This is a genomic window from Campylobacter sp. IFREMER_LSEM_CL908 (assembly GCF_025771545.1).
Taxonomy (GTDB): Bacteria; Campylobacterota; Campylobacteria; order Campylobacterales; family Campylobacteraceae; genus Campylobacter_D; species Campylobacter_D lari_D.
In genome coordinates, this window is sequence record NZ_JAKMQK010000010.1 from 1 (window position 1) to 57,671 (window position 57,671).

Below are 57,671 nucleotides of genomic sequence, written 5' to 3' on the forward strand. Positions count from 1 at the left end.
TGATATTAACGGAATAAATATAGATAGCGCTTCTAAGGTAGATTCTATAATATTAACTAGTTCTAATGCTTTAATAGCAGGAGTTAATGCCGGTATTAATAATGAAGGAACTATAGGTAAAGATGATACTTCTAATGCAATCACTTTAAAACAAGGTATTATAACAGCATTACAGAATAATCGTCAAATAAATACCGCAGGCAATGCTTTAATCAATAATGGAACTATACAAGGAAATATTTCTTTAACTAATAATGCTAAAATAATTGGAACATTAAAAAACACAAAAACTATTACAGGTAGCATAGAATTAAATTCTAATTCTCAAATAAACACAATTTCTAATGAAGGAACTATAAACAAAGATATTAAGCTAAATCAATCAACTATAGCAAACATCAATAATGCAGGAACTATAACTAATGGTATAAACTTAAGTAATAAAAGTGCTATAGGGGATATCACTAATAGTGGCAATGTAAATTCTATAACTTTAGCTAATAGTGGAATAACTAATATCACTAATAGTGGTAGCATTAATAATACTATTTCACTAAATGCTAGTTCTATTAAAAACTTTACTAATGCTAATAGTGGAACAATGCATAATCTTACTCTAGATAATAGTGGAATAGAAAATATCACTAATAACAATCAAGCAGATTCTATAACTTTAGCTAATAATTCTTTTATTACTTCATTAAAAAACACAAAAACTATTACAGGTAGCATAGAATTAAATTCTAATTCTCAAATAAACACAATTTCTAATGAAGGGACTATAAACAAAGATATTAAGCTAAATCAATCAACCATAGCAAACATCAATAATGCAGGAACTATAACTAATGGTATAAACTTAAGTAATAAAAGTACTATAGGGGATATAATAAATAATTCAACCATAGGTAAAGAAGCTACACTTTACAGTATGTCTAATGATCAAGTTTATGGTATTAAAAACCATGGTAATATTGGCCAAGTAAATAATAATGCGGTTATTTTCAATGGTATATATAATGCTAATTCTATAACTTCGTTATTAAATAATGGCAATATTTATAGTGGTATTAAAAATACTGGAACTATAGAATCTTTAGTTAATACTAAAAAAGCAATAATTCATGATGATATTGAAAATGATGGTACAATGAAATTAACTAATTATGGAACAATAGGAGGAATTACTAATAGCAATTCTTTCACTCTGATTAATGGTTATGTTCAAGGTTCTGGAAAACATGCAAAATATATTAGTGGTGTTTTAAATAAGAATAAAAATGGATACCATATTGAAAATAATGGCAAAGGTGTTTTTAGTATCAATAGTTGGTATTTTGATGCGCCTGAATTTTTAAATAAAGAAGATAGATTAAAAAATTCGGTTGTATTAGGTGGTAATAATCTTGGTGGTATTAAAGTAGATGAAGTTTATATTAATACTGCAAATTTAGATACTAAAAAAATATATGATAGTAATACTTTTTTTATTGATGAAAAAGGTAATAGTATAGGAAATAATACTAATGATGATAAAGGCATTGATGCAAAAAATATTCATAGTCTAACAGATATTTATTATTTTATGAATGTTCCTTCGGAAAAAGGAAAATATAGAGTTAGTGTAGATATTAATGAGTTAAGTGGTAAAACTTTAGCTAAATCTATGGTATATTCTGCAAGATTAAGAAGCATTAATGTGTCTAATTTGTTAAGAAATGCTGCTGGATTGAATTTGCAATCTGATTTATCTAAAAATAATCGTAAATATCTTGATTCAAATACAACATATTATTTTTTAAATCCATATTATAATCACTCTTCAGCTAAAATTGGAAAAAGTGTAGGGCAATTAAGAATGGATACTGCAGGTTTGATTGGTGGTTCATTTAAGCAATTGCCAAAAGATTATGGTGTTATAGGTTTTTATCTAGGTCATGAGGATAGCTCTAAAAAACAAAACACACAAAGATTAAATTTTGATGATAAAACATATTATGGTGGTTTAACTTATTATAATGTATTAAAAAGAAAAGGATTAGATGAATACTATTTTAGTGCATATTCAAAATTTGATTATACCAAGACAAATATAGAAAAGTCTTATAAAAATAATCCTGCTAGTTCTAAAGCAAATACATTAGTATATGGATATGGCGCTGAGGCAAAAATAGGTGCTAATTATTATAATGCTATAGATGTAGCTAGAGTATCTCCAGAAATTGGACTAAGTTATTATGGTATGAGTAGTAAGAATTTTAGTTTAAATCACTTAGGTGGAACAAAAGAACATTATTTGGCAGGTCAATTTAACTTTGTTGATGCAAGTGCAGCTTTAAAATGGTATAAGCCATGGACTGATAAGTTTAAATCTAATATAACCATAGGATCTATAGTAAATTTATATACTGATGCAAGAGGTAAGTTGAAATTAGATGAAAATACATTAACAGCCGATGTTATTACTTCCAAATACTATGGATTTGGGCAATTTGGATTATCTTATGCTCTTAATAAACATTCTGATATATCATTAAATTATGCGGGTGTGTTTACATTTGATAATACCACTTCTCATACTATGTTTTTAAAACTAGGTTTATGGTGGTAAGTATTTTTACATATCAACTAAAATAGTTGATATGTAATTTTAATTCCCTAGAGCTTACTTGAAATAATGCTAAACAACATATTTATTTTCGCCTCCTTTAAAAATATTAGTAAGCTCGAACTAAATCATAATATATTTATTATGATTTAGTTTTTAGTAAGTTCTAGGGAATTAAAAAATATATTAATGTAATATCATAGAGGAGATAATGTTAGATAAAATAATATATCATTATTATAATAATAACCATCAAAAGTGTTTAGAGTGTAGTGAAGAATATTTGGAGCAAGATCCTAAAAATGCTTTAGAATATGCGATGATGGCTTCTTTTAAAATAGGAGATTATGGTAAAACTTTACATTATGCAAGACAAATTTTTAATTTATATCCTACTAGTTTTAATGGACTAATGCTTGCAAAAGCACTTTTATATAATGGAAATTTTAATGATGGTATTGGATTACTTGAAGAGCTTTTACAAAGACAATGTTTTTTAAAAGATGAGCTTAATTTGGAACTTGCTTTTGCTTATCAAAATACAGGAAGCCTAGAAGATGCAGAAAAACTGTATAAGCTTGCTTTAGAAAAAGATATGTATAATCTTGATTTGTGGAAAAATTACGCTGAGCTTTATTTTAAAACAAATTTCCAAAAGGCACTTGAAGCACATAATGAACTTTGTGATTTTACACAAATTATGATATCAAAATTACAAAGTGGGGAGTTAGTAGAAAAAAATTTTACAAATAGTATTAATTTACAAGATAGATTACAAGAGAAAACCCAAGAAAACTTGACTATAGTTAAAATTCATGAGTTTTTAAATACACAAATTTTACCACAAAAAGCATATTTGCTTTTTAAGCTTTTGAGATTGCAAGAGTCATTAGAATTATTTTCGAATTTATGTGAGTATAATCAAAATAATGCTCAATTTTGGCAAAATTATGCAAAAGCACTAGAACTAAGTGCTAATTATCAAGGTGCTTATGATGCATACCAAAAAGCTTTGAGTTTGCATCCACATGCAACTTATCAGTTTGACTTGGCATATTTGCTAATGCGTATGGGAGAAAGTGATAATTTTGAAGAAGGTAAAAGAGTATATGAGGGCAGACTTTTTTATGCCCATAATGAAACTTTTTCACCTTATCATTATAATAAAACCATACAAGCTTTTAATAAAGATGGAGTGCAGGCTTTTAAAGATAAAGAAATTTTAGTTTTTTGTGAGCAAGGTTTTGGTGATACTATCATGTATGCTAGATGTTTGGAAAAACTTTGTCAAATTGCCTCTAAGGTTTTATTTGCTCCGCAAAGCGCTATGTATGAAATGTTTAAAAATCAACTCAAAGAGCTTAATAAACAAAATAAATTTTTTTCTAATTTGAAAATTTTAAAAGATTTTCCGAGTGAGTTTGATTATGCTATGCCGATTTGTTCTTTGCCTTTGCTTTGTGATATTAAATTAGATGAAATTTCTAAGTTAAGAACGCCTATTATTGCTTTAGAAAAACCAAATAATAAAATTAAAAAAATAGGAATTTTTTGGTTTACTCCTAATGCTATAAATACTGATTTATTGAGAAATGTAGATTTTATATTTTTGTATAATGCATTAAAAGATTTATGTTGTGAGATTATTTCTTTTCAAGTAGATGGGGTAAATAATGTTAATCTACCTCAAGAAATTGAAAATAGGGGAGTAAAGCTAAAAAATTGGAATGATACTTTAGATAACTTAAAAGATATTGATTGTATTGTAAGTATAGATAGTGCTATTGCGCATTTAGCCTTAGCTTTAGATATACCTACAATAGTACTTTTAGCACCTAGGTTTGATTGGCGTTGGGGTAAATTTGAAAATCCTAAAAGTTATTTTTGGCCTAAAGCGAATTTACTTACTTTTTCTAATGAATATGATACTAAGGATAAATTGCAAAGCTTAATTAAAAAACAAATCAATGTTTGATAAATTATCAAACATTGAATCTAAAATGCATTACATCGCCATCTTGTACGATATAATCTTTCCCTTCAAGGCGTAGTTTTCCTGCTTCTTTAGCACCACTTTCGCCTTTGCAAGCGATATAATCCTCATAAGAAATTACTTCAGCTTTGATAAAACCTTTTTCAAAGTCATTATGGATCACGCTTGCTGCTTTTGGTGCTTTCCAACCTCTTTGTATAGTCCATGATCTAACTTCTACTTGACCTGCTGTAAAATAGCTAATCAAGTTTAGCTTTGAAAATGCTGTGCGTATAACTACTTCAAGCCCGCTACTTTCTATACCTAAAGATTTTAAAAATTCATAATTTTCTTCATCGCTTAAAGCTATCATTTCTTCTTCTATTTTAGAGCAAAGTTTGATTACTTCATGGCCTGATTTTGCTGCAAATTCTTTAAGATCTTTTACAAATTCATTATCTTCTAAAAGCGAATTCTCATCTACATTTGCTCCATATATCACTTCTTTAGCTGAAAGCAATCTTAGTTCTTTTATAAGAGCATGATAGATTTCATTTTTATTAGCAAAAGAACTTGCGCTATTATTTTGATTTAAATGCTCTAAAAGTTCATTAGCTAATACCAAGGTTTCTTTTGCACCTTTTTCATTGGCCTTTGCACCTTTAGTGAGTTTTTCTATTTTTTTGCTAAGTTGTTCTATATCTGCTAGTATAAGTTCTGTTTCTATGATTTGTACATCACGCACAGGATCAACACTGCCCGCAACATGGGTGATATTTTCATCATCAAAACAACGCACAATATGTAAAATCATCTCTGTTTCGCGTATGTTAGATAAAAATTTATTACCCAAACCCTCACCTTTGCTAGCTCCTGCTACTAAGCCTGCTATATCAACAAATTCTATATTTGAGCGTATAATTTTTTGTGGATTAACAATTTTTGCTAGTTCTTTTAAGCGATGATCAGGCACAGGTACCACTGCTTTGTTTGGTTCTATGGTGCAAAATGGATAGTTTGCACTTTCAGCATTTTGTGCTCTTGTTAGAGCGTTAAAAGTGGTAGATTTTCCAACATTTGGAAGTCCTACTATACCAACTGATAAACTCATTTTTGTTTCCTTGAAAGATAAAGTAAATATGAAAGGCACATTCTAACACCTGCTCCGGTTGCACCAAAATTATGATAACCCCAAGCTTTTTCTAAATAAGCTGGTCCTGCAATGTCTAAATGTAGCCATTTGTCTTTGTATTCTTCTCTAATGAAAGAATTTAAAAATAATCCCGCAGTAATGGCTCCGCCATAACGACTTGAAGAGGTATTACTAACATCTGCTATGTTTGATTTTATAAGCTCTTTTAAGTGCGGATTAAAATGTAAAATAGTAGCTAAATCTCCACTTTTTTTACTTATTTTATAAAATTCATTTTGCAAATCTTCATTATTTCCCATGATGGCACTTGTGTATTCTCCAAGTCCTACTACGCAAGCTCCAGTTAAAGTAGCAAGATCTATTAATAAATCAGGTTTTAGATCTTGAGCAAGTGAAAGACAATCTGCTAAAACTAATCTTCCTTCTGCGTCGGTATTTCTAACCTCTATACTCACACCTTCTCTTGAAATAAGCACATCATCAGGCTTGTAAGCATTTCCGCCTATCATGTTTTCAGTTGCGCCGATGATAGAATGAACTTCTATATCAAGGTTTAACTCACTTGCACCTTTGATAATAGCCATTGCAGCCGCACCACCGCTTTTATCTGATTTCATCGTTAGCATGTAATCAGCAGGTTTTAAACTAAGTCCACCACTATCATAAGTTAGCCCTTTACCTACAAACACTACTTTCATTTTTGGATTTTGTGGTTTATAAGAAAGATGAATGAGTTTTGGGGGATGAATTGAAGCACGATTTACTGCTAAAAATGCTTGCATTTTTTCTTGCTCTAAGAAATCGCTTTCATAAATTTTACATGAAATATTAGAATTATTTTGGCTCAGTTCAAGCGCATCTTCGGCCATTTTGGCAGGAGTGTAAATTTGTGGGATTTCATTAACGATATTTTTTGCAAAATCACAAGCATTTGAAAAAATTTGACCATAGTTTATACCTATGCAAGCCTCTTCTAGGTTGTATGTTTTATTATTAATTTCATCTTTTGCAATGAAGATATTTTCTAATTTGCTTGGTGTTTTTTCTTTTTTGTATTTGTTAAATTCATAAGCACCAAAAGTAAATCCTTGAATCATAGCATTAAAGCTATTTACTACACATTTTCCTATAACACTTTTTGTTTTTACGCTTTGAATTTCAAGTTTTTTTAAAGCTTTGTATGCATTTGCAAAAGCAAGCCTTATATCTTCATATTCTAAGCTTTTAAGTTCACTATAAAGAATTTTATTTTGCATATCTATGCAAATTCCTTCACCTTTATAGCTTGAAAGCTTGAAAAGTTCTTGACTTTGAGTGTATTTTTCTATTTTTTTATCTTGTATTAAAATGATTTCAAAATCAGCATTTATAGAGCCGATATTTTCTTCTATAAAATTAAAAGTCATTTGCGAGTCCTTCTTGTAAGTATTGATTTTTCTATTTGTTTCATTCCTAAAAATAAAGCTAATAAAAAGCCAGCAATAATTGGCACTGCAAAATACCAATGATTTCCAGCCCATTCTACTGCAAGCCAAATTTCTTTTCCAAAAAACCATGCAAGTAAAATAGTTATAGCAGCCCAAGCCCACGCACTAATAAGATTAATAAACGCAAATTTTTTAGCACTATAACGAGTTAATCCTATACTCATAGGTATAATAGTTCTAAAACCATACATATATCTTTGTATGAAGATAATAGGCCAACCAAAACGCTGTAAAAGTAAATGTGCTATGGCAAATTTACGCCTTTGGGTGCGAAGTTTTTTCTGAATGTATTTTTTGTTATATCTTCCTATATAAAAGTATATTTGATCGCCTACAAAGCCACCTAAGCCTGCTATAAAAATAATAAGTCCTAAATTTACATGGCCTTCATGTGCAAAAATACCTGCTAAAATAAGTGCAAGTTCTCCTTCAAGTATGCACCATAAAAACACAATAATATAAGCCCAATTTTTATAATCATACAAAAGTTGTTTTAAAAATTCTTCCATTTTATACCTCTAAAACACTATAAATAGAAGTTAATTTAGCTAATTCTTTAGCACCATCTAGATCTTTTAACTCTAGTAAAAAACAAGCTTCAACACATTTTGCATTGAGTTTTTCTATAAGTTTTACAGCAGCGATAGCTGTGCCACCTGTAGCGATAAGATCATCTATAAGTAAAACATTTGCTTTTTGATTATTAAAAGCATCGATATGAATTTCTATAGTATCACTGCCATATTCTAAACTATAAGATTCTTGTAAGCATTTTGAAGGTAGCTTTCCAGGTTTTCTTATGGGCACAAAAGGAAGTCTTAATCTAGCGCTCAAGGCAGCTCCAAAAATAAAACCTCTACTTTCTATACCAACGATATAATCAAGCTTTGCGTTTTGATATTTTTCAACTAAATGATCCATTAAAAACGCAAATGCTTCTTTGTTGTTTAATAAAGTAGTAATATCTCTAAAAACAATCCCTTCTTTTGGAAAATCTTTAATAGCTCTAATGCTATCTAGTAAATATTTTTTATCTTGCTCTTTTATCATAATAATGCCTCTATTTTTGCTTCTAATTCTTTGATTCTTTGTCTTAGTTTTTCATTTTCAATACGATATTGTGAATTTCTTGTTCTAAGAGAGGTTAAGTCTGCTTTGCTTTTGTTTAATTCTTCAGTTAAAATATCAATATTACCCAAACTTCTTTGAAGTTGTACTTGTAGTTTTCTAATAACAATTTCAGTATCATCAAGGTTGTTTTTTATAAATTCTTTTGCCACTTTTTCTTTATGAAGCAGGGTTTTATAATAAAGTAGCATAATAGTCATATAAATACTAATACAAATTAATACAGTTAATACAAGCCAACTTAAGATCATAATCTTTCCTCTATTTTGCTAATTCTTGCGCAATGTCTTCCGCCGCTAAAAGAAGTGTTGATAAAATTTGAGATAATTTCAAAAGCCATATCAACCCCTATTAATCTAGCTCCTAGTGCTAAAACATTTGCATCATTATGTTCTCTTGAAAGTTTAGCGCTTAAAGATTCATTACATAAAGCACAGCGTATATTTTTATGACGATTTGCTGCTATACTCATACCAATTCCTGATCCGCACACTAAAATTCCAAAACTTTTTTCGTTTATTTTAGAGCTTAATAAATGTGCATAATCAGGATAATCACAACGATCCTCACTAAAAGGACCTAAGTCTTCAAAAGTAATATTTTTTTCTTGTAAAAATTTAGTAATTTCTTGCTTTAAAATAAAACCAGCATGATCACTTGCAATATAAATTTTTTCTCTTAACATTTAACATTCACTTTATCATTTTTGAAATTTAAAGTATTAATTTTATCATATTTAATTAAAATTTTTCTTTCTTATATATAATTATTTTTTTATGTTTTCAAATATTTATTTGATATAATAACAATAATTATTTAAGGTAAAAAATGAAGCTTATACTAATTGGTTCTTCAACAGGTGGCCCAAGCCAACTAAAGTTTTTACTAAATGATGTAGAATTGAAAGATTGTGCAGTAGTGATTGCTCAGCATATGAATCCTGCGTTTATTCCTTCTTTTGTAAATCAATTTAACAAAGAAGCATTAAGCGAGGTGATTATACCAAGTGATAAGGAAGTTTTGAAAAATAAAATTTATATTTGTCAAAGAAATATGATTTTAAGTGGCAACAATACCTTAACATTAAATACTACAGACGAAACTAGTAGTTTTAATCCAGGGATTGATGTGTTATTTAATTCTGCTGTTAATCTTTGCAAATATCATAAAATTTTAGCTTTGATTATGACAGGAATGGGCGATGATGGTGCTAAGTCTTTGTTTGAACTTTATAAAGCAGGAGTAAGGTGTTTGTGCGAAAATGAGGCTGATTCTATAGTATATGGTATGCCAAAAAAAGCTAGAGATACTAATCCAAATTTAAAACCTATGAGTTTAATAGAACTCAAAAAAGAAATAACAAATTTCATCAAATCGTAGGACAAAAAAAGATGATAAAGATTACAGAAAATGAAATGAATGATTTTGTAAAAATCGTAGAGCAAATAAGTGGAAATAACTTAAATGCGAAAAAGGATATATTATCTATTAAACTTCCTAAATTTTTACAAGAATTAGGCTTGAGCAGTCTTAGTGAATTAAATGAAAAAGTGCAGTTTCAAAGAAATTTAAAACAAGAAACTATGGATTTTATTACAGTTTGTGAGACTTATTTTTTTAGAGAATTAGAGCAATTAAAAGATGTGATTTTTTATATAAAATCTCTTGATCGCCCTGTAAATGTGCTTTGTGCTCCATGTTCAAGCGGCGAAGAAGTGTATTCTTTAGCTATTTTAGCAAGTGAGAATTTTGTTAAAGGTATGAATATAGTTGGTATAGATATTAATAAAAAAATGATAGATAAATGCAATGAAATGATTTATTCAGAGCGTTCAGTATCTAGATTAAACACTATGCAAAAAACGCGTTATTTTGATGTAAAAGATAGAATGTATCATCTTAAAAAAGAAACCCTAGCTTGCAGATGCCGTTTTGATCTTTGTAATGTCTTTGATGATTCTTTATTTAAATTTGGAAAATTTGATGTGATTTTTTCAAGAAATATGATGATATATTTTGATCAAGATTTTAAAATAAGACTTATGGAGCGTTTTTATAGGATATTGAATAAAGAAGGTAGAATTTACCCAGGAAAGTCAGATCTTGTGCCTGAAACAGCTTATTTTGAAAAAAACTTTTCAGCAGGTGGAGTTTATTATTCTAAGGTGGATTAATTATATTTTTTATTAAACCACCACCAATAAATTGCTGCAAAGATAAAACATACTCCCAAGCCAAAAGTAAAATGACTTAGTTTTATTCCATAAAATTCAAATAAATATCCTGTTGAAAAAGCAATAATTGCACTAAAGGTTAAATATACCATATCATTGTAAGCAATCACTCTGCCATAGTATCTTTTGTCGCAATCATTTTGTAAAAGTGTATAAGTATAGCTCCATAAAGATGAAGTGCAAAAACCAGCCATTACCAAGCCTACAAAAGCAAGATAAAAGTTAAATTGCAAGCAAGCCCAAAGCATTATACCCACACCTTGCGCTAAGTATAAATATACCAAAGTGTTTTTATTAATATAAGGACTAAGCACATAAGGGCCTATAAGTAAAGATATGGCTCTTATAGCATTAGAAAGCCCTATGGCTAGAGGTATGGAAATAACTTTTGCGTATTCATATTCTGCTAAAAGAGTGATTAAAACATCATAAGCAGTTATCCCTACAACCCCATGAAGTAAAATCAAATGAATGATTTTTTTATTATTAAATACATAAACTAAGCCTTCTTTGATTAATATAAAAAGATTATTTTGTGTGGTATTTTTTTCATTAGGTAAAATCAAAGTTTTGAGTATAAGCATAGCACAAAATAGCATTAAAGTATCAGCTATAAAGGCTGGCTTTACTCCAAAAAGATCTATAAAAAGCCCTGCTGCACCCATACCCAAAGCATATGATACAGCCCATATGATACTATGAAGCTCATTGCCTAGTTTTAATTCTTGCGGGGTTAAAATTTTAGGTAAAACTGACATTTCTGTTTGAAAATACATACTTGCAACCGCCATACGAACAAAGGTTAAAAAGTATAACAACCAAAGCATGGCTAAAGAATTTACAAAAATTAACATAAAAATAGAAATCATTTCAATACTAATCATTGTGAGTAATAAATTCTTAGGTTTAAATCTATCTACTATAACCCCATTTATAGGTGCAAGTATAATAGAAGGTAAAAAAACAAAAATAGCTGAAAAACCTATGATATTAGCAGGTGCACCGAGTTCTTTGGTTAAAAGGGTAAAAACACCTACTTGAGAAAACCACGCACCAAAATAACTTATAAATTGTACTATTGCTAAAAGGCGAAAAGTTTTATTATTTTTAAGTAAAGACCTATAAGTCATGAGTATCCTATGAATATATGAAATTAAAGGGCTTGATTATATCGTCTTTAAGATTATTTTACATTTAAATGTTATAATAATCCTTTTTACAAAAAAGGTTTAAGAATGAGTAGATTAAGTAAAAAAGAAGCGTTAAATTTGCTCCAAAATGCACCTTTATATGAACTAGGTGCAATGGCTTATGAGAGAAAATTAGAGCTTCATCCTGAAAAAATAACTACTTTTGTGGTAGATAGAAATATAAATTATACAAATATTTGCTGTATTGATTGTGATTTTTGTGCTTTTTGTAGAAAAGAAAAAGATGATGACTCCTATATTTTAAAATATGAAGAAATAGGGCAAAAAATAGAAGAATTACAAGCCATAGGTGGAACGCAAATTTTATTTCAAGGCGGGGTACATCCAAAACTTAAAATAGAATGGTATGAAGATTTGCTTTCTTATATAAAAACTAATTATCCAACGATTACCGTGCATGGTTTTTCAGCAGTAGAGATAGCTTATATAGCAAGAGTTTCTAAAATTTCTATAGAAGAGGTTTTAAAAAGATTACAAGTCAAAGGACTTTTTTCTATACCTGGAGCGGGTGCTGAAGTATTAAGCGATAGGGTAAGAGATATTATAGCACCACACAAATGTGACACAGCTACTTGGCTTAGGGTGCATGAGAGTGCGCATAATATAGGTATGAAAAGTACTGCTACAATGATGTTTGGTACGGTTGAAAATGATGAGGAAATCATCGAACATTTTGATCATTTAAGAAATTTACAAGATAAAACAAATGGCTTTAGAGCTTTTATTTTATGGTCATTTCAAAGCGAAAATACTCCTTTGATCAAAAAACATCCTGAAATCATCAAGCAAAGCTCTAATAGATATTTAAGATTGCTAGCTTTAGCAAGATTATATTTGGATAATTTTAAAAATTTACAAAGTTCATGGGTAACACAAGGCTCTTTAATAGGCCAACTTGCTTTAAAATTTGGTGCAAATGATTTAGGTTCAACTATGATGGAAGAAAATGTTGTAGCCGCAGCTGGTGCAAAATACAGAATGAATCAAGAACAAATGATAGAACTTATTAAAGATATAGGGGAATTACCTGCCAAACGCGATACAGCTTATAATATTTTAGAAAGGTTTTAATGTTAAATTTAGACTTTAACGAAACTAAAATAGACATAATATATGAGTATGAAAATGAGCTTCCTGTAGTATTTTTTAAGCTCATTTTTAAAAATAGTGGAAAAATAGCAGAAAAACACAATAGAGGTTGTGCAAGTATGCTTGCTAGGCTTTTAAATGAAGGAAGTAATGATGAGTTTTTTAAAAGCTTAGAATACCGTGCTATAGAGCTTTATGCTAAGGCTAGTTTTGAACATTTTCAAATTAGTATTAAATGCTTGAAAGAACATTTTGATTTTGCTTTAGAAAAATTACAAGAATTGTTTTTAAATGTGCGTTTTGAAGAAAAAATCTTACAAAGATTAAAAACTTTAGCTTTGGGTGAACTTGCAAGTTTAAATACTGATTATGATTATCAAGCAAAAAGACTTTTGAATAAGAATGTTTTTAAAGATGAAATTTTTGCTAGTGGTCTTGATGGGACTAAAGAAAGCATAGAAAAGATTAGTTTAAAAGAATTACAAGATTTTATGAGTGAAAATTTAGTACTTGATAATGCTTTATTTGTTTTTGGTGGAGATATTAAAGAAGATGAAGTAAAGATTAAAGTAGAAAAAATTTGCCAAATTCTAAAAAGAAATGCCCCAAATCAAAACAAAAGCTACAAGCTCGTTGATGAGAGTATAGAAGTAAGTGAGCAAAAAAGCACTGAGCAAGCTTATATATATTTTTGCTCTCCATTTAATATACAAATTAATGATGAGAAAATGTATTTAGCTAAACTTGCTTTGTTTATTTTAGGTCAAGGTGGTTTTGGTTCGCGTTTGATGGAAGAAGTGCGTGTAAAAAGAGGCTTGGCGTATTCAGCATATGCTATGCTTGATGTAAATTTAAATTATAGTAGAGTTTTTGGGTATTTGCAAACTAAAAATGAAAGTTCTAATGAGGCTAAAGCTTTAGTTAAGGAAGTTTTTGAAAACTTTGTCCAAAATGGAGTCAATGAAAAAGAATTTCAACTAGCTAAACAATTTTTAGTAGGCTCTATGCCTTTAAGGTATGAAAACTTGGCTAAAAGACTAGATATAATGCTAAATGAATATTTGCATGGTTTAAAACTTGGAAATTTAAAAGAAGAAATGCAAAAGATTAAAAACACTAATTTAGATGAGTTAAATGACTTTATCAAAGCACATAGTGAAATTACCAAAGTGAGTTTTGCAAGCATAGAAAATGAAAGTTGAAGAAAAGGACTTAAAACTACTTCATGCTTTAGGGGTTAAAAATTGTATCGATTTGGCTTTGATTTTACCTAAAAAATTTGATGATTTTAGAATTTCAAAGTTTCCAAAAGATACATTTTGCACTCAAAATGTAAAAATTATTAGCACACAAAATCATCACTCCCAGCTTTTTATGCTTTGTGAGTGTTTAGAATGGGGTATAAAAGCAAATATAGTGATCTTTCATCCTAATAAGTGGCATTTTAAAATTTTTAAACATAATGCTTTGGTTTGTATCCATGCAAAGATGAATTTTTTTAATGGAATTTGGCAGTTTATAAACCCAAAAATAGTAAAAAACATAGGTCAAATAGTCCCTAAATACCAAATTAGTTCTATTAAAGATGAAAGCATAAAAAAACTTATTTTAAAATATATCAATGAAGCTAACTTAAAAGCGCTAAATTTAGAACAAAAATATATCAATTTACTTTTGAATTTACACAATTATGATGATTTAACTCTTTATGAAAATTTTAACGCCATAGTTAAAGACTTAAAATATATAGAAATTTTTAATCATTTAAGGCGTTTAAAGGGTAAAAAAATATCACAAAATGCTTATGAAATAGAACTTTTTGATATAAGCTCTTGGCTTAAGGGTTTAGAATTTAACCCTACAAATGATCAGCTTTTAGCAATAGAAGATATTAAAAAAGATTTGCAAAATAAAGTCGCTAAAAGGCGTGTGGTGATGGGTGATGTGGGTTGTGGTAAGACTTTAGTCATACTTGCTGCAAGTTTGCTAGTATATCCTAAAAAGGCTATTTTAATGGCTCCAACTAGTATATTAGCAGAGCAAATTTATCATGAAGCAAAAAGACTTTTGCCTGATTTTGTTAATGTATTGCTTTTAAAGGGTGGTAAAAAAGATAAAGATTTAGCAAAATTAAAAGAACAAGCCCATTTTATCATAGGTACACATGCGCTCATTTATCAAGAAGAATTTGAAGCAGTTTTAGTGATGATAGATGAGCAACATCGCTTTGGCTCTAATCAAAGACAAAAAATAAGTGAGCTTAGTAAAAACTCTCAATATGCTCCACATATCGTGCAATTTTCTGCTACACCTATACCAAGAACACTTTCTATGATACAAAGTGAGCTTGTAAATTTTAGTTTTATTAAACAAATGCCTTTTAAAAAAGACATTAAAACTTTTTGCATACAAGATAAAGATTTTAAATATTTGCTTAAAAAAATCGATGATGAACTAGCTAAAAATCATCAAGTAATCATCATTTATCCTTTGGTAAATGAAAGTGAAAATATAGATTATTTATCGCTAGAACAAGCACAAGGGTATTGGATAAACAAATACAAAAATGTTTATGTGACTCATGGAAAAGATAAAAATAAAGATCAAATTTTGCAAGAATTTAGAGAAAAAGGCACGATTTTACTTTCTACGACCGTGGTTGAAGTGGGAATTTCTTTACCAAGACTAAGCGTGATTGTAGTTGTTGGGGCTGAAAGACTTGGGCTTGCTACCTTACATCAGCTTCGAGGTAGGGTAGGTAGAGTAGGACTTGAGAGTTTTTGTTATTTATATACTAAGCAAAAAGAAATTCCAAGTCGTTTGCTTGAATTTGCTAAAACTTTAGATGGGTTTAAAATAGCTGAGCTTGATTTAAAAAACAGGTTAAGTGGGGATTTGCTAGATGGTAGAGTGCAACATGGAAATCACTTTAAATTTTTTGATTTTGCAGATGATGAAGAACTGGTTTTAAAAGCAAAAGAAAGTATTAAAAATATGGAAGAAAAAAATGGATAAACATTTTGAAATTTTGATTTCAAAGGGCGAAAAGAAGTATTTTAAGAAAGGAAATATTTTATTTTTTCAAGGTGAAAAAGCAAATAAAATTTACATTTTATTAAGTGGAAAAGTGCGTATATATAAGGTGAATGCAAAAGGTTTTGAGCTAACACTACACGCTCTAGCTCCAGTAAATTTTATAGCTGAAATGCCTGTGTTTGAGGGTATTGATTACCCAGCCAATGCAATTTGTGAGCAAGATTGTGAAATTTGTGTTTTTGATTTTAATGAATTTAAAAAATTATGCTTAGAAAATGGAGAATTTAGTTTTTTACTTTTGACTTCTTTAATCGGTAAAATTCGAATTTTAGAAAATTTTATCAGACAAAAATCTTTGGATTTAAAGTCAAGATTAGTCGGCTTTTTACTAGAAAATGAAGAAAAGCTACAAAATTTAAAACAAAAAGAAATCGCTGTGATTTTAAATTTACCCCCAGAATCTTTGTCGCGTTTTTTAAAAGAATTAAAACAAAATGAGCTTATTTGCACAAATAAAGGTAAAATAGTAATTTTAAATAAAGAAAAAATGCAAAATTTAATTAAGTCTTTTTAAGTCTTATTTGTTACAATATTATATTTTAAAGTATGGATGGTTTCATGGATTTTGATTTTTTAGTCAAGTTTAGCCCTATGTTTATACAAGCTTCTTGGCTTACATTAAAACTTGCTATTTATGGGGTGTTTTTTTCATTTTTAGTAGGTTTATTTTGTGTGGGAGTGAGTTATTTTAAATTTTCCTTTTTAAACACAATTTGTAAAATTTATATAGAATTTTCAAGAAATACACCTTTGCTAATCCAACTTTTCTTTTTATATTATGCTTTACCTGAATTTGGAATTCAACTTAGCTCTTTTGCTTGTGCTGTAATAGGACTTAGTTTTTTAGGTGGTTCTTATATGGCTGAAAGTTTAAGAGCGGGTATGGAAGCGGTTAAAAAACAACAATATGAATCAGGACTTTCTTTGGGTTTGAGTAAATGGCAAAATTTCCGTTATATTATTATGCCTCAAGCTTTGGGTATAGCTATGCCAAGCATTAGTGCAAATATCATTTTTTTACTTAAAGAAACTTCTGTAGTAAGCATTATTGCTTTAGCAGATTTAGTATATGTGGCTAAAGATCTTATAGGGCTTTATTATAAAAGTAACGAAGCATTATTTGCTTTGGTGCTTTGTTATTTGATCTTGATTTTACCTTTATCTTTAGTGTTAAACCGTATAGAAAAAAGGTTAAATTATGTTTGAAATTTTAAATCAAGATACCTTTTTTAGACTAGCGCAAGGTTTAAAGGTTACTTTAGAGCTTTCATTGATTAGCGTTTTGATTTCACTCATAGGAGGAGTATTTTTTGGAATTTTAATGCATTCTAAAAACAAATTCCTTTATGTTTTTTGTCGTTTTATGCTTGAGTTTGTGCGTATTATGCCTTTGATTGTTTGGCTTTTTATAGTGCATTTTGGCTTGGCGAAATGGTTTGGATGGCATTTGAGTGCTTTGGGTTCAAGTATTATTGTTTTTAGTATTTGGGGTGTGTTTGAGATGATGGATTTGGTTAGATCATCTTTAGCAAGTATACCAAAACATCAGTATGAGTCAGGACTTTCACTAGGTTTTAATAAATTTGAAGTTTATCTTTTTATCATTATACCTTTATCTTTGAGAAGATTATTACCAATGAGTATTAATCTTTTTACAAGAATTATTAAAAGCACTTCAGTGATTTATCTAATCGGTGGTATAGAGCTTATTAAAGTAGGTCAACAAGTGATTGAGCTTAATTTATTTCAAAATTCTTATGCGGCTTTTGTGATTTATGGTTTGATTTTATTGATTTATTTTATACTTTGTTATCCTTTGTCAGTATATTCAAAGTTTTTAGAGAAAAAATGGAGCTAATATGAGCATTTTAAAAATACAAAATTTACAAAAATATTATGATGATCATCATGTTTTAAAAGATATTAATTTAGAAGTAAATCAAAAAGAAGTAGTGGTTATACTAGGTCCAAGTGGTTGTGGGAAATCTACACTTTTAAGATGTATTAATGGCTTAGAAGAAATGGCTGATGGAGCTATTTTAGTAGATGATGAGAAAATTGATAAAAATTATAAAAAATGGACTCAAATTCGTCAAAAAATAGGTATGGTGTTTCAATCTTATGAGCTTTTTGATCATTTAAATGTTGAGCAAAATATACTTTTAGGACCTTTAAAGGTGCAAAAAAGAAAAAAAGAAGAGGTTTTAGAAGAAGCAAAATACTGGCTTGATAGAGTAGGACTTTTGCATAAAATAAAAGCTTATCCTAAAGAATTAAGCGGTGGACAAAAGCAACGCATAGCCATAGTTAGAAGTCTTTGTATGAACCCTGAAATCATGCTTTTTGATGAAGTTACAGCAGCGCTTGATCCTGAAATCGTGCGTGAAGTTTTAGATGTGATTTTAAATTTGGCAAAAGATGGTATGACTATGCTTATAGTTACACATGAAATGGGTTTTGCAAGAGCAGTTGCTGATAAAATAGTTTTTATGGATGATGGTAAAATAGTAGAAATTTCAAATCCTGATGAATTTTTTGAAAATCCAAAGACAGATCGTGCGAAAAAATTTCTCAATTTGTTTGATTTTCATCGTTAATTTTATTTTTTTAAAATATTTATTTAAAAAAATAATATAAGGTTTAAAAATTTAAATTTTTAATCATAAGGATAAAACATGAAAAAAATTTTTCTTTTATCATTTTTGATGGCACTTTTTTTTAGTGCATGCTCAAATTCAAGCTCTAATGAAAATTCCATAGAGAAAATCAAACAGCAAGGTGTAATCCGTATAGGTGTATTTGGCGATAAACCTCCATTTGGCTACCTAGACGCACAAGGGAAAAATCAAGGTTATGATGTATATTTTGCTAAACGCATAGCAAAAGAGCTTTTAGGAGATGAGTCTAAAGTGCAATTTGTACTTGTTGAAGCAGCAAATAGAGTAGAATTTTTAGAATCAAATAAAGTAGATTTAATCTTAGCAAATTTTACAAAAACCCCAGAAAGAGAAGCTGTGGTTGATTTTGCATTACCTTATATGAAAGTTGCTCTTGGGGTGGTGGCTCCTAAAGGATCAGATATTAAAACTTTAGATGATTTAAAAAATAAAACTTTAATTTTAAATAAAGGCACAACAGCTGATGCGTATTTTACAAAAAATATGCCAGATATTAAAACGATTAAATTTGATCAAAATACAGAAACTTTTGCAGCTTTAATTGGTAAAAGAGGTGATGCGTTAAGTCATGATAATGCATTGCTTTTTGCCTGGGCTAAAGAAAATCCAAATTTTGAAGTAGTGATTAAAGAACTTGGAAATCATGATGTTATAGCTCCTGCTGTAAAAAAAGGTGACGAAGCTATGTTAAATTTTATCAATGATTTGATTTTAAAATTACAAAATGAACAATTTTTCCACAAAGCTTATGATGAAACTTTAAAGCCGTTTTTTAGTGATGATATAAAAGCTGATGATGTAGTAATCGAAGGTGGCAAAATTTAATAATGCAAAAAGCTTTTAAAAATACCATCTATGCTTCTTTAGGTGGTATTTTAGAATTTTATGATTTTGTTTTATTTATCTTCTTTGCAAGTGTTTTTGCAAAAATTTTCTTTCCTCAAAATGATGATTTTTGGCCATTAATCTATACTTATGTAGCCTTTGGGGCAGGGTATTTAGCCAGACCTTTTGGTGCTGTTGTTTTAGCGCATTTTGCAGATATAAAAGGGCGTAAGAATGTTTTTTATATTAGTATGCTTTTAATGGTTGTACCAAGTTTTGTTTTGGCCTTTTTACCTACTTATGAAAGCATAGGGCTTTTGGCTACTTTTATGCTTTTTGTTATTAGGATAGCCCAAGGATTAGCCATAGGAGCTGAAGTTAGTGGTGCTTGGATTTTTGTGAGTGAATTTGTGAGTAAAAAAAGACTTGGTTTGGCACTTGGTTTTATTTCAGCAACTTTGACTTTAGGTTTATTGCTTGGAAATTTAGCGACTTTGACTATATATGCGTATTTTGATAAAGAAGAAGTAGAAAGCTTTGCTTGGAGAATTCCTTTTTTTATAGGAGGATTTTTTGGTATATTGGCTTTATTTTTACGCACGAAATTGAATGAAACACCAGCTTTTAAAAATATAAAAGCAAAAGAAAAAATTTTAAATTTCCCACTTTTGCAGGCTTTAAAAACACATAAAAAAAGTATGTTAATATGCGCTTTACTTACTGTGGTTTTAACAAGTGGGGTGGCTACTTTAATGATACTGCCACAATATTTTGAAAGCTTATTAGGAGTTAGCAAAACTACTGCTTTGTTATATCAAAATTTGGCCATAGTGATGATCATACTAGGAAGTTTAGCACAAGGATATTTAGCAGATTTTTTAGGACATTTTAAAATTTGTTTTATTTTTACTTTGCTTTTTGGAATTTTTGGCATTAGTTTTAGCTTTTATAATGAGTGGTTTTTGTTATTTTATTTGCTTGCTTGTTTTGCACAAGGTATTATAGCTTTTGCTCCTATTTTTATGACTCAAATTTTTACCACAGAGTTAAGATCGAGTGGTCTTTCTTTTGCTTATAATATTTCTTATGCGATTTTGGGTTTTATAACCCCTTTTATTGTTAATTTTGTATATAAGGAGTATTTTTATATTTATATTATTTTTATAATTATTGCTAGTTTGCTAAGTTGTTTTTTAAATAAATTTTTTATTAAATAATTATATATATATTTTAATATTTGTTTTATAGATAATACTATTATATTTACACTACAAAATAAGGAATATTATATATGAAAATATGGACTCAAAAATATACCGTTTGGAATAGTATTATTGATATACAACATAAAAGCTTATTTGATTTAGCTAAAGAAATTTATTTTTATGAAAAATAATCATGTAAGTATTAATGAAGTTAGAATGCTTTCGATTGAATTTTTAAAACAACTTAAAGATCATGCAAAATATGAAGAAAAATATATGAAAAGGATTGCTTACCCATATATCGATATACATATAAAAGAGCATAAAAAAATTATGTCTTCATTAGCTTCTTTAGTTAAAAACACATCAAACATAAATGAATTTAAAACAAAATTTAGTGATTTTATAGATGATAATATCATTAAGCATATTTTAGAGGAAGATATAAAATATGCTAATTTTAAGAAAAAAGAATATGTTCTTTATACTTGTGGATGCTTAAATAAAAAATATAAAATTTCACATAATATGCATCTTAAAATTTTTAATGGTGCTAAGTATGATCGTAAAATTTGTCAGCAAAATATTCGATTGATTTAATCGGCGGGGGTATATGGTAAGTAATTTTCCCTCTTGGAGTGATGAATATTGTTTAGGCAATGAAAAAATAGATTTACAGCATCAGAGATTTTTTGCTTTAACTTTAGAAGTTTTTAGACTTTCAAATAGACATATTTATAAAACAGAATTAAAAAAAAAGTATTAATGGAGTTATTTTCATATATGAAAAATCATTTTGATGATGAAGAGGAATATATGAGAGAAATTAAATATCCATATTTAGATGAGCATATAATAATGCATAAAAATATTGTAAAATCTATGAAAAGTCTATTATATGAGTGTCGTAGTACTAATGAACTTAAAAATGAACTTTATAATAAGTATCATCATGGTTTTTTAATCATTTTAGTATACATGATATGAAAATAAGAGATTATGTTTAAAATTCATCTAATCAAAATTTATCAAAACAAAACGAGATGATAAAAAGCGAAGAAATATTTGAGTATATATGTGATTGTATTGGTGTTATCCATAAAGTGAATTATGATTTATATATGAAAATAAATTATTTAAATATATCTTATAAGTGCAGCAAATGCTCAAAAAAGTTGGAATTAAAATCAAACGCATAGAAAGTTATCTAGTTGATTTTTAAGTTAAATAGTATATCTAACATAGTAGTTTATTAATTCATTATCTTTTTCCGAGGTATGTTGTAGTAGAATTTATAGTTTGAAGCAACATAAACTACCGTCCGCTAAACTATTTTTTTGTTAAATTTATTAAAATTTATATTTTATTGCAATTACTATTTGTATATCAATAGCATTATTTTACAAAAATTTCTCTCTTTTTGATATTTTTATTTCACTTAAATAGTTGATTCTTGTAAGTTTTATTTTTATTTTGTCTTTAAATATTGTTTTTATAAAAATTGTTTTATTTAAATGATATAATTTTTATTTTTAAATCTTTAAAGTAGTTTTAGGCAAAATGAACTTTTTCTTGTTGATATATTTTAATTTTAAGATGCTAAATTATTTCTAAATTTGTGATAATTTTATCCAAAAAATATATTATACAGTTTTTTAAGTAGATTTTAATTGACATGTGAGAAATATTTTATTATATCTCTTTAACTTTAAAATCCTTTTATAAGCTAAATACTAAAATAAGTATCCATCAATATTAAGATTTTTACTGAATGAAAAATAATAATTTTTGTTAATTTAAAAAGATATATTAAGTAGTGGAATATATTTTGAAAAAATAAAAACTTTAAAATATAAACTATAACTTTGCTATAATTATACTTTATATTTTAGAGGTGTGAATGAATAAGATTTTATTACTAGCTGATGGACCTTTTGCGAAAGATTTTTTAAAGAAAATTTATAATAACAAAACCTTCAAAGAGTCTTTGAGTGTTGTGTATTATAATGATGATAGCGTAGACTTAGACTTAGAGAATGAACAAATTTCTTTTTTTAAATTTGATCCTACGAGTTTGATTAAGCTAGAAAATTTATTAAAAGAAAATTTTCATCAAGCTATTATTTATATGCAAGAAGAAGCAGATACATTAGCTTGCTATAAAAATTTAAGAAAATTATACCCAAGATTAAATATAGTTATTATGGATTTGTGGAATAGCCAAATTGATGATAATTTTTGTGAAGTAATTAATATTTATGATACTTTAAGTACAAGATTGACAGGTTGTTTGGATAATATGCCTTCAATGGCACAATTTATAGGGCTTGGACAAGGTGAGATTATGGAAGTTAAAATTCCTGCAGGATCAAGCTTTGCTTATAGGCACATAAGCTCTATTAGTCAAAAACGCTTTAAAATTGTAATGGTTTATAGAAATAATGAATTTATTCTGGCAAGACCTGGGCTTATTTTAATGCCAAATGATAGCATTTTAATCGTAGGTGATCCTAAAGTTTTGCAAAGTGTTTTTACTAATGTTAAAACAAGCTTAGGACGCTTTCCATCGCCTTTTGGAGATAATATACTTTGTATTATAGATATGAAAAAAATGAGTGAGTTTGCTATAGAAAAGCTTATTTTTGCAAGCTTGCTTTTGCATGTAAGAATCAATAGCAAAAAACTTTATTTTAAGGTGATTAATCCTACTTTAACTCCTATGTATTATAAACTTAAATCCTTGCATAAAAATAGCACTGAAGTGATATTTGACTTTGAAAGCACAAATATAAAAAACATTAAACCTTTTGTGGAAAATACTAGCATAGGTTTGCTAGTGGTGGAGGATTATCTTTTTGAAAAAGAAAAAAGTTTTCTTTTTACTTTAAAACTTCCTGTGTTAAAAGCAGGTAAAGGGGATTTTGCAGATTTAAAATCTTCTGTAGTTTTAAGTTCAAATTTTGAAGATGTAGAGGGTATTGCCTCTATTATGCTTGATTTTAACAAGCAAATTCAACTAGGCCTTGCCTTGTATTACTATGCTTTAAAATTAAATAAAGCCGAAATTTTTGAATATCATCAGTATTTTGAAAGCCTTTCAAAACTTCATGATGAAAAATTACTTTTGATAGAAGAAAAAGAACATAATCCTATTAATAAATTTTCTTACAAACAAAATATATTGCATTTTGTACCATTTAATGAAAAAATTTTAGGAAACAATTTCAATAAAATTTTAAAAACGGATTTAAATACGATATATTATAAGATGAATAAAAATTATCAATTGTTTATACCATCATTGTGAGAAAAGAATGCAAGTTAAGTTAAATTTAGATAAAAATACAAGTTATAATGTCTATATAAATGAGCTAGAAAAGTTAAATTTTGATACTAAAGTCGTGATTTTAACTAATGAATTAGTAGCAAAATTACATTTAGATACGCTTTTGGAAAAAATTCAAGCTAAAGAACTTTTTGTTATAAAAATCAAAGATGGTGAAGAGTATAAAAATTTACAAACTATAGAATATATCTTAGATCAAATGTGTACTTATAAGTTAGATAGAAAAAGCTTGCTTATAAGCTTTGGTGGCGGGGTGATCTCTGATATGGGTGGTTTTGTAGCAAGTATATATCAAAGAGGGATAGAATTTATCAATATCCCAACAACTTTACTAGCTTGTGTGGATGCAAGTGTGGGTGGTAAAACCGGGGTAAATAATAAATTTGGTAAAAACTTAATAGGTACTTTTTATCAGCCAAAAGCGGTGTATTGTGAGAGTAAGTTTTTAAAAACCTTACCTTCAAGAGAACTAGCTGCTGGCATGGCTGAATTTATCAAAATGGCTGTGGTTTTTGATGAAGCAATTTTATCTTTTTTAGAAAATTTAGATGAGGATAAATTTTTAAATACTAAACTTGATGATATTACCTTGGCTCAAATCATCCAAAAAAGTATAGAACTTAAAGCTAATGTGGTTTCACAAGATGAAAAAGAAAGTGGCTTAAGAATGCTTTTAAATTATGGTCATACTTTTGCTCATGTTATAGAAAATCAAACAGGATATAAAAAGTACTTACATGGTGAAGCCGTGGCTATAGGTATGAACATGGCAAATATTCTAGCTTTAAATTTGGGGTTATTAAGCGAGCAAGAATGCCAAAGAGTACAAAAATTGCTTGTGAAATTTAAATTACCCATATCTTATAAAATTTCAAATATAGAAGAGTTTTATAATGCCTTTTTCTTAGATAAAAAAACACATTTTCAAAAGATTAATTTTGTTTTAGCTTGTGGTTTAGGAAAAGCTTGTATAAAAAATGATATATCTAAAGAAGATATTTTACACACTTTAGAGGTGTTTGCATGAAAAAAATTATATTGATTTTGCTCTTACCCTTTACATTACTTTTAGCGCAAGATGATATAGAGCATTTAGAACAAAAATTAAATGAATTACATAATAATTTAGCATATAATACTTGGATAATTAAATATAATAATTTTAACATTTACAGAAAAACTCAAGATGAAATTTTGGCTTTAGAAAAAGAAAGTTTAAAAGCTAATGAACGCAATAAAAGTATTATAGAAAGACAAATTTTAATTTTAAAAGAAAGACTAGAGCTTTTAAGTGAGTATAAAAGTGCAAATTTTTCTAAGATGGTTTTGGCACCTGAAGAAGTTGATAAAATAGATAAGCTAACTAATCCTTTAGCTATTATTTCAGCATACTCACATATAAAAAAATTAAGACGCGACAAAGAAGAATATGTCAATCTTTTAAATAGTTTTAAGCAAACTTTAGATGAGCTTATAAAAGAAAATGTTTTAGTAGCTGAAATAGCTAAATTATCTTCTAATAAAGAGCATGATGAATATTTAAAAATATCCAATCAAATGGTTAGAGATTTTTCACAAACTTTGCGTTTTGGAGAAATTTCTTATTCTGTGTATGAGAAAAAAATTCAAGAAGAGATTGAAAAAACAACAGCTTCAATTAAAATTCAGGGTGTAAGAGCTTTCAATATAGTTTTGGCTATTGTTATAGTTGTAGCCATAGCATTTTTACTCAAATTTATAGCTAGAAAATATATAGGCGATAATGATCGCTTTTATACAGCAAATAAAATCATTAATTTTATTAATATCAATGTAATTGTTTTAATCTTGCTTTTTGGATATATTGAAAATATCAGCTATTTAGTGACCGTTCTTGGTTTTGCTTCTGCTGGTTTGGCTATTGCTATGAAAGATATGTTTATGTCTATGCTTGGTTGGTGTGTGATAGTTTTTGGTGGAAGTTTTAGAGTGGGCGATAGGGTGAGAGTTTTTCAAAACAATACACATTATATCGGCGATATAATTGATATTTCATTTTTAAGAATAACTTTGTATGAAGATATATCTTTACTAACTTATACAGATAATCGAAGAAGTGGTAGGATAATTTTCATACCAAATAACTTTATTTTTACCAATCTTATATCAAATTATACTCATCATGGGATGAAAACAATTTGGGATGGACTTGATATTACTTTAACTTTTGATTCAAATCATCAAAAAGCCTTAGATATAGTAGAAGAAATCGTTATAAAAGCTTCTAAAGGCTATACAAAAATTGCAAAAGAATCCATGAATAAATTAAGAAATGAATACAGCATTAGAAATCCTAAAGTAGAACCTAGGTTTTTTACATTTTTAGAAGGTTATGGTATGAGAATTTCTGCTTGGTATATGACAAATTCTTATGCGGCCTTGGTTTTAAGAAGTAATATAAGTAAAGAAATTATCAATGAATTTAATAAACATGATGATATAAAAATAGCCTATCCATCACAAAATTTATATATGGCAAAACATGAATTTATAGAAAATAAGGAAGATATTTGAAAAAAAAGGTATATTTTAAAACTTTTGGTTGTAGAACTAATATTTATGATACGCAATTATTAAAAACTTATATTAAAGATCATATTGTCACACAAAATGAACAAGAAGCTGATGTGATAGTTATAAATTCTTGCACGGTTACAAATGGTGCTGATAGTGGGCTTAGAAGTTATATTAATAGTGTAAAAAAAAATGGAGTTAAGGTTATACTTACAGGCTGTGGTGCTGTAAGTAAGGGAAAGGATTTTTTTGATAAAAAAGAAATTTTTGGAGTTTTAGGAGCTTCTAATAAAGATAAAATTAACGAGTTAATCTCACAGGATAAAGCCTTTTATGAGCTTGGAAATTTACGCTTTATCGATACAAAAATCGTAAGTAATTATGAAAATCACACTAAAGCTTTTGTAAAAATTCAAGAAGGATGTGACTTTGCTTGTAGTTATTGCATAATCCCAAGTGTTAGGGGTAAATCAAGAAGTATGCCAAGTGAGGAAATAATAAAACAAATCAAACTTTTGGCTCAAAATGGTTATAGTGAAGTAGTTTTAACGGGTACTAATATAGGAAGTTATGGTTTAAAAGATAAAACTACACTTGGAAAGTTACTGCAAGAAATAGGCAAGATTAATGGTATAAAAAGAGTAAGACTTGGGAGTTTAGAACCTGCTCAAATTGATGAGAGTTTTAAAGAAATTTTAGATGAACCTTGGCTTGAAAAGCATTTACATATTGCCCTGCAACACACTCATGAAAAAATGCTACGCATCATGCGTAGAAGATCACATACGCAAAATGATTTAGCATTGTTTAATGAATTAAATCAAAAAGGTTTTGCTTTAGGAACAGACTTTATCGTGGCACATCCTGGGGAAAGTGAGTTGATATGGCAAGAAGCTTTAGAAAATTTCAAACAATTTAAACTCACACATATTCATGCTTTTATTTTCTCACCACGCGATGGAACGCATTCTGCTTCTATGAGTGAGCGAATTAATGGTGATATAGCCAAAGAAAGATTAAATATTTTAAAAGATATAGTCGCACAAAATAATTATGAGTTTAGAAAAAACCAAAAAAATATTTTAGAAATTTTAGTCGAGAGTAAAAAAGATGGTTTTTATGAAGGCTATGATCAATTTTTTAATAAAATCAAAATTACAAGCAAAGAAGATATTGCTAAACAATGGATAAGTATTGAAAAATATGAATGCAAAGAAGATTGTAACTATGTAAGGTTAGAGGATGAAAAATAAAAAGATTATCTTAGCTTCATTTTTATTGCTTTGTGTTTTTATATTGATTGCATTTTTAAAAAATCAACCAGATTATATTAGCAAGGCTGCTTATGAAGAGCTTTTAGAACAAAATTTAATCCAAAAGGCTATAGTAGAAAATAATGAAATATTATTAAAAAGCAAAGAAGGAAATTTTTTAATCGCTAAAGATGTAGTGGATTTAAATGCTTTGTGGCAAAAAATTCCTTTAGAATATGCTAAAGATTATGATTTGAGTGAGTTTTTTTTGATATTTATTTTACTTGCTTTTCTCATAAGCTTTTTACTCTTTCTTAATAAAAAAAACAAAGATAGGCAAAATTTACTTTCTTTAGAAAAAAATATTTTAGAAAAAAATGAACAAAATAATACCATACAAGATGTAGTAAGTGAAGTTAAATTTAAAGATGTAGCAGGGGTTGATGAGGCTAAGGTAGAGCTTTTAGAAATCGTTGATTTTTTAAAAAATCCTCAAAAATATAAAGATTTTGGTGTGAAAATGCCAAAAGGGGTTTTGCTAGTAGGGCCTCCTGGAGTGGGTAAAACCTTGATAGCAAAAGCAGTAGCAGGTGAAGCTGGGGTGCCATTTTTTTATCAAAGTGGGGCTAGTTTTGTAGAAATTTATGTAGGTATGGGTGCAAAAAGAGTTAGAGAGCTTTTTTTAAAAGCTAAATCAAAAGCTCCAAGTATTATTTTTATAGATGAAATTGACGCAGTTGGTAAAAGTAGAGGGGATTTTTCTAATGTAGAAAGAGATAATACTCTAAATCAACTTTTAACTCAAATGGATGGATTTGAAGATAATAGTGGTGTTATAGTGATGGCTGCTACAAATAAAATCGACCTTATGGATAATGCGTTACTAAGATCTGGGCGTTTTGATAGAAGAATTTTTATATCTTTGCCTGATTTCAAAGATAGAATGCATATTTTGCAAAATTATATGAAAGAAAAAAAATCTAGCGTAGATTTAGAAAAAATTGCAAAAGCTAGTGTGGGTTTTAGTGGAGCTGCTTTGGAGACTTTAGTTAATGAAGCGGCTATTAATGCTATAAGAAGAAAATCAGATTTAATAGAAGAAAATGATTTTTTTGCAGTGCTTAATAAAGTTTTAATGGGTAAAAAAAAGATTTTTTCTCTAAGCGACAAGGAAAGAAAAATTCAAGCCACATATCAAGCAGCTAAAGCCTTGTGTGCTTTTTATTTTGATGTTAAATTTGAAAAAATTACCCTAATTGAAGATAGGTTTAAAGAATATGAAAATACTATCAAATCAAAATCAGAATTATTAAATAAAATAAAAGTTTTTTTAGCAGGTTCAGTTGCTATGGAGCTTATTTTTAATGAAAGTTACACTAATGCACAAAGTGATCTTTTAAAGGTTAAAGAATTGCTCGTTTTTATGGAAACTTTCGCCATGGCAAATGAGGGTTTATTACAAGAGCAAAAGCAAGAAGTGAAAGAATTTTTAGAATTAATGAAAGAAAAAGTAGTGAGATTAGCTAGTATTCTTTTAGAAAATGAAAAAATAGAAAAACAAGATATAGAAAAAATCATAATGGAGTGAAAATGGTAAAAATAGGAATTTTAGTACTTTCAGATAGAGCAAGTAGCGGAGTTTATGAGGATAAATCCGGAGTAGAGATAGAAAAAATTTTAGATTCTTATATAAAAAATGAAAAAAGCTTTTATTATGAGCTAATTCCTGATGAGTATGATTTAATCATAGAAAAATTAGCTTATTTGGCAGATGAAGTAAAATGTGATTTGATTTTTACTACAGGAGGTACAGGGCCTGCTTTGCGTGATGTGACACCAGAAGCAACACAAGCAGTGTGTGATAAAATGCTTCCAGGTTTTGGGGAGTTAATGCGTGCAAAAAGCTTAGAATATGTGCCAACGGCTATACTTTCAAGACAAAGCGCAGGTATAAAAGGAAAATCATTAATTATTAACTTACCGGGTAATCCAAAAGCTATAAGAGAATGTATTGAGCCTATATTTCCTGCTATTCCTTATTGTGTAGATTTGATAGGTGGAGCTTATATTGAAAATAATGAAGAAGTAATTTCTGTGTTTAGACCAAAGAAAAAATAAGTCTAGTTAGACTTATTTTGAGGTTTCATAACCTTGTGATAAAAGTGCATTCATACCACCTTTTAAATTAGTAACTTCTATGTCATTTTGATCTAGTAAAGCAGAAGCTTTAGCACTTCTTGCTCCACTTCTGCAAACTATAGCGATAGGTTTTTTACTTGAAATCTTTTTAATTTCCTCGACGAAATTTTTATTTATACTGCCATCTTCATTGTAAAAGCTAATTTTAATGGCATTTTTTATAGTACCAGTTTGTACCCATTCACTAGGTTTTCTAACATCAATTACTTGATAATTTTCCAAAATATCCGCATTAATATCGATATTTTTAACTTCTGCTAAAACAAAACTAGCACAAAGCATTAAAGATAAAAGTATTTTTTTATCATTAATTTTCCTTTTTTGTAGCTTCATAACCTTGTGATAAAAGTGCAACCATGCCACCATCTAAATTAGTGCATTCTATACCTAGAGCATCTTCTATCATCATAGCAGTATGTTTGCTTCTTGAGCCTGTAGCGCACACAAAGGCTATGTTTTTATTTTGATAATCTACTTTTTCTTTAAACTCTTGGATAAAGTTTTCATTCATAAAGCCATTATCATCGCAAAGTGCGATGAGTATAGCTTCTTTTATAACCCCATTTTTCCATTCGCTTGGGGTTCTTACATCTATAATGCAAAATTCGTGCAAAATATCTTTAGAAATAGCTATATTTTTCATTTTTCTAAAGCCTTGGAAACGATTTTGCTTAAGGCATTGTTAAATTCGCTAGGGTTATCTATACCCATACCTTCACTAAGTTTAGCCATATTTAGAAGAATATGTGCCATTTCATTAGCTAAGGTATCATTTTCTTTTAAGGCTTTTAAAATTTCATGATTAGGATTGATTTCAAGTATAGGTTTAACTTGCTGTTCTTGCCCCATTTGTTTAAGAATTTGTTGCATAGCAAAATCAGGTTTATTTTGATCATAAACAATACAACTTGGACTATTTGAAAGTCTTTGGCTAAGTTTTACCTCTTCAACTTCATCTTTTAAAACTTCTTTTATTTTGATGAGTAAGCTTGCAAATTCAGCCTTTTGTTCTTCGCTAGTTTCTTCACTAGCTAGATGGTTAATAGCGCTAAATTTTAAACCTTCAAATTCATTCATCATAGGCATAACTATGGTATCAATTTCCTCATCAAGCAATAAAACATTGATATTTTTTTGTTTATAGCTTTCAAGTAATGGAGAATTTCTTAAAAGTTTTTCATTTTTTCCGCTAATATAAAAAATTTCATTTTGACCTTCAGCTAGGTTTTGTTTATACTCTTCAAGATCAATTAATTCTTCTTTGTTTGAGTTTTTAAAGTATAAAAGCTTAGCTATAGCGTCTTTATTTTCGCCAAAACCATATAAACCCTCTTTTAAAACTTTTCCAAAATTTTCATGGAATTTAAGATAATTTTCTTTATCTTTTTCTTTGAATTTTTTAAGTTCAGCTAGGATTTTTTTAACACTTGCTTCTTGAACGCTTTTTAAGATTTTATTTTCTTGTAAGATTTCACGACTAACATTAAGCGGTAAATCTTCTACATCAATAATCCCACGCACAAATCTTAGATAAGTTGGTAATAATTCTTTATCATCATCACTTATAAAAACTCTTTTAACATAAAGTTTTAAACCACTTTTATAATCTACTCTATAAAGATCAAATGGAGCTTGTGCAGGTATAAAGAATAAAGAATTATACTCTATAGAACCTTCAGCTTTTGTGTGGATATAAAGCATAGGTTTGTTTGAATCATGGAAGTTTTGTTCATAAAATCTTTCATAATCCTCAGCTTTTAAACTTGCTTTATTTTGCCTCCATAAGGCACTTGCTGTATTAATTTGAGTGTTTTTTAATTCTTTTTTAGGTTCTTTTTCGCCTTCTTCTAGTGGTAAATATTCTTCTTTTTCCATGAAAATAGGAAATTGTATATGATTTGAATATTTTTCTACTATGCTTTCAATGCGGTATGAGTTTAAAAACTCTTCATCTTTTAAATGCAAGGTTATGCAAGTGCCTTGTTCATCTTTATTTGCATCTTCTATTTCATAGCCACTAGCATCAGAAGTCCAAAGATAAGCTTTGTCATCTAATGCTTTTTTGCTTAAAACTTCTATTTTAGAAGCTACCATAAAAGCAGAGTAAAAGCCTACACCAAATTGTCCTATAAGTTGAGAGTCTTTTTTGGCATCACCACTTAAGTTTTCTAAAAAGCTTTTTGTACCACTTTTAGCAATGGTTCCAAGATGATTGATTAAATCGTCTTTATTCATACCTATACCATTATCACTTATAGTTAAGGTTTTTGCTTCTTGATTGAAATTAATTTGAATTTTTGGCTCAAATTTTAAATTTTTATAAGCATCATCACTCACGCTTAAATAACTAAGTTTATCAAGTGCATCACTTGCATTAGAAATAAGCTCTCTTAAAAAAATTTCTTTGTTAGAATACAAAGAATGAATCATAAGTTGTAAAAGTTGATTAACTTCAGTTTGAAATTGCATTTATATCTCCTTTATTTAAAAATTAAAAAACCAATCCATACTGCCAAAAGACAAAGGATAACATTTAAAATAATATTTATAAAAAAGTGAAAATAATCACCATTTTGCAAAAATAACAAATTTTCATAAGAAAAAGTTGAAAAAGTTGTAAAGGCACCCAAAAAACCAGTGTTAATTAAATTTTTAGTAAAAATATGCACACCTTTAGAATTTGCATAAGAAAAAAATAAACCTATTAAAAATGATCCTATTATATTGACCATTAATGTCCCATAAGGAAAGTTATGAGGAATGATTTTATTAAAAAAGTTGCTAGTAAGCATTCTGGATATGGCCCCTAAAAAGCCTCCAAAACCTACAGCTAAAATCGTACCAATCAAGCTTGTGACCTTTCGCTATCTAAGATTGTTTGCATTTTTTCTCTAGTTTGCTCAAGCCAATCATCTTTACTTGTATCGACAAGATCTAGAAATATCACTTTTAAAACACCACTATTTGCACTAAAATTTTGGGTATCTAAAATTTTAGCTGAATCAATAATTACCACAGGTTGGACTTTTAACTTAAGCTTTTCACTTAAAATTTTAGCTCCGACTTTAAATTTTAAAAGTTTTTGTGTTTTAGATCTTGTGCCTTCTGGAAAAATGGCTAAAATTCTATCCTCATTTAATCTTTCTTTGGCTTCTTTTAAAAGCTTTACTAGACCCTTTGGACTTCTATCTATACAAATAATTTTTGGTTTTTTAATCAAAGTTTTAAAAACAGGGAGTTCGCCTAGTTCTTTTTTAGCTATCCAAGATATATTTTTTGGGCATAAATCTTCCAAAACAACTATATCTAGTAAGCTTTGATGATTGATTAAAAGCAAATTAGCTTGAGGGTGTATAGAACCTTGGGTTTGAATTTTATAGTTTATTACATATTTTTGCAGTTTTGACCATACTTTTCTGATTTTCCAAATTTTTTCTTGCGATTGCAATAATAAAAAGGCAATACATAAAAATATAATAGATAAAATAAATTCTACCCAAAATATTAAAGCTTTAAATCTTTGATAAATCTTCACTTTTCACCCAGCCTATTTTTCCATTATTAAATAAAATTTTTCTGTATTCATCTCTTGAATCTAACACTTCTACTTCTTGTTTGTATTTCCCAGAATAAAAATGAGTTGAGTTTAGAGTTGGTAAAATTTGTACTTTACTTTCAGCTTTTAATATAGCTTTATATATGTTATTTTGAGCTAAAAAACTTGCTATTAGAGTCAAAATTGCCAAACCTAAAGCTGTGTAGCTTTTTTTAAATACAAACCATAAAGCGAAAATACCGCACAAGCTCCATAAAAAAACTTGTTTGTAAAAATTAAAATCATTAGTTTTTGGATTTAAATCACTTTGTGTACTTATACTATCTTCTTTAAGTTCTATTTTTAAGGAAAAATCTTTTAATTCTTTAGAATTTAAATTAAAGTAAGAAAAATCAAAACGCGTTTTACTTTTATCTAAAATAGCATAATAAAATCCACTTTGTTTTTCAAAATCGCCTTTAATAGCCTCTACACCTTGTTTTTGGATATCTTTTATGTTAAAACTTGCTAGATTTGTGTTTTCTCCTGCAAGTTCTATAAATAAAATTATATTATCATTATCAAAACTACTCGCTTTTACTTGTTTAACTTCCAAATTGCTTGCAACTATATGTGAGTATTTATTAGAAGGAGCATCGATTTTTTTAAGTTTAATGGGCTTTATAATTAATGATGAGCTTTGAAAAATATGATCATTTCTGCTTAATGAAACGATGATTTTGTTTAAACTAGCATTTAAACTTTTAGCTTCAAACCATAATTTTGTATGATATGAATTAGCCTTTTGTTCCCAAATAGGATTAGGATTGATCCAAAGCATATCATCACTTTTTTCAAAACTCACATTTAAATCAAAACTCACATTAGTTGTGGTAATAACCTCAAGATCTATAGTAAAAGCCTCATCTATATAGACTTCATCGGTGTATTCTTTTGCGTTTAATACTAAAGAACCTTGAGGGATGAAATTTTCATCATCGATTTTACTTTCATAATTACTCTCATCACTTGGAGCGATAGTTTGATAAATTTGCTTAGCTTGATCATCTAATTGATTGTAATTTTTTTCTAAAGTGTTATAATCTTCAAAAACACTATTTTCTTGAGCATATAAGTTAAAAGTTAGCAAAAAAAGACAAAAAAATTTGAAGGTTTTTAGCAATTTAAAAATCCTTCAAACATTTTAAGTCCTGCTTTTGATCCAAGAATATCATCGCACATTCTTTCAGGATGTGGCATTAATCCAAAGACTTTTTTATTTTCATCACAAATTCCTGCTATATCGTTTAAAGAGCCATTTGGATTATTGATATATCTTAGTAAGATCATATCTTTATCTTCTAGCATTTTAATACCATCTTCGCTATTAAAATAATTTCCTTCTCCATGGGCAATAGGTAATTCTATGATATCATTTTTTTGAAAATTTTTCAAAAAAGCATTATTATTTGATACTACTTGCAATGCTTGCATCTTAGAAATAAAACTTAAACTATTGTTATGTTTCATAGCTCCTTTTAAAAGTCCAAGTTCTAATAAAATTTGAAAGCCATTGCATATGCCTAGGACATAGCCACCTTTTTGAACATGCTCTTTAAGTGTTTTCATAGCAGGAGCAAGTTTTGCAATAGCAGCACATCTTAAATAATCTCCATAAGAAAAACCTCCAGGTAATACGATTAAATCTGCACTAAAATCTTGTCTTTCATGCCAAATGATTTCAGTTTTTACCCCTAATTTTTCAAAGGCATAAGCTGTATCAAACTCACAATTAGTTCCAGGAAAACGAATAATAGCTACTTTCATAATATTATCTCATAATCTTCTATCACAGTATTTGCAAGTAATTCTTTACACATTAAATCAACTTGTTTAAAAACTTCTTCTTTATCATCACAAGCTATATCAAAACTAATTTGTTTTGAGGTTTTAACATTTGCAATATTATTAAAATCCAAAGAATGCAAAGCCTTTTCTATGGCTTTGCCTTGAGGATCTAAAACCCCATTTTTAAGTGTGATATTTATAGTTACTTTCATTATTTTTCCTAACTTAAAATTCTTTTTAATACTTCTTCGTAAGCCATTTTTACATTACCTAAGTCTTGTCTAAAGCGATCTTTGTCTAATTTTTCATTAGTTTTGCTATCCCAAAATCTACAGCTATCAGGACTAATTTCATCAGCTAAGATCATATTTCCTTCATTATCAATACCAAATTCTAATTTAAAGTCAATCAATCTTAAGCCTTTAGATTCAAAGAATTTTACTAGAATAGAATTGATATGTCTTGCGGTATTTTTGATTAATTCTAAATCTTTTTCACTTTTTACTAGATTTAAAATCAAACAATGCTCATCATTGATGATAGGATCACCTAAATCATCATTTTTATAACAAAACTCAACTACAGCAAAAGGTAAAATCGTGCCTTCTTTAATGCCTAATCTTTTCGTTAAAGATCCTGTAGCTACATTTCTAGTAATAACTTCAATGGGTATAATATTACATTTTTTAACAATTTGTTCTTTTTCACTGATGGTTTCTACTAGATGGGTTTTAATGCCTTCTTTTTCTAAGAGATGAAAAATTTCAGTACTAATTTTACAATTTAATGCACCTTTTCCTGCTTCATTACCCTTTTTTTCTGCATTAAAAGCTGTTAAATCATCTTTAAATTCTGTGATGAGTAAATTCTCATCATCAGTTTTAAACATTTTTTTACCTTTTCCTTCATATAAAAGATCTAATTTCATAGCCATTTTACTCTCCTTTTGTAATGTTTAAAATTTTAATTGCATCTATTGCGGTTTTTAGTTGTATGTCATTATTAATTTGTTCTTTGGTAATGATATTTTTATCTTCTTTGTTGTCTTTTTTCTTTTCTTGATGTCCGATTTTATCTAGTTCAGCTTGTAAGTGTTTTTTAAGATCACTTTCTTTGATCTCAAAGCCGTGATTTTCTTCTTTACTTACTTTTCCTGGAAATACTTCTATATCAGGATTAACTCCAACAGCTTGTATAGTTCTACCACTTGGTAAATAATATTTTGCTATAGTAAGTCTCAAGCCTTCTTTACCTTTTTCATCCATAGGTAATATAAGTTGCACACTACCTTTTCCAAAGGTTTTTTCTCCTATGATAATAGCGCGTTTAAAATCCTGCAAAGCCCCACTTACAATCTCGCTCGCACTTGCACTGCCACCATTTACAAGCACTACTAAAGGTGCATTGGTGATTTTTTTACTAGGATTTGCTTTAAATTCTACATTCTCGCTTTCAATTTTACCTTTTTGTGAAACGATTACTCCTTTATCTACAAAAAGATTTACTAAACCCACTGCTTGATTTAAAATACCGCCTGGATTGGTTCTAAGATCTAGTATAATTCCTTTTGTATCAGAATGTTTTTTGATCGCTTTACTAGCTTCATCTACAACATTTTTATCAAAATTAGTCACTCTTAAATAAAGTAAATTTTCATTTTCAATTAATTTTGTATAAACACTATCTACTTTTATGATATCTCTTTTTAAATTTACATCAAATGGCTTTGCATCGCCTTTTCTATAAATAGTTAGAGTAACCTTTGTTTTGGGCTCTCCACGCATTTTAGAAACAGCTTCATTTAAAGTCATACCTAAAGTCGATTCATTATTGATTCTTAAGATAATATCATCAGTTTTAATACCTGCTTTATCCGCTGGACTTCCTTCTATAGGAGCTACAACACTAATTGCTCCATCTTTTTGGGTAATAGTAAAGCCAAGTCCACCAAATTCCCCATTAGTTTGTTCTTTAAGTTCTTTATAACCTTTTTCATCTAAGAAGGAAGAGTGGGCATCTAAATTTGTAAGCAAACCTGCTATGGATTTATCAACCAAATCTGTATAATTAACATCATCAACATAATATTGTTCTATGATAGACATAGTTCTTGTAAGTTTAGATAAAGCTTCTATTTTTTTTTCTGCTTCGCTAGGAGCGGGATTTTTAGCTTGCAAGTTAGTAAAAATAAAAGAAGCGGTTATTAAACTACAAATGCTAGCTGCGATAATAAGATTTCTTTTTGTCTTCAAAGGAAAAACTCCAAAATAAATATGAATTCATAAAATAATTATCTAATTTTAGTTATTTTTGCTTAAAAAATCGTAAATAAAGTAAATATTTTTATGATATTAGTGTATATATATAAAAAATTATTTATAAATATAACTAAATAAACTTGACAATAATAGACTAAAGTTATATAATACACTTCATATAAAAGTAAAAAGGAGTAAAAATGGCAAATATACAAGATTTTTTAACAGATTCTATGCTTTCAAATATAGAAAGTGCAATTTCTTTGGCTATTCATTCTAAGAATAGTGAAATAAAACCTTTGCATTTATTATGGGCTTTAAGTGTTGATAGCTCTAGTTTGCTTAATCAAGTTTTTAATAAATTAAATGTTTCTAAAGAGGCATTTGAGTTAGAAGTAAAAAGTAAAATTTCATCTTTTCCTACTAGCTCAAATGTAAATAAAGACAATATTAAATTTTCAAATGAATTTATTAATTCTTTAGAAAAAGCAAAAGGCTTGGCTTTAGAAAATAAAGATAGTTATTTAGCTGTGGATATGTGGCTTGTTTCAGAAAGTGCTAGCGGGGTTATTAAAGAACTTTTGTCTAAATTTGTAGATTTAAATGAGTTTAAAAAAGAATTGGAATTTATTAGAGCAGGAGCTAAAATAGAAACTAAAACAAGTGATGAAACACTTGATTCTTTATCTAAATTTGGTATTGATTTGACTATGAAAGCTAAAAACAATGAGCTTGATCCTGTTATAGGTAGGGAAGAAGAAATTCAAAGATTAATGCAAATTTTAATCAGAAAAACTAAAAATAATCCTATTTTATTAGGTGAGCCAGGGGTAGGAAAAACTGCTGTGGTGGAAGCTTTAGCACAAAGGATAGTAAAAAAAGATGTTCCTACTTCGTTGCAAAATAAAAAAGTTATAGCTTTAGATATGAGTGCTTTAATAGCAGGGGCAAAATACAGAGGTGAATTTGAAGATAGATTAAAAGCAGTTGTAAATGAAGTAATAAAACATAAGAATGTAATTTTATTTATAGATGAAATTCACACCATTGTAGGTGCAGGTGCAAATGAAGGGAGCATGGATGCAGCAAATATTTTAAAACCTGCTTTAGCAAGAGGTGAGCTTCATACTATAGGTGCTACAACCTTAAAAGAATATAGAAAATATTTTGAAAAAGATGCAGCTTTACAAAGAAGATTTCAGCCTGTAAATGTAGCTGAACCTAGTGTAAATGAAGCTTTGGCTATGCTTAGAGGTATAAAAGAAAAATTAGAAATTCATCATAATGTAACTATCAATGATAGTGCTTTAGTGGCAGCTGCAAAGCTATCTAAGCGTTATATAGCTAATAGATTTTTACCTGATAAAGCGATTGATTTAATTGATGAGGCTGCAGCGGAATTAAAAATGCAAATAGAAAGTGAGCCAAATTCTTTAAGAAAGGTTAGAAAGCAAATTGAAAGTTTGGAAGTAGAAAATGAAGCTTTAAAAATGGAAGAAAATGAAGCTAATGAAAAAAGATTAGAAGAGATTAAAAAAGAATTAGCAAATTTAAAAGAAGAGCAAATCAAACTTAATGCTAAATTTGAAAATGAAAAAGCAGTATTTAATGGTATAAGTGCAAAGAAAAAAGAAATCGATACTTTAAAAAATGAAGCTATTTTGGCTAAAAATAAAGGAGATTTCCAAAAGGCTGCTGAAATAGAATATGGCAAAATTTTAGAGTGTGAAAAAGAGGTTTTAAATTTAGAAGAAAAATGGAAACAAATGACCCAAGAAGGAGTTTTGCTTAAAAATCAAGTAGATGAGGATTTAGTAGCTGGTATTTTAAGTAAATGGACAAGCATTAGTGTGCAAAAAATGCTCACTTCTGAAAAACAAAAATATTTACATATTCAAGAATATTTACAAGAAAGTGTCATAGGGCAAGATGAGGCTTTGAGTGCTTTAGCTAAAGCTATTAAGCGTAACAAAGCAGGGCTAAATCAAGCAACTAAGCCTATAGGAAGCTTTTTATTTTTAGGGCCAACTGGAGTAGGTAAAACAGAAAGTGCTAAAGTTTTGGCTAAATTTTTATTTGATGATGAAAAAGCTATGGTGCGTTTTGATATGAGTGAATTTATGGAAAAACACAGTGTATCAAGACTTTTAGGTGCACCTCCAGGATATATAGGGCATGAAGAAGGTGGGGAATTAACTGAAGCTGTTAGAAGAAAGCCTTATAGTGTGATTTTATTTGATGAAGTAGAAAAAGCCCATAAAGATGTATTTAATATACTTTTGGGAATTTTAGATGATGGTAGGGCTACAGATAGTAAAGGTGTAACGGTCGATTTTACTAATACTATCATTATCTTAACTTCTAATATAGGTGCAAATTTTATTATAGAGTTAAAGGGCGAAGAAAAAGAAAAAGCTATTAAAGAAGCTCTTAGAAGCTTTTTTAGACCGGAGTTTTTAAATCGTTTAGATGATATTATCACTTTTAACCCTTTGGGAGAAAGTGAAGCTAAAAAAATAGTTAAATTACTTTTTAATACCTTGCAAAAAAGTCTCGAAAATAGGGGTATTAAAGCAAGCTTGAGTGATAATGCTGCTAGTTTAATAGCAAAAGTTGGTTTTGATGTGGATTTTGGTGCAAGACCATTAAAAAGAGCTTTATATGACATGGTAGAAGATAAATTAAGTGATATGATATTATCGGATGAATTAAATGAAAATGATGAGATTATTATAGATTCTAAAGATGATGAAATCATCATTGTTAAACAATAAGCAAGTGTAATACTTGCTTATTTAGAGTAAAATTATCTTAATAATACTAAATTGTAAATACTTCGTATATTTGATTAAAAAATTATCATTTTTTATCTATTCTTAACAATAAATATTTTAAAATCTTTAATGATATTTCTATAATTTAAGGAACAACAAATGAGTGATTTAGATATTTTTAATCGCCGTTTAGACGCATTAGAAAAACTTCCTCTTTTGAAAAATGAGATTTCTATCTCTAAAGCCTTAGAGCAATCAGGTTTTTCAAGAAGAGATTTTATGAAATGGGCTAGTGCTATGACTGCATTTTTAGCATTACCTGCTAGCTTTACTCCAGTAGTTGCAAGAGCTGCTGAGCTTAGTGATAGACTTCCAGTGATTTGGCTTCATATGGCTGAATGTACAGGGTGTTCTGAAAGTTTGTTAAGAAGTGATGCTCCTACCATTGATAGTTTGATTTTTGATCATATTTCTTTAGAATATCATGAAACTATAATGGGTGCTGCAGGTTGGCAAGCTGAACATAATCTTGAAGCTGCTATGGAAAAATACAAAGGTAGATATATCTTAATGGTAGAAGGTGGTATACCAACAGGTGCTACAGAAAACTTTTTAACTATAGGACCACATGGAAAAACAGGAAGACAATTAGCAGAACAAGCCTGTAATGATGCTTTAGCTATTTTTGCTATAGGTACTTGTTCAGCTTTTGGTGGTATCCAAGCTGCTAGACCTAATCCAAGCAATGCTGTAAGCTTAAGTAAAGTAACAAATAAAACAGTTATCAATGTACCAGGTTGTCCTCCAAGTGAAAAAAATATTATAGGTAATGTGATTCATTACATATTGTATCAAACATTGCCAGCACTTGATGCCTATAATAGACCAAAATGGGCTTATGGGTTAAGAATTCATGATCTTTGTGAAAGAAGAGGACGCTTTGATGCGGGTGAATTTGTGCAACAATTTGGTGATGAGGGAGCAAAAAAAGGATATTGTCTTTATAAAGTAGGTTGTAAAGGCCCTTATACTTTTAATAATTGCTCAAGAGAGAGATTTAATCAACATACTTCATGGCCAATCCAAGCAGGACATGGTTGTATAGGCTGTTCTGAACCTGATTTTTGGGATACTATGGGACCTTTTGAAGAAGTGATGGCAGGAAGATTATTTGATACTGTTTATGGCTTGGGTGCTGATAGCATTTCAGATAAAATTGGTATAGGTGTGCTTTGTGTAACAGGCGTAGCTGTTGCTGCGCATGCTGTAATTGCTTCATTAGAAAAAAATAAGGATTAAAAATGTCAAAAAGAATTATTATAGATCCACTTACTAGAATAGAAGGACATTTAAGAGTTGAAGTAGTGGTTGATGAAAATAATATCATTAAAGAAGCATATTCAGGATCAACTTTATGGAGAGGGATTGAAACTATTGTAAAAGGTCGTGATCCAAGAGATGCAGGCTTTTTAACTCAAAGAATTTGTGGTGTTTGTACTTTTTCACATTATAGAGCAGGGATTATCGCAGTAGAAAATGCTTTAGGTATTACTCCGCCATTAAATGCAGTTTTAACTAGAACTTTAATGAATGCAGCTTTATACATGCATGATCATCCTGTGCATTTTTATCAACTTCATGGTCTTGATTTTGTTGATGTTGTAAGTGCTTTAAGTGCTGATGTAAAAAAAGCAAGTGATGAAGCATTTAAATATACTGATATGCCTTATGCAACAGGTGCAGATAAGCTTTTAGAAGTTCAGCAAAGACTAAAAACCTTTGTAGATAAAGGAAATCTTGGACCATTTGCAAATGCTTATTATGGACATGCGACTTATCGCTTTACTCCTGAGCAAAACCTTATTGCGCTTTCACATTATTTAGAATGTTTAAGAATTCAAAGAACAATAGCTCAAGCTATGGCGATTTTTGGTGCTAAAAATCCTCACCCACAAAGTTTAACTGTAGGCGGTGTAACTTGTGTTATGGATCTTTTAAACCCATCAAGAATGGCTGAATATATAACTAAATTCCAAGAAGTAGCTGATTTTATTAATCGTGCTTATTATCCGGATTTAATCATGGCAGCTAAAGCTTACTCTAAAGAAGCAAGTGTATTAAATGATGTAGGGGTAAATAACTTCTATACTGAGAGAGAATTCCAAATTTCAAGTGATGAATGGTTGTTTGAAGGTGGTATTATTAGAAATGGTGATTTGAGTAAGGTTGAAGAAGTAGATGAAGCTAAAATCACTGAAGAGGCTACAAGATCATGGTATGCAGACAATGAAGCTTTACATCCTTATGATGGTAAAACTAATCCAAACTATACAGGCTTAATTGATGGTGAAAGCATTGATGATAAAGGCAATATGGTTCATAGTAAGGTATTTGATATTAAAGGCAAATATAGCTGGATTAAAGCTCCAAGATATGAAAATTCGCCTATGCAAGTTGGGCCATTAGCAAATATTTTAGTAAATTATGCTAAGGGTAATAAAATTGTAGTAGAAGCGGTTGATTCTTTCTTAAAAGCTACGAATTTACCAGTTCAAGCACTTATGAGCACTTTAGGAAGAACAGGCGCTAGAGCAATTGAAGCTAAAATTATTGCTGATCATGGTTTAAAAGCATTTAATTCTTTGGTTGAAAATTTAAAAACAGATGAAAGTACTTGTGCTACTTATGCAATTGATAAAAACAAAGAATACAAAGGTAGATTTATGGGAAGTGCACCTCGTGGTGCATTAAGCCATTGGTGTAGGATTAAAAATGGTGTAATTGAAAATTGGCAAGCAGTAGTTCCTTCTACTTGGAATGCAAGTCCAAAAGATGCAAATGGAGTAGGTGGTAGCTATGAACAATGTCTTATTGGTATGAAACTAGCTGATGTTAAACAGCCTTTAGAAGTAATAAGAGCTATTCACTCTTATGATCCTTGTATAGCATGTGCAGTACATGTAATGGATACTAAAGGTAATAATCTTAGCGAGTATAAAGTTAATGTAAATTTATAAGGAAAGGACTTTAGTATGGATTCTAAACATTCCTTAAAATCAAACAGAAAGGCTGAATACGAATTTAGTATCGGTCTTCGTTTTACACATTGGTTAAGAGCGGTTGCAATCGTGATTTTAGTGGGAACTGGATATTATATTTCTTATGTATTTCAAGCTCCTTCTATTTCATCTGAACCGACTTTATTTATGCAGGCAAAATACCGCATGGTGCACCAAATTTTTGGTTTTATCTTAATAGCTTGTGTAATTTTTAAAACATATTTGTTCTTTTTTGATTCAAAAAGTGATGGTGAGAGAAAGAGTATAAAAGATATTTTTAATGTAAAATTATGGATAGAGCAAATTAAATTTTACATTTTCCTAGGAAAGCACCCGCATTTACAAGGTGTATACAATCCTTTACAATTTGTAACTTACCTTTTCTTTTATCTTGTTATGTTTGGGCTTATTTTGACAGGATTAATCCTTTATATGCATGTATATCATGAAGGCTTGGGTGGATTTTTATATAATATTTTAAGACCTATTGAGGTAATGTTAGGTGGATTGGCTGATGTTAGAACCTATCATAGAATTTTAATGTGGGTTGTGTTGATTTTTGTTCCAGTGCATATTTATATGGCTGTATTTAACTCAGTTAAAGGTAAAGATGGTGCTTTAGATGCTATCTTTAGCGGTTATAAATTTGTAAGAGAAAATCGTTGAAACTTCTAGTTTTAGGTATTGGTAATATTATGTTTGCAGATGAGGGCTTAGGCGTTCATCTTTGCAAACTTTTAGAAAAAAATTATAAGTTTTATCATGAAAAAGACTCGGTGAGTTTTGTAGATGGTGGAACTTTGGCTTTACAACTTAGCTATATTATAGCCGAATATGATGAAATGATTGTGATTGATTGTATTGCAGCAGATGATGCTAAGATTGGAGATATTTTTTTCTTTCCTTATGATGCAATGCCAAAAAAAGTTAATTGGAGTGGTAGTGCGCATGAGGTTGAAATGCTTCAAACTTTACAATACATGGAACTTATGGGAGATTTACCTAAAACTCAAATTTTAGCTTGCGTGCCAAAGCGTATAGAGCCATTGAGTTTTGAACTTTCAAAAGAAGTCTTAAATGCTTTAGAAAAAATGGAGAAAATTTTACTTGATTTTTTAGAGAAAAAAGGCTTTACTTACAAGAGAGTTGCTAATTATAATATACAAGAGCTTGCTTTAAATTCTTATAAAAGCTAAGCAAAAAAGCTTAGCTTAAATTCTAATCATCAAATTTTTGTCCTAAGAAATTTCCATTTACATCAGTATAAATTTCCATCATATTATTAAGTTTGAATTTATAACCTTGAATTTCTTTTTCAACTTTAATTATACTTGCATTTGGGTGCATTTTTTTAATCGTTGCTAAAACATTTGGACTTAAAAAAGAAGTATCAATTGGTCTGTATTTTGCATCGATTTCTTTCCAATCTCCATTGATAAAAAACTCAAGCTCAGTTCCATTGTCTAAATAAACATCAAAGCTATCAATATCTTGTTTAACTAAAGCAATGTTTGAACCTGTAAAATGTTTTTGTATGAAATTTTTAGAATTTGCTGGTAAAGCATTAACTCCTACAATCATATCTTGTGCAAAAACAAAACCTGCAGTAACTAATGTTGCTAAAGCTATTTTTAATTTCATTTTTTATCCTTTATGTTGAATTATTTATGAAATCATATTGCTATTGAGTGAATTTTGTGTGAACTTAAAAGAAATAGCAAGTATTTAATTGTATAATGATAAAAAAGTTTTTTAAAAGGATAAATAATGTATAGGTTTGCACCATCGCCTACTGGAGATATGCATATTGGAAATTTAAGAGCAGCTTTATTTAATTATATTAAAGCAAGACAAGAAAATTCTGATTTTATTTTGCGTATTGAAGATACGGATAATGCTAGAAATATAGTTGGAAAAGAAGAAGAAATAAAAGCTATTTTAAAAGAATTTGGTATAACTTGGCAGCATTATTATGTACAAAGTGAGAATTTGAAATTTCATCGTCAAATGGCTTTAAAGCTAGTAAGTGAAAAAAAAGCTTTTGCTTGTTTTTGTACCGAGGATGAATTAGCTCATAAAAAAGAACTAGCTAAAAGTAAAAATCAAGCATATAGATACGATGGTACTTGTGAAAAACTTGCAGATATTGATGTATTAAATTGTGAAAAACCTTTCGTAATCCGTCTTAAAAAACCTCAATCGCAAATGAAATTTATAGACTATATTAAAGGTGAGATTGGTTTTAATCCTGAAGATATTGATAGTTTTGTAATTATGAGGGCTGATAAAACCCCAACTTATAATTTTGCTTGTGCGGTTGATGATATGCTAGAAGGTGTTACTTGCATTATAAGGGGCGAAGATCATGTTTCAAATACTCCTAAGCAAGAACATATTAGAGCAAGTTTGGGTTATGATAAAAGCATGACTTATGCACATTTGCCTATCATTTTAAATGAAGAAGGTGTTAAAATGAGCAAAAGAGAGGCTCATTCTAGTGTAAAATGGATGCTTGATAATGGATATTTAGCAAGTGCTATTGCAAATTATTTAATACTTTTAGGTAATAAAACTCCAAAAGAGATTTTTACTTTAGAAGAAGCCATAGAATGGTTTGATTTGAAAAAAGTTTCAAAATCTCCTGCAAGATTTGATACTAAGCGTTTAATGCAAATTAACCGTGAGCATATAAAAATGCTTGATAATGATAAATTAAATTCTTTATTAAATTTAGGCAAAGATGTAGCTGAGCTTGCAAAATTTTATACTCAAGAAGCTAGCACGCTAAATGAGATAAGAGAAAAAATACAAGCAATTTTTGCAGTTAAAAATTATAATGAATTTGAAAATGAATGTAAGCTAATTAAAGAGATTTTAAAAGATTTGGATTTACCTCAAGAATACGATGAGTTTAAAAAGATTTTGATGGAAAAAACAAATTTAAAAGGTAAAAATTTATTTATGCCTTTGCGTTTAGTATTAACAGGGGTTACTCATGGACCTGAAATGAGTGAAATTTATACTTTAATTAAGCCTTTTGTTAAAGAAATTATAAAGGAGTAAAATGGGAGTTGGAACAAGTTTGATTGTATCTTTGGTGCAAATTTTTTCTTTAGTTATTGAAATTTATGTATGGATTATAATCATTGCAGCATTGATTTCTTGGGTAAGGCCTGATCCATATAATCCTATAGTGCAAATTTTATATCGTTTAACTAATCCTGCTTATGCTTTTGTAAGAAGGTTTATTCCTACTACTATAGGGAGTATTGATTTAGCACCTTTGATTATTATTTTAGGATTAAAATTTATCCAAATATTTTTATCAAATTTAATTTTAGGAAGTTTATAAGTGTTGAAAAAAAGTGTAGTGTTACTTTTAGCTGGAGTGGTTTTTGCAAATAGTGCAATGTATTCTTATAAAGAATTAGAGCAAAGACCAAATTCTTTAGCTAAGGATTATTATTTATATCGTTTATTAGAAAAAAATGAATTTAAAAAAGAAGAAGTTGAAGGTTTAAAAGAACATATTTATCGTTATGCAGGGCGTATTAAAAATGCCATTGAAGCCATTATTCCGCCTTTGGGGTATAATAAAGAATATGAAGCTTGTTATAAATTTAATACACAAAATATCTTAGATGCTAATGCTACTTGTCAGCTTATAAGATTAAATAGTTTAACTTTTATACAAGATCTTAATGCTTCAGTGCGTAATGAGATGAAAAAAAATATCCCACAGGATAATCCAAATTTAACAAAACTTTTAGAAGCTTTTGATGCTAAAGATCCTCTAAGTTATGCGGTTTTAAATTATGATAGTGCTAATTTTTATAAAATCTATAATTTCTTAAAAGATAAAAAAGATTTTTTCTTAGAAAAAGATTTTGTAAATGAATTAGCTAAAGAAAAAGAATTTACAAATTTTGTAAAAGAAATTATCATTAAGAAAAAAAGTCCATTGATAAGAAAATCTCTAGTCAATGTAGATGCAAATTTAACTTTTCAAGATAATGCTTTTTATCTAGGTGTAAATGCTATTTTAGAAAATGACGATAAAAAAGCATTGGAATTTTTTCAAGTAGCAAAAGATACTTTTAAAAGCAAACCTTTAGTAGATAATGCAAATTTTTGGCTATATTTGATCACTCAAGATAAAAAGTACATTGATGAGCTTGCTCAAAGTGATTCTTTAAATATTTATAGTCTTTATGCAAGAGAGTTAAAAGGCTTGCCTTTACCTAAAATAGAAGAATTAAAGCCAAAAAAACAAAAAAATGATTTTGATATGAAAGATCCTTTTGCTTGGCAAAAGCTCGCAAAAGAAATTGCAAAAGGTACTCCTAGTGAGCTAGAAAAACTTGCAAAAGATTTTTATACCAAGGAAAATATCGCTATTTATGCCTATATTAAAGAAAGGGCCGAAGGTTTTAAAAAACATTATTTTATTATGCCTTATTTTGAATATTTAAAAGATTATTCTACGCAAAGAAAAGCTATGATTTTAGCTTTAGCTAGACAAGAAAGTCGTTTTATACCAACAGCCATTTCAACTTCTTATGCTTTGGGTATTATGCAATTTATCCCATTTTTAGCTAATCATATAGGCAATAAAGAACTGCAAATTCCAAATTTTGATCAAGACATGCTTTTTGAACCAAAAACAGCTTATACTTTTGCAAATCATCATTTAGATTATTTAGAATCTAAACTTAATTCCCCGGTTTTTGTGGCTTATGCTTATAATGGAGGTATAGGATTTACCACTAGAATGCTCAAAAGAGAAGATATGTTTAGAGTGGGAAAATATGAGCCATTTTTATCAATGGAGCTTGTTCCTTATGCAGAAAGCAGGGTATATGCTAAGAAAGTTTTAGCTAATTATGTTGTTTATTTGCATCTTCTGAACGATAATACACCGATTTCGAAATTTTTTGAAACTTTAGCTCAAAACACTGATTCTCAAAACACAAATCAAGTTTTAAAATAGGTTTTTGCACTAATTCATTAAGAGTGATTTTGTAATAACTTGCATAATCACTCTTAATGATATATTTAAATAATTTATCATTTTGATCTAAGGTTTTTATATTAGTTTTTTCTCCATCTATGAGTATTGAAATTTGCTCTTGTTTGATGTTGATATTTGGCAAAAAACTAAGTACAAAAACTTCTTTTTGACTTTTTTCATCTAATACAGGGTTTAAATAGCTCAATAAAGCAACTACTCTATTATCTTTATAATTAAAATTAATTTTTTGTGCATACATTAGAGTTTGGCTTTTTAAATTAATTTCACTTTGCTCTTGGGTTTTATTAGAGCATGCGGTAAAAATAAGTGTTAAAAAAATAATCATATAAACTTTTTTCATATTTTTGTTCCTAATTTTTTTATAATTATAAGCTTTTAACTTTTAAAAAGATATAATTTCATTTATTTTATTTGATTTAAGGAAGTTATGAAAAGATTAGCAATGGCTTTTAGCGGGCCTTCCAATTCAGGTAAAACGACTTTGATTACTCAAGTTGCTAAGTATTTTATGGAACAAAATTATAAAGTATGCATTATAAAACACGATCCAAAAGATAAAGCAAGCTTTGATATAGCAAAAAAAGATAGTTTTAAATTTTTTCAAAGTGGTGCTGATGTAATGGTTTTAAGTCCTACAAGGACAACTTTATTTACACATTCTCCAAGTACTTTAGATGAAGCTATTTCTAAACTAGGAGAATTTGATTTTTTATTTATAGAGGGCTTAAAAACTTTAGATATGCCAAGAATTAGCGTTTTTTGTAAAGAAGTAGATGAGAGCTATTTTGCTTATTCTAAGGCTATTGCAAGTTATGAGAAAATTGAAAATAAAAATTTAACTTGGCTTTATTTGGATGATTTAGAAAGTATTTGTGATTTTATATTAAAAAATTCAAAAAAAGTATAGAGGTAAAATATGCAAGAATTAATTGACGATATGCAAAAAGCAGTGATTGAAATTTCAAAAGAACTTAGATATTTAAAAGATTTTGATTATACCACTTCTCAAAATGCCACAGGAGATAATCAATTAAAACTTGATGTAAAAAGCGATGAGATTATCACTAGAATTTTAAAGCAAAGCAAAGGTTTAAAAAGCTTAATTAGCGAGGAAAAACAAGAGCAATTACTAATCAATGAAAATGAAAAATATGTTGTTGCTTATGATCCTTTAGATGGTTCTTCTTTAGTAGATGTGAATTTTGCTATAGGTTCTATTTTTGCTATTTATGAGCAAAAGGCTAGTGCAAAAAATCTAAAAGCAGCAATTTATGCTATTTATGGCGTGCGTTTAGAGCTTATAGTGTGTATAGACACTCCTAAGCTTTATAGATTAAATGAAAAAGATGAATTTGTTTTTGTTAAGGATTTAAAATTAAATGAAAAAGGCAAATTAAATGCAAGCGGTGGGACACAAAAAAATTGGTCAAATACTCATAGAGCCTTTATAAAAGCTTTATTTGATGAGGGTTATCGCTTGAGATATTCTGGTGCTATGGTGAGTGATTTGCACCAAATTTTACTCAAAGGTGGAGGGTTGTTTTCATATCCTGCAACAAGCGATGCACCAAATGGAAAATTAAGAGCATATTTTGAGGTGTTTCCTTTTGCTTTTATTTTTGAAAAAGCAGGAGGATTTTCTACCAATGGAGAAAATGATTCTTTACTTGATTTAGAATTTGAAAAAATTCATGCAAGTACGCCATGCTTTTTGGGTTCTAAATATGAAATTGAAAAACTAAAACAAGCTTATAAAGGTTTTTAATGGCTGAAGTTAAAGATGAATTTGAGTTGGCTTTAGAAGTTAAAAAAAATGAACTTCAAGCTTGTCAAAACGAAAAAAAAATAAAATCTTGTTTACCTTGCTCTATGATTTTTGAGTGCTCTTTAAGAAAAGAGTATATAGAAGCAGTTTATAAGAGTATGTCTAAAGGTAAAGAAGGTGGATTTGATTTTTAATAAAGGTTGAAAATGCGTTATATTACTACCCCGATATATTATGTAAATGATGTGGCTCATATTGGTCATGCTTACACTACGATTATAGCAGATACTTTGGCTAGATTTTATCGCTTACAAGGAGAAAAAACATTCTTTTTAACAGGCACAGATGAACATGGTCAAAAAATAGAGCAAGCTGCTAGCGTTAGAAATTTTACTCCTAAAGAATATGCAGATGAAATTAGTGCTAAGTTTAAAAAACTTTGGGATGAGTTTGAAATTTCTTATGATTATTTCATTAGAACTACGGATGAAAATCACAAATTAAGCGTTCAAAAAGCATTTAAAAAAATGTATGATAAAGGTGATATTTACAAAGGCACTTATGAAGGCTTTTATTGTGTTTCTTGTGAGAGTTATTTTACTCAAACTCAACTTATAAATGAGTGTCATTGTCCAGATTGTGGTAAGAAAACACAGCTTTTAAAAGAAGAAAGTTATTTTTTCAAGCTTTCTAAATATCAAGATCAAATTCTTAAATGGTACAAAGAAAAAGAGCCGATTTTACCCAAAAATAAGGCTAATGAGTTGATTTATTTTGTAGAAGGTGGCTTAAAAGATCTTTCCATTACAAGAACGAGTTTTGAATGGGGTATAAAGCTTCCAAAAGAACTAAATGATGAAAAACATGTGGTGTATGTTTGGCTTGATGCTTTGATGAATTATGTGAGTGCTTTGGGCTATGGACTTGATGATGAAAATATGGATCTTTGGCCTGCTTATATACACTTTGTAGGCAAAGATATTTTGCGTTTTCATGCAGTGTATTGGCCTGCGTTTTTGATGAGTTTAGAACTTCCTTTACCTAAATTTATAGCAGCACATGGTTGGTGGACTAAAGATGGTGAAAAAATGAGCAAATCTAAAGGTAATGTAGTAGCGCCTAAAGAAGTAGCAGATACTTTTGGTTTAGAGGCTTTTAGATATTTTTTACTCAGAGAAGTTCCTTTTGGTAATGATGGAGATTTTTCGCAAAAAGCATTAATCACTAGAATCAATGCAGAATTAAGCAATGAGCTTGGAAATTTATTAAATAGAATTATCGGTATGAGTGCTAAGTATTCTCAAAATATTATTGAGTGTAAAGATGTGAATTTGTATTTTAATCAAGAATTAAATGAATGCAAAGAGTATTTAGATAATGCAATCAATGCTTTGGAAAATATCCAGCCAAATCGCTATTTAGAGGAACTTTTCAAGGCTTTATCTTTAGCAAATTTAAGTATTAGTAAATATGAGCCTTGGAATTTGATTAAAAATAATCAAACGCAAAAAGCTAATGCTTTAGTGGCTTTATGTGCTAATATTTTAACAAAAGCAACTATTTTACTTTCAGCTGCTATGCCAAAGACAGCATTAAAAATTGCAAAGGCTTTAAATTTTGAAATATCAAACGAAAATTATCAAAAACTAATTTTAAATAATCAATTATGTGATTTAAAATCAAGTGCATGTGAAGCTTTGTTTCCAAAAGTTGAATTAACCCAAGAAAACAAAAAAGAAGAAAAATTAGAAGAGAAGCCAAATTTAGCTCAAATTAAAATAGATGATTTTAAAAAAATCGAAATCAAAGTAGCATCAGTAAAAGATTGTCAGAATATAGAAGGCAGTGAAAAGCTTTTAAAATTTCAACTTGAACTTGAAAATGGCGAACTAAGACAAGTACTTTCAGGTATTGCTAAATTTTATAAAGCTAGTGAGTTAATAGGCAAGCAAGTTTGCGTAATTACAAATCTAAAAAAAGCTAAAATTTTTGGTCATGAAAGCCAAGGTATGATTTTAAGTGCTCAAAAAGATGAAAAATTAGTTTTGATAAGCCCGCAAGGCTTTATCGAAAATGGAGCTTTAATAGGCTAGATGAATATTTCTAACTTTATCGAACTTATTAATGCTCGAGTTTTAAATTATGGAGCAACTTCTAGTGTTTATGATTTTAGTATAGATTTAAACAAAGTCAAACAAGCAAGTGTTTTTTTTGCTAAAAATAATGAACAAGCAAGCTTTGCTATAAAACTTGGTGCTTATGTTATAGTAAGTGAGGAAAGATTAAAACTTGAAGATAAAGATGTGTTTTATCTTCAAGTTGATGATTTAGAAGCAACTATTTTTAGACTTTTTAGATTTTTAAGTGAAGAAAAATCTTATGAATTTATATATTGCAATCATGTAGAATTAAAATTTGCAAAGGCATTTAATTTTAAAGTCTTAAACTCAAATATTTTATTAGATTTTGATCTTTTAAAAAATTCAAAAGAAAAAACTTTCTTTTGCTCTGATGATGAAAAATTTATTTTAAAACTTAAATCAAATTTTCATACTTTAAAAGCATGTAAATACGAAATTTTAGGCTCTAAATCTTTATTTCAAACGAGTTTGCTTTGTAAAAATTTGTATTTTAAAGATTTAAAATTTGCATTTTTTTATGCAGATATTTTTGCTAGATTTATTGATTTTACTGAAAAGCAAAATCTATCTTTTAATTTTAATGAAAAAAAGTTAGATCTTTTTAAGGCATATTTTTTAAACTCAAAAAATGAAATTTGTGCTTTTGGTGGAAGTTCTAGAGTAATTTTACTTGTGGAAAATGAAAAAGATTTTGAATTTATATGCCAAAAACTCCAAGGCGTTAAAGATTTCAAAATAGCATTAAAAAATTCATTATTTTGCGATTTTTCTTATATAAATTTGAGTGAATTAAAGAATTTTTTTGATTTTAAATATTGCCTAATCAAAGAAAATGAAGAAGAGTTTTTGGAGTATTTTTTAGCACGAGAGAAAAAAATTAGTTTATTTGATTAAAAAAATATCAACTTTAAAAAGATATATTTACGATTTTATTTTATTAATTTAAGGAAAAAATATGAAAAAATTTTTATTTTTAAGTTTATTTGCTGCAGCTGCATTAAATGCTGAAATTTTAGTTTATGGTCCAGGTGGTCCTGCTCCTGTTTTAAAAGAGCTTGCTAAGCAATTTGAAGAAAAATATGGAGAAAAAGTTATTATTAATGCAGGACCAACACCTAAATGGATAAAAAAAGCAAAAACAGATGCTGATATTATTTATTCAGGTAATACCTCTATGATGGATGGTTTTGTTAAAGCAATGCCAAAACAAATCAAAATAGAAGATGTTCAAGTTTTAAATGCTAGAGGTTCGGGTATGATTGTAAGAGCAAATAATCCAAAAAAAATTAAAAAATTTGAAGATCTTTTAAAAGATGGCGTTAATGTTATGGTGGTTGATGGAGCAGGGCAGGTTGGCTTATATGAGGATATGGCTTTAAAAACAGGAAAAATTGAAAACCTAGAAAAATTAAGAAAAAACATTAAAGTATATGCTAAAAATTCAAAAGCAGCGGTTGATGAGTGGAAAAATAATCAAAATATCGATGCTTTAATCATTTGGACACATTGGATTAAAGCAGTTGGAGAGAAAGAAAATAAATTTATTTTAGCGGATAAAAATTCAATCATTTACAGAGCGGCTGAAATAGTTCCAACGCAAAAAGGTTTAAAAAATCCAAAAGTAGCTGAATTCATCAAATTTACACAAAGTAAAGAAGCTCAAAAAATTTGGAAAAAAGAAGGTTGGGTAGCTAAATAAAAATCAAAGCATTTTACAAAAAGTAAAATGCTTTTATAATATTATTTTTCGTTGATTTCTGCTTCGATGCTAATTTGTACTTCATCGCTAAGTGTTAAGCTAGAAGTATCAGGAGCAAATTTGAAATCACTTCTTTTAATTTGTCCTTGTAGAGTAAAACCTGCTTTTTCTTTACCACTATCTGTTTTAATAACACCGCCAATTTCAGTATCTAAAACAACATCTTTGCTTATTCCAGCAATGCTTAATGAGCCATACATTTTACCTTTTTCATTAGAGATTTTTTCATATTTACTCATAGTAAAAGTAATGTTTGGATGAGTTTTTGCTTTAAAAAAATCATCTTGTTGTAAATGCGCATCTCTTGCTTTATTTTCTGTGTTTATAGAAGCAACTTTTATATTTGCTTGAAGTTTGTTAAATTCAAATTTAGCACTATCAAAATCAATTACTGCATCATAATCTTTAAAATTTCCATTTACATTGCTAATTTGTAAATGTTTGATTTTAAAAGCTACATTTGTGTGTGCTTTATCTAAGCTAAATTCTTTACTCAAAGCACTACTTGCCAAAATCGAAGCAGCTAAAAATGAACCAAATAATATTTTTTTCATGTTTTCTCCTTAATGTTTAAAAAAGCAAATTATACAAACTAAAATAAAATGAAAGTAAATTTTTAAACATATTCTATAAAATCTTTTACATTAGCCTCTTTAAAGCCTTTTAGTCTTAATAAACAACTATCACATTTACCACAAGCTTTATCTCCTCTTTCATAGCAAGACCAAGTATATTCTAAGGCTACTTTTTCTTTTAGGGCTAATTCAACTATTTGTCCTTTACTTAGATGAACTAATGGGGTTTTTATTTGCACTTTGCAAGTTTTTGTTGTTCCTTCATTGATAAATTCATTGGCTTTTTGTATAAATTTCGCACTACAATCAGGATAACCACTGCTATCTTCTTGTACCACTCCTATAAAAATACTTTCACAATTTTCCTTTTCAGCTATAGCACCTGCGATAGATAAAAAAATACCATTTCTAAAAGGAACATAGGTGTTTGGGACTTCTTTTTCATGTAGTTTTTCTTTGGGAATTTCTAAATTTAAATCTGTTAATGAGTTTCCTCCAATATTTGCTATAAATGACACATCTAAAATATATTTTGTTTTTATGTTAAGTTTTTCACAAATTTTATTAAAACATTCCCTTTCTTTAAGCATGGTGCGTTGGTTATAGTCAAAATGTAAAGCAATGATCTCATATCCTTCTTTTTTAGCTAAATATGCACATAAAGTACTATCCATACCACCACTTATAATACAAAGAGCTTTTTTCATGCTTTTCCTTAATTTTGATATAATTTGAAATTATAAAATCAAAAGGATAATAATGATTTTTTGTGAAGAAGAAATGGATATTTCTTTTCTTGAAAAAATAGCCCAGAAAATGAGCGATCAAAATATAGAGCTTGTTTTGGTAGATGAAAGAGTTATGCGTGAGATTAATTTTAGTCAAAGAGGTATAGATAAAACTACAGATGTGTTATCTTTTCCTTTGATACAAAATTGTGAAAATTTACTTGGCAGTATTGTGATAAATTTAGATGAAGTAAGTAAAAAAGCAATGGAGTATAAACACAGTAATGAAGAAGAGATGGCATTACTTTTTATACATGCTATGCTTCATTTACAAGGATATGATCATGAGGTAGATCAAGGACAAATGAGACAAAAAGAACAAGAATGGATTGAATATTTTAAGCTACCAAAAAGCCTGATAGTAAGAGTGCAAGAGGAGTAAATATTTAAAAAATTTTAGCTTATGTGTGGGTTATATACCTATAATGAAAATACATTTATGCTAAATATTTTAGGAAAAATTTGATATTTGTTTATCTAATTTGACAAAGAGTAGTACTAATTATGATTTTGTCCAAACAAAGTAAAAGCAATATTTAAGGTGGGAAAATCAATACAGAGCCTATGATAAAGCTCCTTATTTTAAAATTTTTATAAGTTTTGATAAGGGTTAAAGCCTTTTTAGAAGAAAATTTAAAATTTGCTTATTTGATCTTAAACAATTTTAATCGTCAAATTTTTGTCTTAAAATAGTCCCATTATCATCAATATAAAGTTTCATTTGATTATTAAGTTCTATTTTGTAATATGAAATTTTTCTTTCTATTTCAATAATCGCTGCATTTGGATAGGTATTTTTAATGGTATTTTGTATTGCTAAAGGCAAAATAGCATAATTTAAAGATCTGAAATTTTCAGCTTCTTTAAATTCTCCATTGAGTGAAAACTCAATTTCACTTCCATCACTTAAATAAATTTCGTAAGAATATCCATCTTGTTCTACTAGACCAATCTCTGCATTAAAGTAATCTTTAATAAATTGTTTGATATTTACCGGCAAAGAATCAGGTGCTATGACTATACCAGCATTAAGAGTATTTAAACTAATCAAAAAAGCTAAAGCTAGTTTTTTCATTTTTAACCTTATTATATTTTTGACGATATTGTATCTTATTAATGTGAATTTTATGTGTAAGCTAGAATTTAAATAGCTTTTTGTTATAATTATCAAAAATACAAAGTAGGGCAATGGTAGCTTCATTTTTAATCGCTTTTAATGTTATTGTATTTATTTTTGTAAATTATCTTTATTTTGGTTCTTTAAATTTAGATACTATTTTGGGTTTAAATTTATTTTTTTTTCAAGGATTTTATTGGCAAATTTTAAGCTCAATATTTATGCATGGAAATTGGCCTCATTTGATTTTAAATATGATAGTGCTTTTTCAATTTGGCTCTATGCTTGAAAAATACTTAAAAAGTTTTAAATTTGCCCTGCTTTATTTAATCGGTGGAATTCTTTGCTCTTTGCTTAGTGCTTTTTATATGTATTTAAGTTTTGATGGTAGTTTTGTAAATGTAGTGGGTGCAAGTGGTGCTATATGTGTTTTAATGGGGTATTATGCATATTTGGATAAAACCGCCACCAAAGGACTTATCGTGGCTATATTATTAATGAGTTTTGTGCCTATTTTTATGGGTGTTAATATAGCTTGGTATGCACATATTTTTGGCTTTATATGTGGATATGCTTTGGGTAAATTTAAGGTTATAAGATGAAATATATCTATTTTATTCGTCATGCTAAAGCTCAAAAAGAAAATTACGATCAAGATTTACAACGAGAACTTAGTTCTAGTGGAAAAGATGATTTAAAAACTATGATTTATAGGATTAAGGATTTAGAATTTAAAGCCCAAAGCATTATCTCAAGTCCTGCTAAGCGCTGTATAAAAACAGCACAAAAACTCTGTAAAAGCTTTTCTTTAAAAGAAAAAGATATCAAGATAGAAAAAAGCTTTTATGATGGTAATTTAAAGGATGTGTTAAATTTTATAAAAGAATCAAAAGAGAGTAGGGTAGTGCTAATTATGCACAATCCTTTATTGCAAGAACTTTGTGAGTATCTAGCTCATATAGATTTAGAAAACTTTCCAACTT

At 28.6% G+C, this 57,671-nt stretch carries 60 protein-coding genes (1 of these 60 running past the window's edge); 38 read left to right on the forward strand and 22 right to left on the reverse strand.

All coding sequences use genetic code 11. From position 1 onward, the window contains the following. Together L8U04_RS05040 and L8U04_RS05045 are read left to right on the forward strand one after the other, a co-directional pair. The coding region (locus tag L8U04_RS05040; RefSeq protein ID WP_263709560.1) for a hypothetical protein at positions 1 to 2,611 on the forward strand (2,611 nt) is incomplete at its 5' end. Between the two features lie 208 nt (positions 2,612 to 2,819). Further along, positions 2,820 to 4,583 carry a tetratricopeptide repeat protein gene (locus tag L8U04_RS05045; RefSeq protein ID WP_263709561.1) on the forward strand — a complete coding sequence of 588 codons (1,764 nt, stop codon included), beginning with the start codon at positions 2,820 to 2,822 and terminating at the stop codon, positions 4,581 to 4,583. A 7-nt stretch (positions 4,584 to 4,590) separates the two neighbouring features. Here the strand turns inward: L8U04_RS05045 and ychF are convergent, their stop codons facing one another. From ychF to rpiB, 6 genes are read right to left on the reverse strand one after another with little or no spacing between them, the layout of a single operon-like run. Beyond that, entirely contained in the window at positions 4,591 to 5,691 is a 1,101-nt protein-coding gene (ychF, locus tag L8U04_RS05050; RefSeq protein WP_263659619.1) for a redox-regulated ATPase YchF, read from the reverse strand. Then, entirely contained in the window at positions 5,688 to 7,139 is a 1,452-nt protein-coding gene (locus tag L8U04_RS05055) for a leucyl aminopeptidase (RefSeq protein WP_263659620.1), read from the reverse strand. Before L8U04_RS05055 ends, ychF begins: the two co-directional genes overlap by 4 nt. Beyond that, entirely contained in the window at positions 7,136 to 7,729 is a 594-nt protein-coding gene (locus tag L8U04_RS05060; protein WP_133318967.1) for a DedA family protein, read from the reverse strand. Before L8U04_RS05060 ends, L8U04_RS05055 begins: the two co-directional genes overlap by 4 nt. 1 nt (position 7,730) lies before the next feature. Then, positions 7,731 to 8,270, reverse strand: coding sequence for an adenine phosphoribosyltransferase (gene apt, locus L8U04_RS05065; RefSeq protein ID WP_412174901.1), 540 nt, complete (start codon positions 8,268 to 8,270; stop codon positions 7,731 to 7,733). After that, positions 8,267 to 8,599 carry a hypothetical protein gene (locus tag L8U04_RS05070; RefSeq protein WP_133318965.1) on the reverse strand — a complete coding sequence of 111 codons (333 nt, stop codon included), beginning with the start codon at positions 8,597 to 8,599 and terminating at the stop codon, positions 8,267 to 8,269. Before L8U04_RS05070 ends, apt begins: the two co-directional genes overlap by 4 nt. Further along, positions 8,596 to 9,033 (reverse strand): ribose 5-phosphate isomerase B, encoded by a 438-nt coding sequence (gene rpiB, locus L8U04_RS05075; protein WP_133318964.1) that lies wholly within the window; start codon positions 9,031 to 9,033, stop codon positions 8,596 to 8,598. The genes L8U04_RS05070 and rpiB overlap by 4 nt, the downstream gene beginning before the upstream one ends. Before the next feature lie 143 nt (positions 9,034 to 9,176). Here rpiB and L8U04_RS05080 point away from each other — a divergent pair, with 143 nt between their 5' ends. Together L8U04_RS05080 and L8U04_RS05085 are read left to right on the forward strand one after the other, a co-directional pair. After that, positions 9,177 to 9,728, forward strand: a complete 552-nt coding sequence (locus L8U04_RS05080; RefSeq protein ID WP_133318963.1) for a CheB methylesterase domain-containing protein — start codon at positions 9,177 to 9,179, stop codon at positions 9,726 to 9,728. Positions 9,729 to 9,739: 11 nt separating this feature from the next. After that, entirely contained in the window at positions 9,740 to 10,522 is a 783-nt protein-coding gene (locus L8U04_RS05085) for a CheR family methyltransferase (RefSeq protein ID WP_133318962.1), read from the forward strand. Here L8U04_RS05085 and L8U04_RS05090 read toward each other — a convergent pair. After that, positions 10,519 to 11,712, reverse strand: coding sequence for an MFS transporter (locus tag L8U04_RS05090; RefSeq protein ID WP_133318961.1), 1,194 nt, complete (start codon positions 11,710 to 11,712; stop codon positions 10,519 to 10,521). The genes L8U04_RS05085 and L8U04_RS05090 overlap by 4 nt on opposite strands. 105 nt (positions 11,713 to 11,817) lie before the next feature. Between L8U04_RS05090 and L8U04_RS05095 the strand changes: the two genes are divergently transcribed. From L8U04_RS05095 to mog, 17 genes are all read left to right on the forward strand, one after another. Beyond that, complete coding sequence (locus L8U04_RS05095) at positions 11,818 to 12,864, forward strand: dehypoxanthine futalosine cyclase (protein WP_133318960.1); 1,047 nt, start codon at positions 11,818 to 11,820, stop codon at positions 12,862 to 12,864. Then, positions 12,864 to 14,084, forward strand: coding sequence for a M16 family metallopeptidase (locus tag L8U04_RS05100; RefSeq protein WP_263662287.1), 1,221 nt, complete (start codon positions 12,864 to 12,866; stop codon positions 14,082 to 14,084). The genes L8U04_RS05095 and L8U04_RS05100 overlap by 1 nt, the downstream gene beginning before the upstream one ends. Then, on the forward strand, positions 14,074 to 15,897 hold the full coding sequence (recG, locus tag L8U04_RS05105) for an ATP-dependent DNA helicase RecG (protein ID WP_263709563.1): 1,824 nt from the start codon (positions 14,074 to 14,076) through the stop codon (positions 15,895 to 15,897). The genes L8U04_RS05100 and recG overlap by 11 nt, the downstream gene beginning before the upstream one ends. After that, positions 15,890 to 16,492, forward strand: a complete 603-nt coding sequence (locus L8U04_RS05110; RefSeq protein WP_263709564.1) for a Crp/Fnr family transcriptional regulator — start codon at positions 15,890 to 15,892, stop codon at positions 16,490 to 16,492. The genes recG and L8U04_RS05110 overlap by 8 nt, the downstream gene beginning before the upstream one ends. A gap of 44 nt (positions 16,493 to 16,536) precedes the next feature. Further along, positions 16,537 to 17,184, forward strand: a complete 648-nt coding sequence (locus tag L8U04_RS05115) for an amino acid ABC transporter permease (protein WP_133318956.1) — start codon at positions 16,537 to 16,539, stop codon at positions 17,182 to 17,184. Beyond that, complete coding sequence (locus L8U04_RS05120) at positions 17,177 to 17,836, forward strand: amino acid ABC transporter permease (RefSeq protein ID WP_133318955.1); 660 nt, start codon at positions 17,177 to 17,179, stop codon at positions 17,834 to 17,836. The genes L8U04_RS05115 and L8U04_RS05120 overlap by 8 nt, the downstream gene beginning before the upstream one ends. A 1-nt stretch (position 17,837) precedes the next feature. After that, positions 17,838 to 18,575 (forward strand): amino acid ABC transporter ATP-binding protein, encoded by a 738-nt coding sequence (locus L8U04_RS05125; protein ID WP_133318954.1) that lies wholly within the window; start codon positions 17,838 to 17,840, stop codon positions 18,573 to 18,575. 108 nt (positions 18,576 to 18,683) lie between these two features. Beyond that, on the forward strand, positions 18,684 to 19,481 hold the full coding sequence (locus tag L8U04_RS05130) for a cysteine ABC transporter substrate-binding protein (protein ID WP_412175295.1): 798 nt from the start codon (positions 18,684 to 18,686) through the stop codon (positions 19,479 to 19,481). 2 nt (positions 19,482 to 19,483) lie between these two features. Beyond that, positions 19,484 to 20,698: an MFS transporter gene (locus L8U04_RS05135; protein ID WP_263664708.1), complete on the forward strand. Its 1,215-nt coding sequence runs from the start codon at positions 19,484 to 19,486 to the stop codon at positions 20,696 to 20,698. 168 nt (positions 20,699 to 20,866) lie between these two features. Continuing rightward, positions 20,867 to 21,286 carry a hemerythrin family protein gene (locus L8U04_RS05140; RefSeq protein ID WP_263709566.1) on the forward strand — a complete coding sequence of 140 codons (420 nt, stop codon included), beginning with the start codon at positions 20,867 to 20,869 and terminating at the stop codon, positions 21,284 to 21,286. A 165-nt stretch (positions 21,287 to 21,451) separates the two neighbouring features. Next, positions 21,452 to 21,673 carry a hypothetical protein gene (locus L8U04_RS05145; RefSeq protein WP_263709567.1) on the forward strand — a complete coding sequence of 74 codons (222 nt, stop codon included), beginning with the start codon at positions 21,452 to 21,454 and terminating at the stop codon, positions 21,671 to 21,673. A gap of 913 nt (positions 21,674 to 22,586) precedes the next feature. Then, positions 22,587 to 23,993 (forward strand): COG3400 family protein, encoded by a 1,407-nt coding sequence (locus tag L8U04_RS05150; RefSeq protein ID WP_133318949.1) that lies wholly within the window; start codon positions 22,587 to 22,589, stop codon positions 23,991 to 23,993. A gap of 7 nt (positions 23,994 to 24,000) precedes the next feature. After that, positions 24,001 to 25,059 (forward strand): 3-dehydroquinate synthase, encoded by a 1,059-nt coding sequence (gene aroB / locus L8U04_RS05155; protein ID WP_263662416.1) that lies wholly within the window; start codon positions 24,001 to 24,003, stop codon positions 25,057 to 25,059. After that, positions 25,056 to 26,585 (forward strand): mechanosensitive ion channel family protein, encoded by a 1,530-nt coding sequence (locus L8U04_RS05160; protein WP_263659670.1) that lies wholly within the window; start codon positions 25,056 to 25,058, stop codon positions 26,583 to 26,585. The genes aroB and L8U04_RS05160 overlap by 4 nt, the downstream gene beginning before the upstream one ends. Further along, positions 26,582 to 27,838 carry a tRNA (N(6)-L-threonylcarbamoyladenosine(37)-C(2))-methylthiotransferase MtaB gene (gene mtaB / locus L8U04_RS05165; protein WP_263662417.1) on the forward strand — a complete coding sequence of 419 codons (1,257 nt, stop codon included), beginning with the start codon at positions 26,582 to 26,584 and terminating at the stop codon, positions 27,836 to 27,838. The genes L8U04_RS05160 and mtaB overlap by 4 nt, the downstream gene beginning before the upstream one ends. Beyond that, the gene (locus tag L8U04_RS05170) at positions 27,828 to 29,426 is read left to right on the forward strand and encodes an AAA family ATPase (protein WP_220566232.1); all 1,599 of its coding nucleotides are present in this window, start codon (positions 27,828 to 27,830) and stop codon (positions 29,424 to 29,426) included. Before mtaB ends, L8U04_RS05170 begins: the two co-directional genes overlap by 11 nt. Positions 29,427 to 29,428: 2 nt before the next feature. Beyond that, positions 29,429 to 29,956, forward strand: a complete 528-nt coding sequence (gene mog, locus L8U04_RS05175; RefSeq protein WP_039618174.1) for a molybdopterin adenylyltransferase — start codon at positions 29,429 to 29,431, stop codon at positions 29,954 to 29,956. A 12-nt stretch (positions 29,957 to 29,968) separates the two neighbouring features. Here the strand turns inward: mog and L8U04_RS05180 are convergent, their stop codons facing one another. The 10 genes from L8U04_RS05180 to L8U04_RS05225 are packed head-to-tail and all read right to left on the reverse strand — an operon-like array spanning position 29,969 to position 37,672. Next, positions 29,969 to 30,370 carry a rhodanese-like domain-containing protein gene (locus L8U04_RS05180; RefSeq protein ID WP_263709569.1) on the reverse strand — a complete coding sequence of 134 codons (402 nt, stop codon included), beginning with the start codon at positions 30,368 to 30,370 and terminating at the stop codon, positions 29,969 to 29,971. Next, positions 30,345 to 30,680, reverse strand: a complete 336-nt coding sequence (locus L8U04_RS05185) for a rhodanese-like domain-containing protein (protein WP_263660307.1) — start codon at positions 30,678 to 30,680, stop codon at positions 30,345 to 30,347. Before L8U04_RS05185 ends, L8U04_RS05180 begins: the two co-directional genes overlap by 26 nt. After that, positions 30,677 to 32,506 carry a molecular chaperone HtpG gene (gene htpG / locus L8U04_RS05190; protein ID WP_263665743.1) on the reverse strand — a complete coding sequence of 610 codons (1,830 nt, stop codon included), beginning with the start codon at positions 32,504 to 32,506 and terminating at the stop codon, positions 30,677 to 30,679. The genes L8U04_RS05185 and htpG overlap by 4 nt, the downstream gene beginning before the upstream one ends. 11 nt (positions 32,507 to 32,517) lie before the next feature. Continuing rightward, positions 32,518 to 32,886, reverse strand: coding sequence for a fluoride efflux transporter CrcB (gene crcB / locus L8U04_RS05195; protein ID WP_263662423.1), 369 nt, complete (start codon positions 32,884 to 32,886; stop codon positions 32,518 to 32,520). After that, entirely contained in the window at positions 32,883 to 33,572 is a 690-nt protein-coding gene (locus tag L8U04_RS05200; RefSeq protein ID WP_263662424.1) for a lysophospholipid acyltransferase family protein, read from the reverse strand. Before L8U04_RS05200 ends, crcB begins: the two co-directional genes overlap by 4 nt. Beyond that, complete coding sequence (locus L8U04_RS05205) at positions 33,550 to 34,722, reverse strand: hypothetical protein (RefSeq protein WP_263709570.1); 1,173 nt, start codon at positions 34,720 to 34,722, stop codon at positions 33,550 to 33,552. The genes L8U04_RS05200 and L8U04_RS05205 overlap by 23 nt, the downstream gene beginning before the upstream one ends. Before the next feature lie 26 nt (positions 34,723 to 34,748). Next, positions 34,749 to 35,399, reverse strand: coding sequence for a phosphoribosylformylglycinamidine synthase subunit PurQ (gene purQ / locus L8U04_RS05210; RefSeq protein WP_263662426.1), 651 nt, complete (start codon positions 35,397 to 35,399; stop codon positions 34,749 to 34,751). Beyond that, positions 35,396 to 35,632 (reverse strand): phosphoribosylformylglycinamidine synthase subunit PurS, encoded by a 237-nt coding sequence (gene purS / locus L8U04_RS05215; RefSeq protein ID WP_220566240.1) that lies wholly within the window; start codon positions 35,630 to 35,632, stop codon positions 35,396 to 35,398. Before purS ends, purQ begins: the two co-directional genes overlap by 4 nt. A gap of 8 nt (positions 35,633 to 35,640) precedes the next feature. Beyond that, entirely contained in the window at positions 35,641 to 36,348 is a 708-nt protein-coding gene (gene purC / locus L8U04_RS05220) for a phosphoribosylaminoimidazolesuccinocarboxamide synthase (RefSeq protein ID WP_133318981.1), read from the reverse strand. Positions 36,349 to 36,355: 7 nt separating this feature from the next. Next, entirely contained in the window at positions 36,356 to 37,672 is a 1,317-nt protein-coding gene (locus tag L8U04_RS05225; RefSeq protein WP_318529583.1) for a S41 family peptidase, read from the reverse strand. Positions 37,673 to 37,878: 206 nt separating this feature from the next. On the opposite strand from L8U04_RS05225, the gene L8U04_RS05230 reads away from it, so the two are divergent. From L8U04_RS05230 to L8U04_RS05250, 5 genes are all read left to right on the forward strand, one after another. Then, positions 37,879 to 40,452, forward strand: coding sequence for an ATP-dependent Clp protease ATP-binding subunit (locus L8U04_RS05230; protein ID WP_263709571.1), 2,574 nt, complete (start codon positions 37,879 to 37,881; stop codon positions 40,450 to 40,452). Positions 40,453 to 40,611: 159 nt separating this feature from the next. Further along, on the forward strand, positions 40,612 to 41,751 hold the full coding sequence (locus L8U04_RS05235) for a hydrogenase small subunit (RefSeq protein ID WP_133318935.1): 1,140 nt from the start codon (positions 40,612 to 40,614) through the stop codon (positions 41,749 to 41,751). A 2-nt stretch (positions 41,752 to 41,753) separates the two neighbouring features. Next, entirely contained in the window at positions 41,754 to 43,469 is a 1,716-nt protein-coding gene (locus L8U04_RS05240) for a nickel-dependent hydrogenase large subunit (protein ID WP_263709572.1), read from the forward strand. Positions 43,470 to 43,484: 15 nt separating this feature from the next. Then, entirely contained in the window at positions 43,485 to 44,177 is a 693-nt protein-coding gene (gene cybH, locus L8U04_RS05245) for a Ni/Fe-hydrogenase, b-type cytochrome subunit (protein ID WP_133318933.1), read from the forward strand. Then, a complete protein-coding gene (locus L8U04_RS05250) occupies positions 44,174 to 44,707 on the forward strand; it encodes a HyaD/HybD family hydrogenase maturation endopeptidase (protein WP_220566245.1) in 534 nt (177 codons plus the stop codon). Before cybH ends, L8U04_RS05250 begins: the two co-directional genes overlap by 4 nt. A 22-nt stretch (positions 44,708 to 44,729) precedes the next feature. Here L8U04_RS05250 and L8U04_RS05255 read toward each other — a convergent pair whose 3' ends face one another. Next, positions 44,730 to 45,152, reverse strand: coding sequence for a PepSY-like domain-containing protein (locus tag L8U04_RS05255; RefSeq protein ID WP_133318931.1), 423 nt, complete (start codon positions 45,150 to 45,152; stop codon positions 44,730 to 44,732). Positions 45,153 to 45,278: 126 nt separating this feature from the next. Here L8U04_RS05255 and gltX point away from each other — a divergent pair, with 126 nt between their 5' ends. The 3 genes from gltX to L8U04_RS05270 are packed head-to-tail and all read left to right on the forward strand — an operon-like array spanning position 45,279 to position 48,501. Next, positions 45,279 to 46,574, forward strand: coding sequence for a glutamate--tRNA ligase (gltX, locus tag L8U04_RS05260; RefSeq protein ID WP_263709573.1), 1,296 nt, complete (start codon positions 45,279 to 45,281; stop codon positions 46,572 to 46,574). A gap of 1 nt (position 46,575) precedes the next feature. Next, a complete protein-coding gene (locus L8U04_RS05265; RefSeq protein WP_012661430.1) occupies positions 46,576 to 46,863 on the forward strand; it encodes a YggT family protein in 288 nt (95 codons plus the stop codon). Then, on the forward strand, positions 46,864 to 48,501 hold the full coding sequence (locus L8U04_RS05270) for a lytic transglycosylase domain-containing protein (RefSeq protein ID WP_263709574.1): 1,638 nt from the start codon (positions 46,864 to 46,866) through the stop codon (positions 48,499 to 48,501). Here the strand turns inward: L8U04_RS05270 and L8U04_RS05275 are convergent. Beyond that, positions 48,389 to 48,883, reverse strand: a complete 495-nt coding sequence (locus tag L8U04_RS05275; RefSeq protein WP_133318928.1) for a hypothetical protein — start codon at positions 48,881 to 48,883, stop codon at positions 48,389 to 48,391. The two genes, L8U04_RS05270 and L8U04_RS05275, sit on opposite strands and share 113 nt — an antisense overlap. Before the next feature lie 87 nt (positions 48,884 to 48,970). On the opposite strand from L8U04_RS05275, the gene mobB reads away from it, so the two are divergent. The 6 genes from mobB to L8U04_RS05305 all read left to right on the forward strand — a co-directional run bounded on the left by mobB (position 48,971) and on the right by L8U04_RS05305 (position 54,148). Next, on the forward strand, positions 48,971 to 49,450 hold the full coding sequence (mobB, locus tag L8U04_RS05280; RefSeq protein WP_220566249.1) for a molybdopterin-guanine dinucleotide biosynthesis protein B: 480 nt from the start codon (positions 48,971 to 48,973) through the stop codon (positions 49,448 to 49,450). A 9-nt stretch (positions 49,451 to 49,459) separates the two neighbouring features. Next, the gene (locus L8U04_RS05285) at positions 49,460 to 50,308 is read left to right on the forward strand and encodes a class 1 fructose-bisphosphatase (RefSeq protein WP_263709575.1); all 849 of its coding nucleotides are present in this window, start codon (positions 49,460 to 49,462) and stop codon (positions 50,306 to 50,308) included. Beyond that, positions 50,308 to 50,502, forward strand: coding sequence for a hypothetical protein (locus L8U04_RS05290; protein ID WP_133318925.1), 195 nt, complete (start codon positions 50,308 to 50,310; stop codon positions 50,500 to 50,502). The genes L8U04_RS05285 and L8U04_RS05290 overlap by 1 nt, the downstream gene beginning before the upstream one ends. Before the next feature lie 12 nt (positions 50,503 to 50,514). Further along, positions 50,515 to 52,401 (forward strand): methionine--tRNA ligase, encoded by a 1,887-nt coding sequence (gene metG, locus L8U04_RS05295; RefSeq protein WP_263659684.1) that lies wholly within the window; start codon positions 50,515 to 50,517, stop codon positions 52,399 to 52,401. Continuing rightward, the gene (locus L8U04_RS05300; RefSeq protein WP_263709576.1) at positions 52,402 to 53,343 is read left to right on the forward strand and encodes a hypothetical protein; all 942 of its coding nucleotides are present in this window, start codon (positions 52,402 to 52,404) and stop codon (positions 53,341 to 53,343) included. A 61-nt stretch (positions 53,344 to 53,404) separates the two neighbouring features. Next, on the forward strand, positions 53,405 to 54,148 hold the full coding sequence (locus tag L8U04_RS05305) for a substrate-binding domain-containing protein (protein WP_220566253.1): 744 nt from the start codon (positions 53,405 to 53,407) through the stop codon (positions 54,146 to 54,148). A 41-nt stretch (positions 54,149 to 54,189) separates the two neighbouring features. Here the strand turns inward: L8U04_RS05305 and L8U04_RS05310 are convergent, their stop codons facing one another. Further along, positions 54,190 to 54,762, reverse strand: coding sequence for a YceI family protein (locus tag L8U04_RS05310; RefSeq protein ID WP_263666556.1), 573 nt, complete (start codon positions 54,760 to 54,762; stop codon positions 54,190 to 54,192). A 62-nt stretch (positions 54,763 to 54,824) separates the two neighbouring features. Continuing rightward, a complete protein-coding gene (gene queC, locus L8U04_RS05315; RefSeq protein ID WP_133318920.1) occupies positions 54,825 to 55,490 on the reverse strand; it encodes a 7-cyano-7-deazaguanine synthase QueC in 666 nt (221 codons plus the stop codon). Between the two features lie 52 nt (positions 55,491 to 55,542). Between queC and ybeY the strand changes: the two genes are divergently transcribed. Then, on the forward strand, positions 55,543 to 55,953 hold the full coding sequence (gene ybeY / locus L8U04_RS05320; RefSeq protein WP_220566256.1) for an rRNA maturation RNase YbeY: 411 nt from the start codon (positions 55,543 to 55,545) through the stop codon (positions 55,951 to 55,953). 282 nt (positions 55,954 to 56,235) lie between these two features. Here the strand turns inward: ybeY and L8U04_RS05325 are convergent, their stop codons facing one another. After that, positions 56,236 to 56,646 carry a PepSY-like domain-containing protein gene (locus L8U04_RS05325; protein ID WP_133318918.1) on the reverse strand — a complete coding sequence of 137 codons (411 nt, stop codon included), beginning with the start codon at positions 56,644 to 56,646 and terminating at the stop codon, positions 56,236 to 56,238. Between the two features lie 113 nt (positions 56,647 to 56,759). On the opposite strand from L8U04_RS05325, the gene L8U04_RS05330 reads away from it, so the two are divergent. Continuing rightward, entirely contained in the window at positions 56,760 to 57,290 is a 531-nt protein-coding gene (locus L8U04_RS05330; protein ID WP_263676400.1) for a rhomboid family intramembrane serine protease, read from the forward strand. Further along, positions 57,287 to 57,671, forward strand: partial view of a SixA phosphatase family protein gene (locus L8U04_RS05335; protein WP_133318916.1) — the 5' portion only. It continues 107 nt past the right edge of the window; only the first 385 of its 492 coding nucleotides appear in the window; its start codon is at positions 57,287 to 57,289; its stop codon lies off the right edge, out of view. The genes L8U04_RS05330 and L8U04_RS05335 overlap by 4 nt, the downstream gene beginning before the upstream one ends.

What these genes read in the sequence shown, in the direction of transcription:
- L8U04_RS05045 (WP_263709561.1), top strand. Translation starts at nt 2,820, where the DNA reads ATGTTAGATAAAATAATATATCATTATTATAATAATAACCATCAAAAG.
- ychF (WP_263659619.1), bottom strand. Translation starts at nt 5,691, where the DNA reads ATGAGTTTATCAGTTGGTATAGTAGGACTTCCAAATGTTGGAAAATCT.
- L8U04_RS05055 (WP_263659620.1), bottom strand. Translation starts at nt 7,139, where the DNA reads ATGACTTTTAATTTTATAGAAGAAAATATCGGCTCTATAAATGCTGAT.
- L8U04_RS05060 (WP_133318967.1), bottom strand. Translation starts at nt 7,729, where the DNA reads ATGGAAGAATTTTTAAAACAACTTTTGTATGATTATAAAAATTGGGCT.
- apt (WP_412174901.1), bottom strand. Translation starts at nt 8,270, where the DNA reads ATGATAAAAGAGCAAGATAAAAAATATTTACTAGATAGCATTAGAGCT.
- L8U04_RS05070 (WP_133318965.1), bottom strand. Translation starts at nt 8,599, where the DNA reads ATGATCTTAAGTTGGCTTGTATTAACTGTATTAATTTGTATTAGTATT.
- rpiB (WP_133318964.1), bottom strand. Translation starts at nt 9,033, where the DNA reads ATGTTAAGAGAAAAAATTTATATTGCAAGTGATCATGCTGGTTTTATT.
- L8U04_RS05080 (WP_133318963.1), top strand. Translation starts at nt 9,177, where the DNA reads ATGAAGCTTATACTAATTGGTTCTTCAACAGGTGGCCCAAGCCAACTA.
- L8U04_RS05085 (WP_133318962.1), top strand. Translation starts at nt 9,740, where the DNA reads ATGATAAAGATTACAGAAAATGAAATGAATGATTTTGTAAAAATCGTA.
- L8U04_RS05090 (WP_133318961.1), bottom strand. Translation starts at nt 11,712, where the DNA reads ATGACTTATAGGTCTTTACTTAAAAATAATAAAACTTTTCGCCTTTTA.
- L8U04_RS05095 (WP_133318960.1), top strand. Translation starts at nt 11,818, where the DNA reads ATGAGTAGATTAAGTAAAAAAGAAGCGTTAAATTTGCTCCAAAATGCA.
- L8U04_RS05100 (WP_263662287.1), top strand. Translation starts at nt 12,864, where the DNA reads ATGTTAAATTTAGACTTTAACGAAACTAAAATAGACATAATATATGAG.
- recG (WP_263709563.1), top strand. Translation starts at nt 14,074, where the DNA reads ATGAAAGTTGAAGAAAAGGACTTAAAACTACTTCATGCTTTAGGGGTT.
- L8U04_RS05110 (WP_263709564.1), top strand. Translation starts at nt 15,890, where the DNA reads ATGGATAAACATTTTGAAATTTTGATTTCAAAGGGCGAAAAGAAGTAT.
- L8U04_RS05115 (WP_133318956.1), top strand. Translation starts at nt 16,537, where the DNA reads ATGGATTTTGATTTTTTAGTCAAGTTTAGCCCTATGTTTATACAAGCT.
- L8U04_RS05120 (WP_133318955.1), top strand. Translation starts at nt 17,177, where the DNA reads ATGTTTGAAATTTTAAATCAAGATACCTTTTTTAGACTAGCGCAAGGT.
- L8U04_RS05125 (WP_133318954.1), top strand. Translation starts at nt 17,838, where the DNA reads ATGAGCATTTTAAAAATACAAAATTTACAAAAATATTATGATGATCAT.
- L8U04_RS05130 (WP_412175295.1), top strand. Translation starts at nt 18,684, where the DNA reads ATGGCACTTTTTTTTAGTGCATGCTCAAATTCAAGCTCTAATGAAAAT.
- L8U04_RS05135 (WP_263664708.1), top strand. Translation starts at nt 19,484, where the DNA reads ATGCAAAAAGCTTTTAAAAATACCATCTATGCTTCTTTAGGTGGTATT.
- L8U04_RS05140 (WP_263709566.1), top strand. Translation starts at nt 20,867, where the DNA reads ATGAAAAATAATCATGTAAGTATTAATGAAGTTAGAATGCTTTCGATT.
- L8U04_RS05145 (WP_263709567.1), top strand. Translation starts at nt 21,452, where the DNA reads ATGGAGTTATTTTCATATATGAAAAATCATTTTGATGATGAAGAGGAA.
- L8U04_RS05150 (WP_133318949.1), top strand. Translation starts at nt 22,587, where the DNA reads ATGAATAAGATTTTATTACTAGCTGATGGACCTTTTGCGAAAGATTTT.
- aroB (WP_263662416.1), top strand. Translation starts at nt 24,001, where the DNA reads ATGCAAGTTAAGTTAAATTTAGATAAAAATACAAGTTATAATGTCTAT.
- L8U04_RS05160 (WP_263659670.1), top strand. Translation starts at nt 25,056, where the DNA reads ATGAAAAAAATTATATTGATTTTGCTCTTACCCTTTACATTACTTTTA.
- L8U04_RS05170 (WP_220566232.1), top strand. Translation starts at nt 27,828, where the DNA reads ATGAAAAATAAAAAGATTATCTTAGCTTCATTTTTATTGCTTTGTGTT.
- mog (WP_039618174.1), top strand. Translation starts at nt 29,429, where the DNA reads ATGGTAAAAATAGGAATTTTAGTACTTTCAGATAGAGCAAGTAGCGGA.
- L8U04_RS05180 (WP_263709569.1), bottom strand. Translation starts at nt 30,370, where the DNA reads ATGAAGCTACAAAAAAGGAAAATTAATGATAAAAAAATACTTTTATCT.
- L8U04_RS05185 (WP_263660307.1), bottom strand. Translation starts at nt 30,680, where the DNA reads ATGAAAAATATAGCTATTTCTAAAGATATTTTGCACGAATTTTGCATT.
- htpG (WP_263665743.1), bottom strand. Translation starts at nt 32,506, where the DNA reads ATGCAATTTCAAACTGAAGTTAATCAACTTTTACAACTTATGATTCAT.
- purQ (WP_263662426.1), bottom strand. Translation starts at nt 35,399, where the DNA reads ATGAAAGTAGCTATTATTCGTTTTCCTGGAACTAATTGTGAGTTTGAT.
- purS (WP_220566240.1), bottom strand. Translation starts at nt 35,632, where the DNA reads ATGAAAGTAACTATAAATATCACACTTAAAAATGGGGTTTTAGATCCT.
- purC (WP_133318981.1), bottom strand. Translation starts at nt 36,348, where the DNA reads ATGAAATTAGATCTTTTATATGAAGGAAAAGGTAAAAAAATGTTTAAA.
- L8U04_RS05230 (WP_263709571.1), top strand. Translation starts at nt 37,879, where the DNA reads ATGGCAAATATACAAGATTTTTTAACAGATTCTATGCTTTCAAATATA.
- L8U04_RS05235 (WP_133318935.1), top strand. Translation starts at nt 40,612, where the DNA reads ATGAGTGATTTAGATATTTTTAATCGCCGTTTAGACGCATTAGAAAAA.
- L8U04_RS05240 (WP_263709572.1), top strand. Translation starts at nt 41,754, where the DNA reads ATGTCAAAAAGAATTATTATAGATCCACTTACTAGAATAGAAGGACAT.
- cybH (WP_133318933.1), top strand. Translation starts at nt 43,485, where the DNA reads ATGGATTCTAAACATTCCTTAAAATCAAACAGAAAGGCTGAATACGAA.
- L8U04_RS05255 (WP_133318931.1), bottom strand. Translation starts at nt 45,152, where the DNA reads ATGAAATTAAAAATAGCTTTAGCAACATTAGTTACTGCAGGTTTTGTT.
- gltX (WP_263709573.1), top strand. Translation starts at nt 45,279, where the DNA reads ATGTATAGGTTTGCACCATCGCCTACTGGAGATATGCATATTGGAAAT.
- L8U04_RS05265 (WP_012661430.1), top strand. Translation starts at nt 46,576, where the DNA reads ATGGGAGTTGGAACAAGTTTGATTGTATCTTTGGTGCAAATTTTTTCT.
- L8U04_RS05275 (WP_133318928.1), bottom strand. Translation starts at nt 48,883, where the DNA reads ATGAAAAAAGTTTATATGATTATTTTTTTAACACTTATTTTTACCGCA.
- mobB (WP_220566249.1), top strand. Translation starts at nt 48,971, where the DNA reads ATGAAAAGATTAGCAATGGCTTTTAGCGGGCCTTCCAATTCAGGTAAA.
- L8U04_RS05285 (WP_263709575.1), top strand. Translation starts at nt 49,460, where the DNA reads ATGCAAGAATTAATTGACGATATGCAAAAAGCAGTGATTGAAATTTCA.
- L8U04_RS05290 (WP_133318925.1), top strand. Translation starts at nt 50,308, where the DNA reads ATGGCTGAAGTTAAAGATGAATTTGAGTTGGCTTTAGAAGTTAAAAAA.
- metG (WP_263659684.1), top strand. Translation starts at nt 50,515, where the DNA reads ATGCGTTATATTACTACCCCGATATATTATGTAAATGATGTGGCTCAT.
- L8U04_RS05300 (WP_263709576.1), top strand. Translation starts at nt 52,402, where the DNA reads ATGAATATTTCTAACTTTATCGAACTTATTAATGCTCGAGTTTTAAAT.
- L8U04_RS05305 (WP_220566253.1), top strand. Translation starts at nt 53,405, where the DNA reads ATGAAAAAATTTTTATTTTTAAGTTTATTTGCTGCAGCTGCATTAAAT.
- L8U04_RS05310 (WP_263666556.1), bottom strand. Translation starts at nt 54,762, where the DNA reads ATGAAAAAAATATTATTTGGTTCATTTTTAGCTGCTTCGATTTTGGCA.
- queC (WP_133318920.1), bottom strand. Translation starts at nt 55,490, where the DNA reads ATGAAAAAAGCTCTTTGTATTATAAGTGGTGGTATGGATAGTACTTTA.
- ybeY (WP_220566256.1), top strand. Translation starts at nt 55,543, where the DNA reads ATGATTTTTTGTGAAGAAGAAATGGATATTTCTTTTCTTGAAAAAATA.
- L8U04_RS05325 (WP_133318918.1), bottom strand. Translation starts at nt 56,646, where the DNA reads ATGAAAAAACTAGCTTTAGCTTTTTTGATTAGTTTAAATACTCTTAAT.
- L8U04_RS05330 (WP_263676400.1), top strand. Translation starts at nt 56,760, where the DNA reads ATGGTAGCTTCATTTTTAATCGCTTTTAATGTTATTGTATTTATTTTT.